Raw genomic sequence first — 57,671 nt, 5'->3', positions numbered from 1 at the left:
CACCGTCTCCGGGCATTCCGAGGACATCAAGGGTGACGAGGTGCTCGACCATGACGCCGCCAAGGCCAAGGAGCTGTGGGCTCAGGCCGACGCCATCTCCAAGTACGACGGCAAGTTCGAGCTCGCCTACAACGCCGACCAGGGCCACAAGGAGTGGGTGGACGCCGTGTGCAACCAGCTCAAGAACACGCTCGGCATCGACGCCGCCGGCAAGCCGTTCCCCACCACCTCCGAGTACTTCGACACGCTCGACTCCGCCACGCCGACCTTCGCGTTCTACACGAACTGGATCGCCGATTGGCCGTCCGCCGGCGACTTCCTCGTCACGTTGTACGCGTCCAGCTCGATGAACGGCGTCGGCTCGAACACCGGCAACTACTCCAACGCCGAGTTCGACACGCTGCTCGACAAGGCCGCCGCCTCCACCAGCGAGGACGATGCGAACGCGTACTACCACAGCGCCGAGGAGATCCTGTTCAAGGACCTGCCCACCATCCCGCTGTGGAACGTGAACACCGTCGGCGCCACCGGCAAGGACGTCCACGACGTCGAATTCATGTTCAACAAGACGCCGCTGTACTGGAAGATCACCAAGGGCTGACCGGCGGTCGCCATACATCGGCATCGGGCCGGTCCCGCCCGTCATGGGCCGGGGCCGGCCCGTTCCGTATCATGCGTGGCGCCGCGCCCGCCCACCCGAGATGTGGACGGATGCGCCGCCACGCAACATGCGTCGGCTACGTTGAATCGACATGAGGAAGAAGAACGACATGAAGGGCATGCTGTGCCTGCTGACCGCTGCGCTGATCTGGGGGTTCTCGTTCGTCTCGCAGGTGCAGGGCATGGACAGCATGACCCCGTTGTTCTTCAACGCGGTGCGTTTCACGCTGGGCGCGCTTTCGCTCATCCCCGTCCTGCTGGTCTCGCATGCGCGGCACGCCTCCGGCGGTGCGTCCGGCGCGTCCGGCGCGTCCGGCGCGTCCGGCGCGTCCGGCGCGTCCGGCGCGTCCGTCTCCGATTCGTCCGATGCCGCTGACGATCCGACGGAACGGCTCACGCTCACGGCCCTCGTCTCGGGCCGTCTGGCCCATCCGATGCGCGCCGCGCTCGCCTCGCCCGTCATCGTCGGCGCGATCTGCGGCACGGTGCTGTTCGTCGCCAGCACGCTCCAGCAGTACGGCATCCTCTATGGCCGGTCCGCGGGACGCGCGGGGTTCCTCACCGCCCTGTACATCGTCATCGTGCCGCTGTTGGGCCGCGTGTTCCTGCACCGGCACGTCAACGTCATGGTGGCGGTCAGCGTGCTGGTGGCGGTCGCCGGCTTCTACTGCCTGTGCATCACCGATGGGTTCGGGTCGATGACGCTGGCCGACGTCCTGCTGCTGTTCACCGCGCTCATGTTCGCCGGGCACATCCTCGTCATCGACACGCTCGGCGGCATGGTCGACGCGCTGAAGCTCTCGTTCGTCCAGTTCGTCACCGCGGCCCTGCTCAGCTGGGCGGGCTCGCTCATCGAGGGGTCCATTGACCCGGCCGGCGCGGCGCGTGGCTGGGTGGCCGTCGTCTACGCCGGCGTCGGCTCGGTGGGCGTCGCCTACACCATGCAGGCGCTGGGGCAGCGGTGGGTGCCGCCGACGCGCGCCTCGCTCATCATGAGCCTCGAATCGTTCTTCTCCGCCGTGGGCGGCGCGCTCCTGCTCGGCGAGGTCATGACCCCGCGCGGCTATCTGGGCTGCGCCCTCATCTTCATGGGCACGCTGCTCGCCCAGATGCCGGCGAGACTGCCGGCATGGCTCATTCGCTCGGCTTCGGGGTCTGGTCGACCTGCGGCGCTCCGTTGATGTCGCGGTGGATGTTCTGCATCTGCACCTCGATGTTCTGCAGGCTGCGCGCGCAATCGAGCAGCGTCTGCGAATGCTCGCTGAGCTTCGCGTCCGGCAGGTCGGTCTTGTAGCGCAGCGCGTGCTCCAGACTTGCCCAGTAGTCCATGGCGATGGTGCGGAACTGCACCTCCACTGGCGTGTAGTGCGCGCCGGAGGAGAGGAACACCGGCACCGCGTAGATGACGTGCAGGGAGCGGTATCCGTTCTGCTTGGGCCGCTTGATGTAGTCCTTGACGCGCAGCACCTGGATGTCGGACTGCGCCGACAGGTAGTTGGACACCGAATACACGTCGTCCCGGTAGTTGCAGATTACGCGGATGCCGGCCACGTCGAACAGGTTGTCCTTGATGGACTCCACGGCGACGGGCAGCCCCTTGCGCTCGAGCTTGCCGATGATGGAGTTCACCGACTTGAGACGGCGCTCCATGTGGTGGATCGGGTCGTGCGCGAACCGCACCTGGAACTCGTTGTCGAGGATCTCGAGCTTCGTGGAGATCTCGTACATCGCCCCCTCGTAGACCTGCATGAGGTCCACGAATTCGGTGATCTGTTCGGCGGTGAAGATGCTGTCCGACAGGTTGAGGCCCTTCAGACGGGCCTTGAGGTCGGCGCTGCTCAATCGGGAATGTCGGTCAAGTATCACGGGCACCTATGATACCCGTCCCGTGCGGCGGACGCCGGACGGACGCTGGGAATCTCCTCATCATCCGCGCCGCCGTGGCGAATACCACGGGCCGGACATGCCGTGACCCCGCCGTCCCATAGAATGGAACGCTGTGAATGAAGACATGATGACCGAGGCGGAGCGCGCCTCGCAGGATCTCGAGACCGCCGAGGCACGTGCCCTCGCGGGCGACCGGGGCAGGGGCGTGTTCCATATCGACACGCTCGGATGCCAGATGAACGTGCATGACTCCGAGCGCATCGCCGGCGTGCTGGAGGCCGCCGGCTACGTGCCCGCCACCCAGGAGCAGGTCGATTCGCGCGACCTCGACCTCATCGTGCTCAACACGTGCGCGGTGCGCGAGAACGCCGCGGAGAAGATGTATGGCACCGTGGGCCGCTACAACCGCGTCAAGCTGCACCGCCCGAACCTGCAGATCGCCGTGGGCGGATGCATGGCGCAGCTCGACCGCCGGAAGATCGCCGACAAGGCCCCCTGGGTGTCCGCCGTATTCGGCACGAAGAACATCGACGCGCTGCCCGAGCTCCTGAGGCGCAACCGCATCACCGGCAAGGCCCAGGTCGAGGTGACCGACAAGCTCGACCAGATGCCCAGCGAGCTGCCCGCCGCACGCGCCTCGCGCGTGAGCTCCTGGGTGGCGATCTCCGTGGGATGCAACAACACGTGCACGTTCTGCATCGTGCCCACCACGCGCGGCAAGGAGAAGGACCGCCGTCCGGGCGACATCCTCGACGAGATCCGCCGCTGCGTGGCGGACGGCGCCAAGGAGGTCACGCTGCTCGGTCAGAACGTGAACTCGTTTGGATACGGCATCGGCGACCGCTACGCGTTCAGCAAGCTGCTGCGCGCCTGTGGCGAGATCGAGGGCCTCGAGCGCGTGCGCTTCACCTCCCCGCACCCCGCGGCGTTCACCGACGATGTGATCGCCGCCATGGCCGAGACCCCGAACGTCATGCACCAGCTGCACTTCCCGCTGCAGTCCGGCTCGGACAGGATCCTCAAGGCCATGCACCGCTCCTACCGTTCCAAGCGTTTCCTGGACATCCTGGGCCGCATCCGCGCCGCCATGCCCGACGCGCAGATCTCCACCGACGTGATCGTCGGGTTCCCGGGCGAGACCGAGGAGGACTTCCAGGCCACACTGGACGTGATGCGCGAGGCGCGGTTCTCCAGCGCGTTCATGTTCATCTACTCGCCGCGTCCCGGTACGCCGGCCGCCGCCATGGAGCAGCTGCCGCACGACGTGGTGCAGGAGCGCTTCGACCGTCTCGTCGCCCTCCAGGAGCGGATCACCGAGGAGAACCTCGCCACGTTCGAGGGCCGCGACGTCGAGGTGATGGTCACCGGCATGCACGGCAAGAAGGATTCCGACACGCACCGCGTGACCGGCCGCGAGAGGACCGGCGTGCTCGTCCACATCGGCGTGCCCGAGGGGGAGCCGACGCCGCAGGTCGGCGACTTCGTCACCGTCACCGTCACGCACGCGGGCCGGCACAACCTCATCGCCGACCCCGATCCGAGGAAGGGGCAGACCTACCATGTCCGTCACTGAACAGGGCCCGGCATCCGTCGGCGCGCCCACGACCGCGCCCACCCACGCACCTCGCGTCGTCTCCATCGTCGGCCCCACCGCCTCCGGCAAGACCTCGCTCGGCATCGCCATCGCCAAGCGTCTCGCCGAACAGGGGGAGCGGGCTGAGATCGTCAATGCGGACGCCTACCAGATGTACCGCGGCATGGACATCGGCACCGCCAAGCCCACCGCCGAGGAGCAGGCGGCCGTGCCCCACCATCTCATCGACATCATCGAGCCGGACGACACGATGACCGTCGCGAGGTTCCAGAAGCTCGCGCGTACGGCCATCGCCGAGCTCCAGGCGCGCGGCGTGCGCCCGATCCTCGTCGGCGGCTCCGGCCTGTACGCCCGCGCCGCCATCGACGACATCAGCTTCCCCGGCACCGATCCGGACGTGCGTGCGCGGCTCGAGGAGCGGGAGAAGCGGGAGGGCGCCCTCGCCCTCTTCGAGGAACTGAAGGCCAGGGATCCGGAGGCGGCCGCGCGCATGGACCCGCGCAACCCGCGGCGCACCGTCCGCGCGCTCGAGGTCATCGAGATCACCGGCCGACCGTACTCGGCGAGCCTGCCCCGGTACCGGTACGTGATTCCGTCCGTCCAGATCGGGCTCGACCTGGACCGACGCGAGCTCGACCGCCGCATCGACATCCGTACCGCGCGGATGCGCGAACAGGGCTTCCTCGAGGAGGTCCGGCGCCTGCGCCCGCATCTCGGCTTCACGGCCGGGCGCGCGCTCGGCTACCAGCAGATGATCGACCTGCTGGACGGCATGTGGGACGAGGACGACGACGCGTGGTTCGACGTGGCGCAGAAGACGAAGCGTCTCGCCCGCAAGCAGATGGGATGGTTCGGCCGCGACCCGCGCATCCACTGGCTGGAGGCGCTGAACCCCCGGCTCGTCGACAACGCGATGGCGATCGTCGCGCACGCCGACGCCGGCGACTACGACGCCATCGACGCGCAGGCGGACGAGTACACGCAGCATCATCTGGGCGACATCGCCTGACGGCACGACCGTCCGTATACGCAAGTGGGCCGGCGCTCCCGTACGGGAACGCCGGCCCACGCATACGCGGTGCCCCGGCGCGTTCAGTGCGCCGGACCGGCCTCGAACCCGGCGAAGAGGAACACGCGCGTCGGGTTCGCCGGACGGACGATGCCCGCGAACATCTGCTCGAAGCCGGACGTGTCGCCACGGTAGGCGGTGTGCTTCGCGGACCGGTATGTCTCGCGCGTCACCGGACCCCAGTCGAGGTCCCAGCCGGCGTCATGGGCGAGACGTGAGCCGAAGATGCGTAGGGTCATCGCGTTGCCGCCCAGGAACGGGTGCAGGTAGCCGAGTTCGTCGTAGATGTGCGAGAAGCGCCGGATGAAATCGTCCCGGTCGAGCACCTGGAGGTTGCGTTGCTCGGCCAGCTCGGTGGCGATGTTGAGCGCGCCGGTCTCGATGAGCGCGGCGGGGAAGAACGCCTCCGGATTGCGCGACATCCCGTCGGAGCCGGCGCCGCGCGCCGTGTCCCGCGTGCGCAGCCGGCCCGCGTCGTCGAACACGCCCTCGAACAGGCCCCGGTGGATGGCGACGAGTTCGTCGAGATTCCCCGTGGGGCTCCATCGCCGTTCGGCGAGCAGCACGGTGCGGGCGAACACGGCCGACGCCCGGCCTCGCGCGTGGTCGTCCAGGGATCCGTCCGCCAGACGCCGTTCCGTCGCCGCGGCGTCCTCCGCGTCGGCCGCGTCGATGAGCGCGCCGACGTCGATGCGGCCCTCCTCGTACCCGGCCGCGGCCCGCATCGTCGCGGGGCCCGGCTCCATCGCCTCCAACGCGCAGTTCTTCAGGGCGAATGCGACTGCGCTCGCACGTTCCGCTGGTGTCATACTCCACCATGGTAGCCCATCGGCGGCGCCCCGCTCATGCCCCGCGCACGCCCCACGCCCCCGCGGCCCATGTCCGTCCATGTCAGTCCGTGTCCGTGGCAAGGTTCGCAACGTATTCACGAAAACCGAGGGCCACGGTACGCGCGGTTCGCTAGATTGGAGACGTTATGGCTAAGACACGAAGCAGCAGAGGCACCGGCGGTTCGTCGGCGAGGGACGGCGGCACCCGCCGTATGGATCCGATCGACGACACGTCCGCGGGGACGTTCGGGGAGCCGTGGTGGCGCAGGGCGCTGCTCGCCGTACCGCGCGCCCTCGGCTCCGCCGTCAGGTCCGCCGGCGGCACGGGGGAGTACGATCCCGCGTACCGCCGGGACGGCCTGTGCTTCGTGCTCATCGTGTTCGCCGTGCTGTTCTGCGCGTCCGAGTGGGTGCGCGTGTCCGGTCCGCTCGGTCGTCTTCTCCACGCCATCGCCTCCGGCGTGCTCGGCGTGATGAGCGTGGTGCTGCCCATCCTGCTCGTCGTGCTGGCCGTGCGTCTCATGCGTCACGCCGGACGGCGCTCGAACAATCCGCGTGTGGTCACCGGGTGGGGGATGCTCCTGTGGGTCGTCTGCTCGATCATCGACGTGGTGGTCGCCTCCGACGTCCCCGGTTTCGACTGGGGCGCGCTCCAGGACGCCGGCGGCCTGCTCGGCTTCCTCATCGGCACGCCCCTCGCCTGGGGCCTGTCCAAGACGTTCGCCGTCATCGTGTTCGTGGTGGTGGGACTGTTCGCGTTGATGCTCGTCGCCGGCGTCCATGTCACCGATCTGCCCGACCTGGCGCGTGGCGCCGTGGCCCGCGTCAGGGGGGAGGAGCCCGACGGCGGGGACGCCGACGTCGCGCCCGGCGAGGTCCGTCTCGACGGCGACGACACGCTCGTGTTCGCCGACGGCGTTCCCACGCACGAGAACGGCGACGACGGTACGTCCGCCGACGCGCCGCGCCGTCGGCCGAGCCTGTTCGAGCGCCTGTTCGGTCGCCGTCGCGCCGATGACGGCGACGGCACGCTCGACCGGTACGACGGCGACGACCCGTTCCGCATGGCGGCGCGGCATCACGGCGAAAGCGCCGAGACCGCCCTCACCTCCTCCTCCGACGCGGCCCTGCCGGCCATCGTGCCGCAGCGCGCCGTCCCCACGACGTCGTCCGGATTCGCCGACGCGGCGTCGCAGGGCATGCGCGCCGTCTCCGACGCGGCCAGTGCCGCGGCGGACATGGGCGCGGCGGCCACGCGCGCGATGACGCCCGATCCGTGGGCGCCCATCGCGGCCGGCGCCGCGACGGGGATCGCGAACGTCGCGGGCGCGGCCGCGAACTCGGCGACGCGCGCCCTGGGCGCGGGGACCGGGGCGTACGGCGCCGACGAGGAGCTCGTCGACCCCACCTCCGGCGAGATCGTCCCGGCGGCCGGAACGACGGACGCCTCCTCCTCCGACGCCGTTCCCGCGGACGTCGAGCCGCCGTACCGTCTGCCCGACCTGAACCTGCTCGTCAAGGGACAGCCGCACGCCGCGCGCACCCCCGCCAACGACCGCGTCATCCGCGCCCTGACCTCCACCTTCCAGCAGTTCAAGGTCGACGCGAAGGTCGTCGGCTTCCTGCGCGGCCCCTCCGTCACCCAGTACGAGGTCGAGCTCGGCACCGGCGTCAAGGTGGAGAAGGTCACCAACCTCCAACGCAACATCGCCTACGCGGTGGCCAGCTCCGACGTGCGCATCCTCTCGCCGATCCCCGGCAAGTCCGCCATCGGCATCGAGATCCCCAACGAGGACCGCGAGATCGTGCACCTGGGCGACGTGCTGCGCTCCCAGGGGGCGCTCGCCGACCCGAACCCCATGCTCACCGGCATCGGCAAGGACGTGGAGGGGCGGTTCGTCACCGCGGACCTCACCAAGATGCCGCACCTGCTGGTCGCCGGCGCCACCGGCTCGGGCAAGTCCAGCTTCATCAACTCGATGCTCACGTCGATCATCATGCGCGCCACGCCCGAGCAGGTGCGTCTCATCATGGTCGACCCCAAGCGCGTCGAGCTGTCCGCGTACGCGGGCATCCCGCACCTGCTCACGCCGATCATCACCGATCCGAAGAAGGCCGCGCAGGCCCTCGAATGGGTGGTCAAGGAGATGGATTCGCGCTACTCCGACCTCGAATACTTCGGATTCCGCCACGTCAAGGACTTCAACGAGGCCGTGCGCGCCGGCAAGGTGCATGCGCCGGCCGGCTCGAACCGCAAGGTCGCGCCCTATCCGTACATCCTCGTCGTCGTCGACGAGATGGCCGACCTCATGATGGTCGCCAAGAACGACGTCGAAAGCTCCATCCAGCGCATCACGCAGCTGGCCCGCGCGGCCGGCGTGCACCTCGTGCTCGCCACGCAGCGTCCGTCCGTGGACGTGGTCACCGGCCTCATCAAGGCGAACATCCCCTCGCGTCTCGCGTTCGCCACCTCCTCCGCTACCGATTCCAGGGTCATCCTCGACACCACCGGCGCCGAGACGCTCATCGGCCAGGGCGACGCCCTGTTCCTGCCCATGGGCGAGGCCAAGCCGCGGCGAGTCCAGGGCTCCTGGGTGTCGGAATCGGAGATCCGCAAGGCCGTCGAGTTCGTGCGCACCCAGCGCAAGCCCAAGTACCGCGAGGACATCGAGCAGATGGCCAAGGAGGCGGAGAAAAAGGACGTCGAGGTCGACGAGGAGATCGGCGACGACATGGACGTGCTGCTCCAGGCGGCCGAGCTCGTCGTCACCACCCAGTTCGGCTCCACGTCCATGCTGCAGCGCAAGCTCAGGGTCGGCTTCGCCAAGGCCGGACGCCTCATGGACCTGCTCGAATCGCGCGGCGTGGTCGGCCCCTCCGAGGGGTCGAAGGCGCGGCAGGTGCTCGTCCAGCCCCAGGACCTCCCGCAGGTGCTCGCCTTCATCAAGGGGGAGACCGGGACGCTCGAGAAGTCGCCCACCGCACAGGCGTGAGAGGCGTCCGCGCGCGGCACGTCTCCCAGAGGACGGGCCGGGAAACGGCAGGGGCCTCCCAGCCCGCGTTCACCGTGCGTTCACCCTGAGGTAGACCAGTAAGGGTACCCTGAGGAACCATGACTGACGAACAGATCGTAGAAACCAAGAAACCGTCGCTGTGGGACGGATGGAACGCCCCGCCGAACCTCGTCACCTACTCGCGCATCGTGCTCGTCGTGGTGTTCCTCGGACTGTACATCGCCGCCGGTCCGTGGGGCGGCGACGAGACGACGCAGCCGCTGCGCTGGGCCGCGGCCATCATCTTCATCATCGCGGCCTCCACCGATAAGCTCGACGGGTGGATGGCCCGCAAGTACAATCAGGTCACCGAGCTCGGCAAGCTCATGGACCCCATCGCGGACAAGCTGCTCACCTGCGGCGCGCTCATTGTGGCCTCCGTGTTCGCCGAATTCCCCTGGTGGGCCACGGCCCTCTTCCTCATCCGCGAGATCGGCATCACCGTCATGCGCTTCTTCGTCATGGAACGCCCCGGCGGCAAGGTGATCGCCGCCGCCTGGCCCGGCAAGCTCAAGACCCTGTTCCAGTGCATGGGCCTCGCCATGCTCCTGCTGCCCATGTGGGTCTTCGACGAGCGTCAGGCCATGCCCGTCTGGTTGACCGCCTACTACTACCTCACCTACGTGCTGCTCTACGTGGCGCTCGTCCTGTGCCTGTACTCCGGTGGCGTGTACCTGTACAACACGTTCATCGGATCCAGGAAGGCCGTCGATGGCGATGCCGCCGACCGCTGACGGGGACGCCTCCCTGCGTGACGCGTTCGCCGCGCTGCTGCTGCGCGCTTGCGAACGCAAGGGGCTGAAGATCGCGTGCGCCGAGTCCCTGACCGGCGGACTGCTCGCCGACGCCTTCGTGCGCATCCCGGGCGCGTCGCACGTCCTGCTCGGCTCCGCCGTCACCTATGACATCCGCGCCAAGGCGTCCATCCTCGGCGTCGACGGCGATCTGCTCGAACGTGAGGGCGCTGTGCACCCCGAGGTCGCCCGCCAGATGGCCATCGGCACCGCGCGGCTCTACGCGCAGCCGGAATACGGCGACACGGTGATCGGGCTCGCCACCACAGGCGTGGCGGGCCCCGGTCCGGACGGGGACAAGCCCGCCGGACTCGTCTACGTCGGCGTCAGCCTGCCCACCGCGGCGATGCCTTCGGACAGGCCGGAGCCATCGGACGGCGTCATGGGGAACGACGTCGTGCGGCTCGACGGATGCACTCCGGACGGACGGCGGACGGTCGCCATCGAGCTGCGGCTCGAAGGCGACCGTGAGCAGGTCCGCGAGGCGACCGTGCTCCATGTCCTGCGGAACGTGAGCCAACTCACAGGACTTTCCCAGGAATAAAACCGCCACGTGCCGGTGTTGAACAAGACAGAAGGCATACGTGTATTCCGCATGAAAGGGATGGGGACCATGGAAACGATGACTCGCACCGGACAGACCACGACGATCGCGGCCGGCGCGCCGACGGCGCGGCCGAGCGGCGCGCGCATGCGCGAACTGACCCCGGCCCAACGTCGCGCCGTCATGTTCGCCCAGCAGCAGGTCCTGCGCGCCCGTGCCGCCAGGAAGGCCAAGGACGAGGCCGACGAGGCCCGCCGGCGCATGTGGGACGAGGCCGATGGCGAGGAGCGTGCGCCCCGCGCCGCGGCCGCCGAACCCGAGCCGAGGGACGTCGGCGAACTGACGCTGCGCGAGGCCATCGGTCGTGTCCTGCGCGACCTGCGCACCCGCGACCACAAGACGCTGCGTGAGGTCAGCGAGAAGGCCGGGGTGTCGCTCGGCTACCTCTCCGAAGTGGAGCGCGGCCAGAAGGAGGCCAGCTCCGAACTGCTCAGCTCCATCGCCGAGGCGCTTGGCGTGAGCACCGCGCAGCTGCTGCGCATGGTGGCCGACCGTCTCGACATGGTGGGCGAGTGACGTTCCGGGCGCACCGGGCCTGAGACGATTTCCAAGGAAAGACGAACGTGAGGGAACGCGAATTCTGGCAGCTGGTCGACGAGGTGTTCGGCCGCGGCTACGGCCGGGCGCTCTGCCGCGACCAGCGGCTGGTCCGGTTGGCCGGGAGGAACGCCGTCGAGGCCCTGGCCGAAGGCGAGCAGCCGCGCGTCGTATGGAACGTGCTGTGCGACCAGATGGACGTGCCCGACGCGCGTCGCTGGGGCGAGGGGCACAATGCGCCGCCGATGCCGGCGGCATGACGCGCCGTCCACAGTGATTTCGAACATTTGTTCGCATCTGTGGCTATAGTTGTCCACAGCGAAGATCGGCAGCGAACAACGGCCGAACGTCGTCGGCATCATGGCCCATCCCTTCTCCCAAGCGGGATTCCGGGTGGTTCGGCGCGCCCGCACGTGGGGGCTCCGACCACAACGGCCGGTTTCCCTTGCCTCCATGGGGGCGGATTCCGTACCGTGGTCCACGACGTACGTACAGCCAACGTGAAGGAGCACACCATGGCACAGAAGACAAACGCCGCGGCCGCCAAGGCCGGCGAAGGAGCCGCCGCGTCCGGCGGCCGCCAGATCGACCCGCGCCGCAAGGCCGCGCTCGACGCCGCGCTGGCGCAGGTCGAGAAGGACTTCGGCAAGGGTTCGGCCATGCGTCTGGGCGACCGGCCCGAGCAGAACGTCGAGGTCATCCCCACCGGGTCGCTCGCATTGGACCTCGCGCTCGGCATCGGAGGCCTGCCGAAGGGCCGCATCGTCGAGATCTATGGTCCGGAGTCGTCCGGCAAGACCACGCTCGCGCTGCACGTGGTGGCCAACGCCCAGCGTGCCGGCGGCGTGGCCGCGTTCATCGACGCCGAGCACGCGCTCGACCCGGTCTACGCGCGCAAGCTCGGCGTGGACACCGATTCGCTCATCGTCTCCCAGCCGGACAACGGCGAGCAGGCGTTGGAGATCGCCGACATGCTCATCCGTTCCGGCGCGCTCGACGTGATCGTCGTCGATTCGGTGGCGGCGCTCGTCCCCAAAGCCGAGATCGAGGGCGACATGGGCGACAGCCACGTGGGCCTCCAGGCCAGGCTCATGAGCCAGGCGCTGCGCAAGATGACCGGCGCGCTCTCCCAGGCCGGCACCACCGCCATCTTCATCAACCAGCTGCGCGAGAAGATCGGTGTGTTCTTCGGCAGCCCCGAGACCACCACGGGCGGCAAGGCGCTCAAGTTCTACTCGTCCGTGCGCCTCGACATCCGCCGCATCCAGACCATCAAGAACGGCGACGAGGCCGTCGGCAACCGCACGCGCGTCAAGGTCGTCAAGAACAAGATGGCGCCGCCGTTCAAGTCCGCCGAATTCGACATGCTCTACGGCGAGGGCATCTCCCGCGAGGGCTCGGCCATCGACATGGCCATCCAGGTGGGCGTCGTCAAGAAGTCCGGCTCCTGGTTCACTTACGAGGGCGACCAGCTCGGCCAAGGGCGCGAGAAGGTCCGCCAGTTCCTCAAGGACAACCCCGCCATCACCGAGGAGATCGAGAACAAGGTCAAGGCGGCGTTCGGACTCATCGACCCCACCGACCAATTCGCCGAGGACGAGGACACCAAGGCCGCCGCCGAGGCCGATGCGAACACCGAGGACGTCTCGGCCACGCAGGCCAACACCGCCAAGCCGTCCAAGGCGGCCGCGAAGGCCGACGCCAAGAGCGGAGCCAAGGCCTGACGTGATCAGCGCCGAAGCGTTCCTGCGCGCCCATCCGGTCGCCGTCGCGGGGGAGGAGCCGTCCGTACGAAAGCGGCGCCGGCCGGATGCCACGCGGTTCCATGAGGACGAGGGGCGGCCCATAGAACCCGCGGGGGAGGCCGATGCCCGCCCCGGCACCGCCGGGCCAGGCATCGCGCGCTTCGGCGCGGCCGGATCGGCGGACGATTCCGGAAACGGCGGCACACCCGCAAGGCGCGGCCGTGCGACGGTGCCGCCGGAGGACGCCGACGACGTCGACGCCTGCCGTGAGGCGGCGCTGCGTCTGCTGGACGCCGCTCCGAGGTCCCGTGGCGCGCTGCGTGACCGGCTCGCCGGCAAAGGGTATGCGGACGGAACGGTGGAGCAGGTCCTCGACCGGCTCGCCGAACTGCGTCTGCTGGACGACAGGGAATACGCCGAATCGGTGGTCCGTGCCTGTATGGGCCGCATGATGGGCCGACGCGGCGTCCTCGCCGAGCTCGCCCGCAAGGGCGTGGATCGTCCGGTGGCCGCCGCCGTCGCCCAGGAGGCCGAGGAGCGGGGGCTGTTCGAGGAGGCGGCGTGGGAGCTCGGCCGCAGGACGGCGCGCAGGACCGCCGGTCTCGACCGGGACGTGCGCCGCCGTCGTTTCTGGTCCGCCGGCGGGCGCAAGGGCCATGACCCGGAGACGCTGCGCCGGGTCGCCGCCGAGCTGCTGGACTGACGTCCGGACTGACGTCCGGACTGACGCGCCGCTTCTCCGGAGCGCATGTATAATAATCCGCTTGAGACCTCTTGATGGCCGCGGCCACGATCTTCATTGGGAGTGGCTGAGGAACTTCCGGGCTCCACAGAGCACGATGGCGGATAACGTCCGCCCAGGGCGACCTGAGAGATAGCGCAACAGAGAACAGACCGCCCGTCCACGACGGGTAAGGGTGAAACGGCGGTGTAAGAGACCACCGGGCCCCTGGCAACAGCGGGCCGCATGGCAAGCCTCATCGGGAGCAAGGCCAAGCAGATGGCGGCAAGGGCTGCTCGCCCGTGCCATCGGGTAGGCTGCTAGAGCCTGGCGGCGACGTCAGGTCGAGATGGATGGCCATCCGCGACACGCGTGCGTGTCGCGACAGAACCCGGGGTATAAGGGGTCTCACCTTTTCTCTTCCCAAACCATCAGCGTACGCACCGGCATGTTTCGGGACATGATCCGGAAAGAAACGGTTTTCTCTGGGCGAGTTACCCGCTGTTCAGCCATTGTTCGTCTACAATGAAACATACCCGGACGGTGAAGAAGCCGACCGGCACGCAAATAGCGGGCAACACCGCTTGAGTTCAAGGGAGGTCCACATGGAAATCGTCGTTACCGGACGCCACACGCAGGTCAAGCAAAGGTTCCGTGATGTCGTTGAGAGCAAGATGAATCGTGTGACCGCCATCGCCCCGGATGCGCAGCGCGCCCAGGTGGTGCTCACGCACGAGGGCAACCCGCGCCAGGCCGATACCGCCAAGCGCGTGGAGATCACCATCATCGCCGGCCGCACCGTGGTGCGTGCCGAGGCGTCGAGCGCCGACGAGTACAGCGCGCTCGATCTGGCGATGGACAAGCTGACCCTGCGTCTGCGCCGCACCCGCGACCGTCGCAAGGACCACCGCCGCGGCTACACCAACCCCGTCCCCGTGGACATGGGCGTGGTCGAGCCCGAGCCCGTCGAGGAGGCGCCCGTCGAGGAGCCGAACAACTCCCCGGCCGCTGCAGTCGCCTCCGATCTCGGCCCCGGCGAGTCCGTCGAGGTGCAGGTCGGTGACACGCCGATCGTCATCCGCCGCAAGCTGCACATCGCCGAGCCGATGAGCATCGACGAGGCCCTGTACGAGATGGAGCTCATCGGACACGACTTCTTCCTGTTCGTCAACAAGGAGACCGGACGTCCGTCCGTCGTCTACCACCGTCACGGCTGGAGCTACGGCGTGTTCGAGATCGACACCCCGGAGAACGTCGCCTCCAAGTGACGTGACCGGCCGCGTCCGGGACATGCGGACGTGATGGCCGGATGGGCATGGATCGGGCCCGCGCCTTCATAGGCGCGGGCCCGATCGCGTTCCGTGAGGGGTGGCGAGAGGCGGCGAGGGGAGGGGAGCCGTGCCCCGTCGGGGCGAAAACGATCGGAGCGGAAGAGAAATTCTGAGAAATACGGGGCAGCGTCGCCGATGTCGCGTAAGATAATCGGCAGTGTGTTTCGACGGATCCGCCGCACCGCATGCGGAGAATCCGGCCGGAACATTTACGTACGACACAGGAGCGAACAGTGGTAGATATCGTTGACAAGGCCCTGCGCATGGGCGAAGGCCGTCAGATCAAGAAACTCGAGAACGTCGCGAAGGCCGTGAACGCGCTCGAGGACGAGATCTCGGCGCTCTCCGACGAGGAGCTCAAGGCGCAGACCCCGAAGTTCAAGCAGCAGCTGGACAACGGCAAGAGCCTTGATGACATCATGCCCGAGGCGTTCGCCACCGTGCGCGAGGTCTCCAAGCGCACCCTCGGCCAGCGCCACTTCGACGTGCAGCTCATGGGCGGCGCCGCCCTGCACTGGGGCAACATCGCCGAGATGAAGACCGGCGAAGGCAAGACCCTCGTCGCCACCCTCCCGAGCTACCTCAACGCGCTCGAGGGCAAGGGCGTGCACGTCGTCACCGTCAACGACTACCTGGCGAGCTACCAGAGCGAGCTCATGGGCCGCATCTACCGCTTCCTCGGCATGAACGTCGGCTGCATCATCACCGAGCAGAAGCCGCCGGAGCGCCGCAAGCAGTATAACGCCGACATCACCTACGGCACCAACAACGAGTTCGGCTTCGACTACCTGCGCGACAACATGGCGTGGGAGAAGAGCGAGCTGGTGCAGCGCGGCCATCACTACGCCATCGTCGACGAGGTCGACTCCATCCTCATCGATGAGGCCCGCACCCCGTTGATCATCTCCGGTCCCGCCGAAGGCGACGTGACCCGCTGGTACCGCACCTTCGCCAAGCTCGTCCTCAAGCTCACCCGCGACGAGGACTACGAGGTCGACGAGAAGAAGAAGGTCATCGGCATCAAGGACCCGGGCATCACCAAGGTCGAGGACTACCTGGGCATCGACAACCTGTACGAGCCGAGCAACACCGCGCTCATCGGCTACCTCAACAACGCCATCAAGGCCAAGGAGCTGTTCCTGCGCGACCGCGACTACGTCGTCACCCACGGCGAGGTGCTCATCGTCGACGAGCACACCGGCCGCATCCTGCCCGGACGCCGCTACAACGAGGGCCTGCACCAGGCCATCGAGGCCAAGGAGGGCGTGGAGGTCAAGGCCGAGAACCAGACCTTCGCCACCATCACCTTGCAGAACTACTTCCGCATGTACGACAAGCTCGCCGGCATGACCGGTACCGCCGAGACCGAGGCCGCCGAGTTCATGAGCACCTACAAGCTCGGCGTGCTCCCCATCCCGACGAACAAGCCGATGATCCGCAAGGACCAGGACGACTTCATCTTCCGCACCAAGAAGGAGAAGCTCGCCGCCATCGTCAAGGACGTGGCCGCCCGTCACGCCAAGGGCCAGCCGGTGCTGCTCGGTACCGCCTCCGTGGAAAGCTCCGAGGTCGTCTCCACCCTGCTCGACGTGGCCAAGATCCCGCACCAGGTGCTCAACGCCAAGCAGCACGAGAAGGAGGCCGCGGTCGTCGCGGTCGCCGGCCGCAAGGGCGCCGTCACCGTCGCCACCAACATGGCCGGTCGAGGCACCGACATCATGCTCGGCGGCAACGTCGAGTTCCTCGCCGACGCCAAGCTCAAGTCCGAGGGCTACTCGCCGGAGGATACGCCGGAGGAGTACGAGAAGCGCTGGCCGGGCACCCTCAACGAGGTCAAGGCCCAGGTCAAGGACGAGCATGAGGAGGTCACCAAGCTCGGCGGCCTGTACGTGCTCGGCACCGAGCGCCACGAGTCCCGCCGCATCGACAACCAGCTGCGCGGCCGTTCCGGCCGTCAGGGCGATCCGGGCGAATCCCGCTTCTACCTGTCCCTCGAGGACGACCTCATGCGTCTGTTCAACACGCAGCTCGTCGCCCGCGTCATGGCGAAGGGCCTGCCGGAGGGCGAGCCGATCCACTCCAAGAGCGTCTCCAAGGGCGTGCGCACCGCGCAGAAGGCGCGTGAATCGCAGAACTTCGAGATCCGCAAGAACGTGCTCAAGTACGATGACGTGATGAACAAGCAGCGCACCGTCATCTACTCGGAGCGTCAGGCGGTGCTCAAGGGCGAGGACATCCACGAGGACATCGAGCGTTTCATCGCCGACACCGTGGAAAGCTACGTCAAGGGCGCCAACAACGGTTCCGACAAGCCGAAGGACTGGGATTGGGACGGGCTGTTCAAGGCGCTCAACACCGTCATCCCCACGGACGTGACCGTCGAGGAGGCCAAGGAGGCCGCCGAAGGCAAGAAGGGCGAGAAGGCCGTCGAGGCCGTGCGCGACGTGATCGTCGCCGACGCCAAGGCCAAGTACGCCGAATTCGAGGACACGCTCGGTTCCGAGGGGCTGCGTCAGCTCGAACGCCGCGTCGTGCTCGCCGTGCTCGACCGCAAGTGGCGCGAGCATCTGTACGAGATGGACTACCTCAAGGACGGCATCGGCCTGCGCGGCATGGGCCAGCGTGATCCTCTGGTCGAATACCAGCGCGAAGGCTACCAGATGTACAACTCCATGATCGAGGCGATCAAGGAGGAGACCGTCCAGCTGCTGTTCCACATCGACATCAAGCAGGTCGCCCAGAGCGAGGACGTCTCCACCGAGTCCGACGAGGACGCCGCCGTGGAGTCCACCGAGACCGAGCTCGGCATCACCGCCGCCTCCGCCGACGAGACGGACAAGGCCGATGAGGACGCCGAGGCCGCCGGTCCCGACGAGGACGGCGAGAGCGAGGACGAGGCCGCGGAAGGCGAGGTCGAAGAGGAGAAGGCCGAGGAGGAGCTGGAGGACGCCGAACAGGCGGCCGCCATCGCCGAATCCGCCAAGACCTCCGAGGCCGGCGAGACCACGTCCGCCATCACCGGCCCGGCCCCGATCAGCCATGCCGAAGGCAAGGTGCCCGCCAACAAGCGTCCGAAGAGCGAGGAGCTCAAGACGCCGTGGGCCGACGGCCGCACCTTCCCCGGCACCGGCCGCAACGCGCCGTGCCCGTGCGGTTCCGGCCGCAAGTACAAGATGTGCCACGGTCAGAACGAAAAGTGAGCCGTGATGCGTCGATGACGCCGTGAGCGGCGTCACATATGGGCGCCCCGCCGATGGAGACATCGGCGGGGCGCCCTCGTATATCACGTACGTCGCCGGACGTCGTCACCGCACGGTGAAGCCCTGGGAGGTGGCGTAGAGCTTCAGGCGACGCTCCCATTCGGGCAGGAGGGAGGCGCTGTCGCCACCGGGGCGCAGCGCCGGCGTGATGAGACGCACGAATTCGGCATCGAGCTGGCTGTAGAACGGCAGGTTGTCCCAGTCGCGGTTCACGTGGGCGGCGGACTTCGCGTACACGTCGTAGATCGGCTGGTCGAAGTACGGGTCGGTCGTGCCGCGGCGCGTCAGGTCCTCCACATAGCCGGCCGCCGCGGACACGCCGCCGGGCGCGCGCAGTTCCACCGACGCCGGATCGAGCTGGAACCAGCGGATGAACGTCAGCGCGGCGCGCCGGCGGATCTCGGGCAGTCCGGCGCTGATCGCCATCGTGGAGCCGCCGATCTCCGAGGTCTGCACCGTCGCCGGATCCACGAACGCCGGCGGCAGCGCCACCTTCCACAGGCCCTTGTCCTGCGGATAGGAGGCGGCGAGGATCTTGCCCACCCAGTTGGCGTGGGTGACGGTCAGGTACGAGCCCGAACGGGGCTGCATGTAGCGGTTGTCCCACATCGGTTCGGCGTTGAGCGCGCCGTCGTCGATGCACTGCTGGAGGAACCGCGCCACCGAGACCACCATCTCGTCGGTCATGTGGAACGCAATCGTCGAATCGTCCTCCACCGTCCATGGCCGTACGCCGGCCGCGCGGAAGAACGACAGGTAGTGCTGCACGTTGCCGAGGTCGAGCAGGCCCATGGTCCGCCGTGGGTTGCGGCTGCGCAGCGCCACGCCCTCCTCGTAGAACTCGTCCCAGGTGCGCGGCACTTCGAGCCGGTAGCGTTCCAGCAGGTCGGCGCGATAGAACATCACGGTTTGCGACTGGTCGCCCGGGATACCGTACAGTTTGCCCGCGTAGTGCGCCGATTGCCAGGAGGCGCGGTCCACGAGCGGCGCCAGCTCGCGTTCGAGCCGTTCGTCGGTGAGGTCCTGCAGGGCGCCGGATGCGGCCAGCTGGGGGAGTGCGGTGCGTTCGACGTTGATGACGTCGGGTACGGAGCGGTGGTTGATGACCCTCTCCCAGTACAGGGCCAGCGTGTTCTCCTGCGTGCGTCCTTCGATGGGGTCGATGACGATGCGTGGATGGGTGCGCATGAACTCGTTGATGCGCGGCATCGTCTCGTTGAACGCGTTGGACAGCACGGTGACGACGATGGTGTCGCTCGAGCGTTTGATCTCCGCGTACGGTCCCAGCTTCATCGTCGAGCGCTTGTGCGGGTTCACTGAGTCTCGTGGCACGAACGTCGCCTCCAACGCGATCGGTTCGGGCCTCACGCCCGTGGGGTTGCGCACCGCGTCCATCAGCGCGTCGGCCGCGGCGACGGCCATGTCCTCGCCATGCATGTCGATGGTGGCGAGCGTGGGGGAGAGCATCGACGACATCTCGGCGTTGTCGAAGCCGATTACCGAGACGTCCTCCGGGACGCGCAGGCCGTTGCGGCGCACGGCGGCGATGAACCCGGCCGCGAGGTTGTCGTTGAAGGCGAACACCGCGTCGGTGGGGCGGATGAGGTATTGGTCGACGGCCTTGGCGCCGCCGGCGATGCTCGGATCGCATTCGCGTACGACGCGGTAGGTCATGTCGTAGCGGAAGGCCGCGGCGCGGATGAAGCGGCGCCGGTATTCGTTCGACCATGAGCTCGCGGGGCCGGCCAGGTAGGTGATGGAGGAGTGCCCCGTCTCTTTGAGCCGGCGCACCGCGTCGTCGATGGCGTGGGCCGCGTCGATGGTGACGCTGGCGAGGCCCGGCACGGACCGGTTGAGCAGGATGACCGGCTTGACCAGCATGATGCGGCGGATGTCCGGCTCGCTCAGTCTTGAGGAGAGCAGAGCCACGCCGTCCACGTTGCGCATCACGTACGACATGGCCCGGCGTTCGATCGCCGGCCTCTCATCCGTGTCCAGGGTGATGAGGCCGTATCCCTTCGATTCCAGACGACGCTGCATCGCGTTGACCGTGGTCGCGTACAAGGAGTTGCTGAGCGTCGGCACGATGGCGGCGATCATGCCGGTGGCGGGCATCCCCTCGCCCGAGCTGTCCGCGTCGGGCGTCAGATAGCCGAGCCGCTCGGCGATGCGCCGGATGCGGAACTCGGTTTTGGCGGAGATGCGTCCCGGCTGGGACAGAGCCCTAGAGACCGTCGAGGGGCTCACGCCCGCCTCGCGGGCGATGTCGTAGATGGTGGTCTTCCGTCCCATGCCGAAGCCTCCCGAATCGAGACGAAACAATGTCCGGCAATATTATGGCAACCTTGTGCAACAAGCGCAATGCGACCATCGAAACGAGCGAACATGAACCATGTCAACGGTTCCGGAGCGTGGTAGCCCGGGCCGTAACGCAAGCCAGCAGACCAGTTTCACCTGGAGGAACCATGTCCATAACCATCACATCCTCGACGAGGATCACGGGGGAGACGCCGTCGAAGGCCGTCTCCTTCGCGGTGGAGGACCTCGAACGCGATCTCGCGAAGACGCTGTCGCCGTCCGACGCCGCGGGGGCCGACATCGTGCTCGTCGAAGGCCCGCACAACCCGGAGACCTACGAGGTGCGCGTCGCCGGAGGCGACCTCGAGATCCACGCCGGCGACGACTTCGGCTTCATCTACGGCCTGTACGCGGTGAGCCGCGAGGTGCTCGGCGTCAACGACTTCTGGTTCTGGAACGACCAGCGGTTCGAGGCGGTCCCCTCCATCGAGGTCGCCGACGACTTCGCGCTCACGTCCAAGCCGACCGCCGTCAAATACAAGGGCTTCTTCGTCAACGACGAGGTGCTGCTCGAGGACTGGCAGGTCGACAACGACAAGGAGAAGCCGTGGCGCCTCGCCTTCGAGACCGTGTACCGTCTCGGCGGCAACATGGTGATCCCCGGCTCCGGACAGCGCGGCGAACCGCACCTGAAGCTCGCCCAGGACATGGGCTTCTACATCAACCAGCATCACGCCTGCCCGCTCGGCGCGCGCATGTTCGCCGCGGCCTACCCGGGCGTGAGCCCCAAGTGGCCGGAGGAGGAGCCGCGCTTCGAGGCCCTGTGGCGTGAGGCCATCGAGGCGCAGAAGGGCAAGCGCACCGTGTGGACCCTCGGCTTCCGCGGCCAGGGCGACCAGCCGTTCTGGAACTTCGACCCGCGCTACGCCACCGACGAGGCCCGCGGCAAGCTGCTCTCCGAAATCATCCAGCGCCAGTACGACATGGTGCAGGAGGCGGACCCGGGCGCCCAGTGCGTCATCTACCTGTACGGCGAGGCCATGGAGCTCTACCGCGCCGGTGTCCTCACCTACCCCAAGCAGGTCGCCAAGATCTGGGCCGACAACGGCTTCGGACGCATGGTCTCCCGCCGTCAGGAGAACAACAACCCGCGCGTGCCCGCCATGCCGACGAACGACGGCGACAACGGCATCTACTACCACGCGAGCTTCTACGACCTGCAGGCCGCCAACCACATCACCGACATCTGCAACGACCCGCGTCTCGTGGCCAAGGAGCTCGAGGACGTGATCGCGAACGGCGGCGATGACGTGTGGATCGTCAACGCCTCCAACATCAAGCCGCACGTCTACTTCCTCAACTTCATCGCCGCGATCTGGCGCGAAGGCCGGATCGACTACGAGAAGGTCGCCAGGGAGTACATCGCCGAATACTACGGCGGCGACAACGTCGACGCGGTCTTCAACCTGTACGAGGAGTACTGGAAGGCCGCGGTGCAGTACGGTCCCAATTGGGACGACCACGCCGGCGAGCAGTACTTCAACCACGTGCCCCGCATGCTCATCACCCAGTGGCTGCGCGACCGCCAGGCACCGGCGCAGGACCTGCGTTGGATGCACGACGCCGCCACGCTCAAGGAGCAGATCGAGTTCTACCGCGGGCTGGTCGCCCCGGCCGTCGAACGCTACCGCAACCTGTCCGACCACGTCGAACTCGCCGCCATCTCCGCCGAACTGCGCGGCCAGGACGACGCCGCCGAACTCATCCGCGACTCCATCGGCGTGGAGGCCGGCATCTACGAGCATTCGGTGGCCGCCGCCGTCCATGTGTGCGACGCGCTGCTCGCCGGATACGACGAGGACTGGAAGCATGCGTTCTACGAGGCGGGCCTCGCCTCCGAGGAGTTCACCGCCGGCGACCGCGCGATGCGCGATCGCGAGCACGGCGTGTGGAAGGACTTCTGGCGCAACGACTGCCTGACCGACGTCAAGCAGTCCGCCTGGGTCGCCAAGCAGCTCATGGGCTACCTGCGCTGCGTGGGCGACGGACCGCACTACTACCAGTGGCTGCGCGACTTCACCTACCCGGAATGGGAGAAGGACGTGTTCGTCATCATGAACATGGAGAACCATCCCACCGACGACGAGATCTTCGCCGCCATGAAGGCCAAGTGGCAACACTGACCGTCAACGCCTGATCGGATTCGGCCGTGCCGCCGGCCCGCAAGGAGACGGATGACTCGGGAGCACTTTCCGGAGCCATCGACAGACAAGAAAAACCGTTCCACGGGGTGCCACCCATGGAACGGGAAGGACCCGTGCGCGGGGTGCCACCCACGCGCGGGAATGGAAAGGATGCTGCAATGACACAGCAGGCAACCACCCCCAAGGCTAACGCGCCTCAGGGACGCAAGATCACGCTGCTGAACGCCATCGGATACGCGTTCGGCGACTTCTACGGCGGCGGCTTCGGCCAGATCGCCACCTACCTCACCCTGTTCTGGACCACGTTCGCCGGCCTCAAGGTCGCGCAGGCGGGCTCCATCGTCGGCATCGCCACGATGCTCGCCGCTTTCTCCGCGCTCGTGTTCGGAACCCTGTCCGACAACCTGTACAAGTACAAGATCGGCCGCAGGTTCGGCCGCCGCCGCTTCCTGATCCTCCTCGGCGTGCCCACGCTGCTGGTCACCATCCTCATGTTCGTCCCCGGCATGCCGGTGTGGGCCTACTTCGTGGTGTACGCGCTGTGGATCATCGCCAACCAGCTCATCATGACCCCGTACTCGGTGCTGCCCAACGAGATGACCACCGACTTCAACGGCCGCACCATGCTCTCCACCACGCGCATGCTGTTCTCCGGCATCTCCACCGCCGTGATCCCGCTGGGCATGGCCGCGTTCCTCAAGGCCCTCGGCGACAAGCAGAGCTCCTCCTACACCATCTCGATGGGCTTCTTCATCGCGCTGTTCGCCGTGTTCGTGTTCATCGCCTACAAGTCCACCTGGGAGCTCACCCCGGAGGAGGCCGGATTCGACGAGGCCGCCATCGAGGCCGAGAAGAAGGACAAGTTCGACTTCGGCAAGTGGCTCAAGGGTGTGGGCGACATCTTCGCCGGCTACTTCTCCACCCTGCGCAACAAGACCTTCCGCAAGCATATTCTCATCTACCTGCTCGGCCAGTCCTTCCTGGACATCTTCGGCCAGGTGTGGCTGTTCTTCGTGCTCTACAACCTCAACAAGCCCGTCGCCTTCGGTTCCGCCCTGCTGGGCATGGCGCTGATCGGCGAGCCGCTCAAGCCGGTGTTCGGCTGGCTGTTCGCCAAGCTCGGCCCGCGCAGGATGTTCTCCCTGAACTTCGCCGGCGCCATCATCGGCCTGCTCGGCCTGTGGGCCCTCTGGCAGACCGCCGCCCAGAACAACACCGACACCTGGAACATCGCGCTCTACGTCGTCATGGTCTGGTGGCTCGTCTTCCGCGCCATGACTTGGTTCATCCCGTGGAACGTGTTCCCGTTCATCCCGGACGTCGACATGATCATGGCCGGCGAGAACCGTGGCGGCCTGTACATCGGCTTCCAGCAGTTCGCCCGTAAGATCACCGCCGGCCTGTCCGCCATGGCCTGGGGCTGGTACCTCGGCGCCAACGGCTTCGTTGAGACCGCCTTCAAGGCCGGCAAGCCGCAGCCCGAACAGGCCGTCAACGCCATCGGCACCGTGCTGGTGTGGTGGATTATCGCCGGTCTCGCCGTCGCATGGATCATCTCCCTGACGATGAAGCTCGACAAGAAGACCGACGCGGTCCTGCTCAAGGAGATCGACCGTCTCAAGAACGGCGGCCTGAAGAAGGACGTCGATCCGGAGACCAAGAAGACCGTCGAGCAGCTCACCGGCATCAAGTACGAGGAATGCTGGCCGCAGACCACCGAGTGATTCCTCCCCTCTTCGGATGACGGGTCCCTGACCGTCACGCATGGTTGCAGACATGCGTGACGGTCAGGGGCCCGTCATGTCGTTTTCGGCCGTTTCCGCCCATTCCCGCGTGTCCGGGGGAATCTGGCAACCTCGGGCAACAATCGATGGGCCGTGGCGCACGTGCATAGCGTGGAGGCAGCCTCCACGAAATCGGGGGAGGATTTCCGCAATTCAATGAAACCAATGAAGGAGAGAACCATGGTATTGGGCGTAGGTGCAGGCGGACGCGCGGTCGCCGTGACGGCCGTGGCCGCAATGCTGATGGGACTGGCGGCGCCGTTGGCGCAGGCCGCCGGCCCGACGGGTACGGACGCGGCTCAGCAGACGCAGCAGACGCAGCAGACCGCGGGGACGACCTATTACGTCTCGACGAGCGGTAATGCGACGAACTCGGGTACGTCGGAGGATCAGCCGTGGTCGCTCGACAAGGTCAATGAGACCACCTTCCAGCCGGGCGACCGCATCCTGCTCAAGGCCGGCGACACCTGGCAGCCGACCGGCGAGGCGAAGCTCGACTACGACAACCCGACCGCGCTGCTGCATCCGTTGGGCTCCGGCAGCGCCTCCGCGAAGATCGTCCTCGGCTCCTACGGCTCCGCGAACGGCTCCCGCCCGGTGCTCGAAGGCGATGCGAAGGTCAACGACGTGGTCCAGCTCAAGGACCAGCAGTACTGGGACATCTCCGGACTGGACGTGAGCAACGAGGCCGCCGGCTTCACCGGCAACAACGGCGGCGCCATCGACGAGAAGAACGGCGCCCTGGTGGGCGACCTTCGCGGCATCCACATCTACGGCCAATCCGCGTCCACGCTCAGCGGCTTCGACCTGCACGACCTCTACGTGCATGACGTGACCGGCGAGGTCGCGTGGATCACGCAATCGCAGATCGCCAAGGACTTCGACCAGGCGCGCGCGGACATGGCCAAGTCCACGAACGGCGTGCTCATGGCCGGCGGCTGGGACTTCTCCAAGCGCACCGGCGGCATCCTCATGGAGACCTTCAAGCCCACGGGCGAGGCCACCGTGTTCAGCGACGTGACCGTCGAACACAACGAATTCGCACGCAACTCGTTCGCCGCGTTCACCATCAAGCAGTGGTACGGCGGCTCCCACAAGTACGCGGCGTGGGACGGCCGCGCCACCAATGGCTACAAGTCCAACGCGCGCATGCACACCAACGTCGTGGTGCGCGGCAACGACATCGACCAGGCCGGCGTGTACAACGGCGACGGCGTCTACCTGACCAGCGTCAGGGGCGGCCGCGTCGAGGACAACGTCATCGCCCACCCGGGCGTGTGCGGCATCGAACTGTACTTCGACGACGACGTGATGGTCCAGCGCAACGAGGTCTTCGACTCCCAGAAGAAGGCCGGCGGCTCGGACTCCAACGCCATCGACCCCGACCGCAACGTGACGAACGTCGTCATCCAGCGCAACTACATCCACAACAACGGCGAGGGCTTCCTGCTGTGCGGATACGACTACAACACGGTGATCATCCGCTACAACGTCATCGCCGACAGCGGCTGGGCGGCGTTCCACGGCTACGTGTGGGGCGGCCACTTCGAGATCTACAACAACGTGGTCTACCAGTCCGACCCGAACTGGAACGGCCCGTGGATCAACACCGACAGCTCCAAGGACGACACCTGGAACTTCACCAACAACATCTTCTACTACAACCGCGGCGACGGAACCAACGCGCCCGTCGGCTACCAGACCAACAAGAAGGTCACCTACGGCCACAACGTCTACGTCAACGCCGGCAAAAACGACGCCGACGCCTCCGCCGTCAACCTCGACGCCTCCCCGTTCGCCGGAGTCCTCAAGACCGGCGACCAGAAGGTTGGCCTCGACGCGGTCGACGCGCTCAGGCCGGTGGACGCCGCCATCGACGGCACCGGCGTCAAGTACACGCTCGACGCGAACACCTTCACGTTCGGCTACCTGACCGCGGACGAACTCAAGGCGAAGGACTTCTCCGGCGCCGACGTCTCCGACACCCCGGATCCGGGCGTCTTCGAGATTGTGTTCGCCAAGGTGAGCGGTACCGTCACCGACTCGGGCAAGAACCCGGTCGCCGGCGCCACCGTCGCCTTCACCGGCACGCAGGCCGGGGGCAAGGCCTACACCGCCGTCACCGGAACCGACGGCCGCTACGCTATCGACGGCGTCCCCGCCGGCGACTACACGGTCACCGTCACCTCTGCGGACGGCAAGACGCTGCTGACCACGAGCGCCAAGGTCGGAGCCGACGCCGTCACGGTGGACCTCGCCGAACCGACGTCCGACACCAACCCCACGAATCCGCAGCCCGGCACCCCGGGCCAGGAGCAGGGTCAGGGCCAGCAGCCGGGTGGCACCACCGGCAAGGGGAACGGCACGACGGCGGACGCCGCGTCCAAGAAGAACCCCGCCAAGGGCCACGCCGGAAGCCTGTCCCGCACCGGCGCGTCCGTGGCGCCCATCGCCGTGGCGGCCGTGCTGCTGACGGTGGTCTGCGGCGTCGCGCTCGCTCTGCGTCGCAGGGTCTGACGCGCGGCGAAACCGCGTGATCCGCCGCCGTACCCGGAACGATCGGGTGCGGTGGAGACGGCGCGGCGCCCATCCGATGAGGGTGGGCGCCGCGCCGTCACCATATCCGGCCTTCTGCAATATGGAAGCCGTGGGAGCGGGAAACACGGGACGGCTACAATGAGCCGCGTCACGTGGTATGAAGGCGCCATCTGCGCCAAGGAGGAACAATGGCAGAGATCACATGGAAGTCGATTCTCACCAAGCTGGTCGGGGGAGACCACCTGAGTGCCGGGGAATCCGAATGGTTCGTCGATGACCTGATGAAGGGCAACGCCAACCCGGCCGCCGTGGGAGCGGCCCTCTCCATGCAGCAGCAGCTGGGACTGACGGCCGAGGAGGTGTCCGGCGCCGCCAAGGCGATGGTGTCGCACGCGGTGCCGCTCAAGGTCTCCGGCGAGACCACCGACATCGTCGGCACCGGCGGCGACGGCTTCGCCACCGTGAACCTGTCGACGATGGGCTCCGTCGTGGCCGCGGCCGCCGGCGTCAAGATCGTCAAGCACGGCAACCGTGCCGCCTCCTCGAAGTGCGGCGCCGCCGACGTGCTCGAGGCGCTCGGCCTGCCGCTCGACCTCAGCCCCGAAGCGGTCGGCGAGGTCGGCGACGAGGTGGGCATCACCTTCGCGTTCGCCCGCACCTTCCACCCGGCCATGCGTTTCGTCGGTCCGATTCGCGCCGCGCTCGGCATCCCCTGCGTGTTCAACGTGCTGGGCCCGCTGACCAACCCGGCCAAGCCCGCGCACGTGGCCATCGGCTGCGCCAAGCGCGAGGTCAGCCCGATCATGGCCGCCGTGTACGCCGCCAACGGACAGTCCGGCATGGTGTACACCTCCCATGAGGGCCTCGACGAGCTGGCCCCCACCGGTCCGGTCTCCGTGTGGGAGATCCGCGACGGCAAGGTCACCGAGACCGAGTTCGACCCGACCGTCGAACTGGGGCTCGCGAAGATCGACGTCGCCCAGTTGAAGGGCGGCGAGCCCGAGGTCAACGCCGCCGCGTTCCGTGACTTCCTCGCCGGCAAGGACGTCCCCGCGCGCAGCACCGCGCTGCTCAACGCCGCGTCCGCCATCGTCACCGACGGGCATCTGGTCGGCGACGGCACGCTGGCCGAACGCTTCCGCGAGGCGTACACGCTGGCCGAACGCACCGTCGACTCCGGTGCCGCCGCGGCCCTGCTCGACAAGTGGATCGCCACCGCCCAGGCCAAGACCCAGGCGTGACGCCGACGGGGACGCTCCCGCCTCCCGTCCGTCCGATTCCATGACGAAGCCCCTCCTCAGGGAGGGGCTTCGTCATACCTGTGCACGGGCGCACGACCTCCCGCGACACGGCGCAGGGCAATTTTGGCAACAAGTGGCAACGGCGCCGCCGGGCGGATAATGTTGAAGCCATCACGCCGATGAGGGTGGTATGGCATGGGAGGAACATCGTGAGTTCGTTCGCGGAATTCGGCGCGCTCGTCAAGGAACGACGCACACCACAGGACAAGCCGAAGGACACCAAGGCGGCATTGGGGTTCCTCGCCCCGTGGCTCATCGGAGCGGTGTTCCTGAGCCTCATCCCCATGCTGTACTCGCTGGCGATCTCGTTCACGAAATACAACATGATCAAGCCGCCGCAGTTCGTCGGCCTCATGAACTACCGGCACATGCTCGCCGATCCGCGGTTCCTGAACTCGCTGACGGTCACCCTGACCTACGTGGTCGTCTCCGTGCCGCTGCAGCTCGTGGCGGCGCTCGCGCTCGCCGTCGTCCTCGACCACGGCATGCGTGGGCTCGCGTTCTACCGCTCCGCCTTCTACCTGCCGTCCATGCTCGGCGGATCGGTGGCGGTGGCGGTGCTCTGGCGCATGGTGTTCGGTACGGACGGCCTGTTCAACGCGTTCCTCGGCGTGTTCGGGTATCACACCACGATGAGCTGGATCGCCAATCCGGACACCGCCAACTGGACGCTCATCGCGCTGCATGTCTGGCAGTTCGGTTCGCCGATGGTCATCTTCCTCGCCGGCCTGAGGCAGATACCACGCGAACTGTACGAGGCGGCCAGCGTCGACGGCGCCGGCAGATGGCGGCAGTTCCGGTCCATCACGCTGCCGCAGCTGAGCCCCATCATCTTCTTCAACCTGGTGATGAGCGTCATCAACTCGTTCCAGACGTTCACGCAGGCGTACGTCGTCTCCGGCGGCACCGGCGGCCCGTCCGATTCGACGCTCTTCTACACGCTGTACCTCTATCAGCAGGGATTCGCCTCCCTGCGGATGGGATACGCCTCCGCGCTGGCTTGGATCATGGTGCTGATCGTGGCCGCGCTCACCGGAATCAACTTCGCTCTCTCGAAACTCTGGGTGCATTACGATGACTGACACGACAATGACGACTCGCGCATCCCGCGCATCCCGCGCGACGGGCGACATCGACAGGACGTCCGCATACGCCGACCTCGGCTCCGGCGAAGGCATGCGGCCGGACAGAGGCAGGGCCGTCGCACGCGCGGTCGCCGCCGTCGCGAAGCAGGTGGTCGTGCTGCTCGTGGCCATCCTCATGCTGTACCCGATCCTGTGGATGATCGCAAGCTCGCTGCGCCCGCAGGACGAGATCTTCACCGACATGGGCCTCGCCGTCACCAACCCGGTGTGGAGCAACTACGCCGCCGGATGGAACGCGCTGAGCCACCCGTTCGGCCGGTACATCCTCAACTCGCTGATCATCGTCGTGTTCGCGATCGTCGGCAACATCCTCACCTGCTCGATGGCCGCCTACGCCTTCGCGCGCCTCGAGTTCCGGTTCCGCAGGCTCCTGTTCGGCTTCATGCTGCTCATGCTCATGATTCCGATCCACGTGGTCGTCATCCCGCAGTACATCATGTGGAACTCGCTGCACATGATCAACACGTTCGTGCCGCTCATTCTGCCGAAGTTCCTCGCCATGGACGGGTTCTTCACGTTCCTGTTCTACCAGTTCCTGCGGGGGCTCCCGCGCGACCTCGACGAGGCCGCGAAGATCGACGGCGCCGGCCACATCCGCATCTTCTTCCAGATCCTGCTGCCCCTGATGAAGCCCGCCATCGGCACCTGCGCCGTGTTCACGTTCATCTGGACGTGGAACGACTTCTTCAGCCAGCTGCTGTACCTGACCAAGCCGGACATGATCACCGTGCCGATCGCCCTCAGGACGTTCATCGACTCGCAATCGCAGTCCAGCTACGGCCCGATGTTCGCGATGAGTGTGGTATCGCTGATCCCGTTGTTCCTCGTCTTCATGTTCGGGCAACGGTATCTGGTCCAGGGCATCGCCACCACGGGAGGCAAGTGACATGGATGGAGCGTCATCCGCGTTGCCCCTCGGTCGACGTACCTTCGTACGCCTTCCCTCGGTGCGCCTTGATGACACACGCATCCATGCCATTGCCCATGCAAGGAGAAGATAACGATGAAGCGTTTGAGGAAGTATCTGGCTGCGGCGATGACCGCCGCCGTCCTGTGCGCGTCCGCCGCGTGCGGCAGCTCCGTCGGCGCGTCCGACGTGCCGGTCGTCCCCGCGGACGGCGACGTGACCATCCGCCTCGACTGGTGGGGCGGCGACGCGCGCATCAAGGCCACTGAGCAGGCCGTCGCGGCGTTCGAGAAGCGGCACTCCAACATCCACGTCGACACGGAATACGCCGACTGGACCGGATACTGGGACAAGCTCGCCGTCCAATCCGCCGGCGGCAACGCGCCGGACGTCATGCAGATGGACGAGCTCTACCTCGCCTTCTACGGTTCGATGGGATCCCTGCTCGACCTGGACAAGGCCTCGAAGTACCTCGACCTCGACGGCATGGACGCCTCGCTGAAGCGGATGGGCCAGGTGGAGGGCCGGCAGGTCGCCGTGCCGATGACCACCACCCAGTATGGCGTCATCGTCAACAACGACGTGCTCGACGGACTCGGACTCACCCTGCCGGACACGAGCCGCTGGACGTGGGACGAGTTCGCCGACTTCGCGAAGCAGGTCACCGAACGCTCCGGAGGCAAGGACATCGGCGCCATCGCCCCCAACAACGGCTACGGCCTGCAATTGTGGGCGCGCCAGCACGGGGAGAGCCTCTTCGAGGGGAACCGCGTCGCGATCGCCCCGGAAACGTTGGCGTCCTTCCTCGAACTGCCCGCCGAATGGGCGCACGACGGCGTCGAAGGCAGTGCGGAACGCTGGAGCGAGAACACGACCGCCGCGATGAACGACAGCGACTTCGGCAAGGGGCGGCAGGCGATGATGCTCACCCAGACCACGCAGATCACCCCGTACGCACAGGCCGCGGGCACGACGAACATGACGCTCGTCCCGCTGCCGCAGGTCGATTCGCACGTGAAGTCCATGTATCTCAAACCGGGCATGTACTGGGCGATCTCATCGCAGTCCCAGCACCCCGCGGAGGCGGCGATGCTCGTCGACTACCTCGTCAACAGCAAGGAGGCCGGCCGCATACTCGGCACCGAACGCGGCATCCCCGCCAACAACGCCATCCGCAAGGACCTCGCCGCGCAGGCGACCGGCACCGACCGCACGGCGTTCGACTTCGTCGACGGCGTCCGGTCCACGCTGGGCGAGCCTCCGGCGATCACGCCGAACGGCGCCTCCGAACTCGACAAGACCATCGTGCGCTACCAGCAGGATGTCGTCTTCGGCAAGCGTAAGCCGCTCGACGCGGCCAAGGCGATGATCGCCGAACTGCAGGAATCCATCGACTTCAACTCGTGACGAAACCGGACGCGACGCGACGTCACGCCGCGCGTCGTCGCGTCGCGCACCGCACGCCGCGACGCGTCAGACGCGCGCGCCGTCGTCGAAGTATCCGCCGCGGTCGCCCGTTTGCCGCTTGCGGCCCAGCAGCTTGCTGATGAGCCCGCCGAGGCCGACGACCGTGCAGATGCCGAACAGGAAGTCGAGCAGCCACCCGAGGAACGGCACCGAGGCGAGCCCCGGGATGAACATCGTGGCGGCCGATCCCACCAGCCCCACGACGAACAGGATCCAGCACACCAGCGTCGAACGCCGCACCGGACCAATCGTGGGGTTCGGGGGAGTGAACCCGCCGTCATCGTAGGCGTCCATCACCTGGTCCGTGTCGAGCCAGCTGGAACCGGTGAAGTCGCGCGGCCCGTGGCTCGCCCCGGTGCGGGAGAACGCATCCGGCGTGAGGTCGCCGATGTCGAGGAGATGCTCCTTCTCCCGGCGCTCCGCATGCTTTTCGAATCGTTTCGCGTTGCGCGAGGACGCCACCGCGTCGAGGTCGTCCCGATGCTCCGCCTCGAACGCCGCCCACGCCGCGTCGAGGTTGCCGAGGTCCGGCTTGTCCGCCGAACCGTCATCCGAAGAGGGGTTTGTGCGCTCGTCGCCGGCGTTGGTATTGTTGAGGTCAGTCATACACACCACTCTAATCTGCCGCGGGTGTTCGCGCGGGGAGGGAAACGCAGTGCTCTACTGGTTCTTCGTCAAGGTCTTCGGTCCCATCGCACGTCGCCGTCTCGGCCCCACCGCCAAGGGATTGGAGAACATCCCGCGCAAGGGCGGCGCCATCATCGCCGCCAACCATCTCGCCGTCATCGACGACGCGCTCATCCCGATCACCTGCCCGCGCATGGTGCATTTCATGGGCAAGGCCGAATACTTCGAAGGCAAGGGGCTCAAGGGCAAGTTCAAGAAGTGGTGGTTCACGTCCGTGGGCGTGTTCCCCGTGGACCGTTCCGGCGGCAACAAGTCGCTCGGCGCGCTCGAGCATGCGCGCGAGATCATCGAGGACGGCCACCTGTTCGGCATCCACATCGAAGGCACCCGCAGCCCGGACGGCCGCCTGTACAAGGGTCATACCGGCGTGGCGCGTCTCGCCCTGGAGACCGGCTGCCCGATCGTGCCGACGGCGCTCATCGGCTCCGACAAGCTCCAGCCCATCGGCACGTCCATCCCGAGGAAGGGCCGCACCCAGGTGATCTACGGCAAGCCGATCCACGTGGAGAGGAAGGCCGCGGACGAGATCACGCACGACGACCTGCGCGGGCTCACCGACCGTCTCACCGCCGAGATCCAGAAGCTCAGCGGCCAGGAGTACGTGCCCGAATACGCGCAGAAGGTCAAGGCCGAGCTCAAGGCGAAGCAGGAGGCCGAGGAGGCCAAGGCCGCGCAGGAGTAAGCCGGGACGACATGCGAGGGGCGGTCCCTTCCTCTTCGGGAAGGGACCGCCCCTCGTCATAGCCGCTCCTAGCCGCGGCATGTCGTCACGTCCGAGTCGTGCACCCGAGTCGCGCACCCGAGTCGCACCTGAGTTGCGCCGTGGGTGTGCTGTGCGGCGTGCGCTGCGGGTGTGCCGCGCACTGTGGGTACGCTGTGCGGCGTCATACCACGGTGAGCGTGACCACCGTCTTCGTGCCGTTCGCGTCGCGGATGCGCACCTGCTGGCCGGGCGCGGGGTCCTGCAGACGCACGGTGTGCGTCACGTCGCCCAGCGGCGCCGACTTCTTCACATCCAGGCCGAGCGCCTGCAGCGCCTTGGCGGCGTCGTCGTAGGACTGTCCGCGCACGTCCGGGATGGTCACCATCTCCGGGCCCTTGGAGACGACCACGTCGACGGTGTCGCCCCAATGCAGCTGCGCGCCCTTCTTCTGGGAGGCGGAGATGACCTTACCCTCGTCCACGGTGTCGCTGTACTCCTCGCTGTAGTTCGCGGAGAGCTTCAGGTCGGCGAGCAGCCCGTTGGCGTCGTCCTTCGTGCGTCCCACGATGTCCGGCATGGTCACCGGCATCGGCCCCTTGGACAGGGTCACGGTCACCTCGTCGTTGTGCTTGAGCGTGGTGCCCGGGTCGGGGGATATGCTCAGCGCCGCCCCTTCGGGCAGCGTCATCGAGTATTCGTCCTTGGATTCGTCGTGCTTGACGTTCGTGAATCCGGCGGCCTTCAACGCGTCCAACGGCGCCTTGCCGTTCCCGGACGAGGCGTCGAGGATGTCCTCCGGGATCGTGGCCGTCTTCACGCCTTTGGACACCGTCACCTGGAGCGTGGAGGGATGCCGTTTGCTGATATGCATGTCCACGGTGGCGTCCGCGCCGCCCACGCGCGCGGCGATGATGGCGCCCTCCGCCACGGTGTCGCTGTAGTCGGTGACGGCCTTGTAGGGGATGCCCGTCACCTTGAGCGTGCTTTCGTAGCGTTTCCAGACGGCGTCGTCGAGCGTGCACGCCTTGCCTTGCGTGCAGGTGACGTCGTCCGGCTTGGGCAGCGCCCAGTAGCTGCCGGGTCCCAGGTAGTACCACCATGCGCCGGTTCCGCCTGCGGTCAGGGCCACGACGAGCGTGACGATGACGGCGATGACGGCGGCCTTGTTCACCTTGCGACGCGGTTTGGCGGCGGGACCGCCGGTGACGCCGTCCGTGGCATTCCGTCCGTCCGACGCGGGGGCGGCGTGATGCGCGGGGATGGGGCCCGCGTCCGCGCCTCCGGTCCGGGGGGAGCCGTCCGCGGCGAAGTCGGCGAGGAAGTCGTCGCCGTCCGCGCTCGCGACGCCGGGGGCGCCGGTACGCGGCAGAACCTGCGTGCCGGCGGTGTCGCGCATGGGGTCGAGCACCTGGGTGGCGCCCTGGTCCATCGCCGTGGTGGGCGGGATGTCCGATGTGGCCGCGCCGGAGCCGGCCTTCCGGGGTGCGGGAGGCATCGGCGGCGCGGGAGGCGCCGTCACGGGAGGCTCGGTCGCGCCGTTCGGCGTGGTCTGCGGCGCGACACCATTCACGCCCGTCGCGTCGGCCGTCGGCAGACGGTATCCCCACGCGTCCAACGGCAGCGTGGCGCTCATGCGGCGCAGCTCGTCGAGGGCCTCCGTCGCGTCCGCCGGGCGCGCGTCGATGGCGCGTGCGGTGAGGTGCGCGATGAACCGCGCCACGTGCGGGTGGATGCCGGAGCAGACGGTCTCGAGTGACGGCACGTCCTCGTGCACGTGCTTGAACAGGAGCGTCACCGGATTGTCGGAGATGAACGGCACCGTGCCGGCGAGCATCTCCCAAGCCATGATGCCGACGGCGTACAGGTCGCCCTGGGGGAGTGCCTCGTTGCGTTCGATGGTCTCCGGCGGCAGGTAGGCGGCGGTGCCCAGCAGCATGCCGGTGGAGGAGAGCGTGGCCTGCGAGGTGGCCTTCGCGAGGCCGAAGTCGGTGATCTGCACGTGGCCGCGGTCGTTGAGCATGATGTTCTCGGGTTTGATGTCCCGGTGCACCACATCCACCCGATGCGCGGCGGCGAGGCCGTCCAGGGTCTCCGCCACGACGCGCAGCGTCTCGCGCACGGTGAACGTGCCCTGCCGCTGCATCTCCTGGCGGAGGTTCACGCCGTGCACGTATTCCATGACCAGATAGGCGAGCCCTTCGAACTCGCCCGCGTCGTACACCTGCACGATGTGCGGGTTCGCGATCTGCGCGGCGGACCGCGCCTCCCTCTTGAAGCGTTCGATGAACTGGTCGCGGTGCGGCCCCTGCGCCAGCTGCGTGTGCATGACCTTGACGGCCACCGTCCGCTCGAGGCGCTCGTCATGGGCCTCGTACACGGTGGCCATGCCGCCCTGCGCTATCTGGCGCACGATGCGGTAGCGTCCTTCGATCATCCGGCCTTCGGGCGCTTGTGCGGCTTCACTCATAGTGGTTATCGTAGATCCCTCAAATGCATGGACATGTCACGAACCACTCTAGCGTCCGGCCACGTCCGGCACGAACCTCGCGCACATGGCGGTCAGCGAGGCGCGTTGGGCCGTGTTGAGCGTGGTCTTCGCGATGGCGAGCCGCGTCTCGTCCCACAGCTCGGCGATCCTGGCGCGCGACCTTGCCACGGCGCCGGTGGACGTGAACAGGTCGATGGCGCGGCGCACGTCGTGCGCGTCGCGCCGTTCCGCCTCGAACATGGCGATGAGTTCGTCCCGTTCGCCGCCGTCGGCGCCGGCGATCGCGTCGGCGAGCAGCACCGTGCGCTTGCCCTCGCGGATGTCGCCGCCGACGGGCTTGCCGCTCGTGCGGCTCGACCCGGTCACGTCGATGAGGTCGTCCTCGAGCTGGAACGCCAGTCCCAGCGGGCGTCCGACGGCGAGGGCCAGCTCCCTCGCCCGTGCGGCCGGCGCGCCCACGGCGAGCAGCGCCAGTTCGAGCGGCGCGATGGTGGTGTAGCTGGCTGTCTTCCAGCGGAACACGCCGAGCGAGGCTTCGACGAGCGAGTCCGGCTCGTCCAGCGGCGCCTGCTCGACGGCGAGGTCGAGCACCTGGCCGATCTCCACTTCGCGCTGCATGTTCAGGAACGCGTCCACCAGCGCGGGGGAGTTCGGAAGCCGGCCGGCGGCGTCGTTGGCGATGGACACGCAGGCCGTGGCCAGCAGGTCGCCGAGCATAAGCCCCAGCCCGCGGCCGACGGCCACGTTCCCGGCGAAGTCCTCCAACGCCTTGTGCGCGCTGGGACGTCCGCGCCGCAGATCCGATTCGTCGATGATGTCGTCATGCACGAGCGCCGCGGTCTGGAACACCTCGATGGCGCACGCCAGATCCACCATCGCGCCCCTGCGGGCCGAGACGCCGCCGAACGCGTCGTAGGCGGACAGGGCGAGCAGCGCGCGCAGGCGCTTGCCGCCCTCGCTCGAGGCGACCCCCTGCGCGACGACCCCGTCCATCATGTCCCGGCAGACCCGGGGGACGGCGTCGTCCCCGGGGACATCCTCGGGGACGCCCGTATGCTGGGCCACCAGGGCGGTGATGCGGGGTTCGATGAGGGCACGGTCGGCGTCGGTTGTATGCATGCCCTCTAAGTTATCCACATTGTCCGGCGAACACAAGAACCGAGGTTTTCCAAGGGTTCGGGAGGCTCCGACCACATGGGTCGGGAAACCGGCCGCGCGCGGCCGCGGTGCGGCATACTGTCCTCCACCGGCCCGGACGGGCCGGGACGACCGGCTTCAAGGAGGACGCCATGACCACGGACCACAGCCATGACCATGACCAGCACCAGGACCACGGACACGACCGTCGCGACCGCATGCGGCGCAACGGGCGCCGGGACGCGCGGACGTGCACGCCCGACCCGTCCGACATCCCCGCGGGGGAGCCGGGCGCGCTCCCCGGGCCCGGGACGGGGACGGACGCGTACGACGACGAGGCCGCCGAGAGGCTTGCGCGGCGGCTGCGCGAATCGAGACGTGAACACGGTCCCGAACGGGCCAATGCGGACTGGATGGACGGGCCGCTCGACGCGTGGCTCGCCCGTCTGGAACGGCGAGGCGCCGGACCGGACCGGGACACGATGGCCGCGCTCGCCGTCGGCATGCGCGAGGTGCTGTCCATCCGCGACGCGCTCATCCTGTCCATGCTCTTCGACGACGACGAGTGCGGCAGGGACGTGCTCATGGACATCCTGTCCCGCCCGCGCACGAAGGAGGTGTCGTCCACCGTGCGCGATCTGCTGTCCGCGGCGTTCGAGGACGAACGCGGACCGAACGTCGAACGGTGCCGCGCCGGGGTGGGCATGCTTGCGGCGATGGCGGGACTGATGCCGCGGGCGTTCTGCGCGCAGCCGTATGCGGCGATCGCCTACGTCCTGTGGTGGTTGGGCGACGCCGGGGCGTCCGCGTACGCGTTGCGGAGCCTCGCGCTGGACGACGGGTGCTCGCTCGCCGCGATCGTCCTCGGCGCCGCGAGCCGGGGCGCATGCCCCGCCTGCGCCAGACGGTGACGCCCCGTACGAAGGCCTTCCGGGAATAATCGTCCGCATGGGGTGGTTAACTCACATAGTTGACGATTTGCCCTTGCCATAAGTGTGCCTTTGTGGTATACGGCCGGGGCGAGGACCGCGAGGAGGATCAGTTTGGCTACGAAGAGCACGACGGCCGGCGACAAGACCGAGGAAACGAAGGACGAGACCACGGCCGTCCCCGCGAAGAAAGCCAGCACCGCGCGCAAGACCGCCGCGAAGAGGAAGACCGCGAAGACCGGCTCCGCCAAGACCACGGGCAGGGGCCGCAAGGCCAAGGCCGCCGCGCCGGCGGAGGCGGACGTCGACGAGCGTCTGGACGACGCCAAGGACGACCTCGACGTCGACGACCTCGACGAGGATCTGGACGAGGACCTCGACGACGTCGACGGCGAGGACTCGGACGACGAGGATGCGGACTCCGACGAGGACGACCTCGACGATGACGACGTCGACGACGATGACGACGACGAGGACGACAAGCCCGAGGAACCCGAGGAGCCCAAGCAGAAGGGCGCCTTCGTGGTGCGCGACGACGATGACGACGACTACGAGCCGCGTCCGCGCCGCCGCGGCGGCAAGGTCGGCAACCCCAAGCGCCGCGTGATCACCGCCGGCGCCACCGCCGACCCGGTCAAGGACTACCTCAAGCAGATCGGCCGCGTGAACCTGCTGAACGCCGAGCAGGAGGTGGACCTGTCCGAACGCATCGAGGCCGGCCTGTACGCCCAGCATCTGCTGGACACCGAGGGCGACACCATGGACTTCAAGCGCAAGCGCGAGCTCAAGTGGGCCGCCAACGACGGCAAGAAGGCCAAGGACCACCTGCTCGAGGCCAACCTGCGACTCGTCGTCTCGCTCGCCAAGCGCTACACCGGCCGCGGCATGCTCTTCCTCGACCTCATCCAGGAAGGCAACCTGGGCCTCATCCGCGCCGTCGAGAAGTTCGACTGGAAGAAGGGCTTCAAGTTCTCCACCTACGCCACGTGGTGGATCCGCCAGGCCATCACCCGCGCCATGGCCGACCAGGCGCGCACCATCCGCGTGCCCGTCCACATGGTCGAGGTCATCAACAAGCTGAGCCGCGTGCAGCGCCAGATGCTGCAGGACCTCGGCCGCGAGCCCACGCCGGACGAGCTGGCCCGCGAGCTCGACATGCCCGTCGAGAAGGTGCAGGAGGTGCAGAAGTACGGCCGCGAGCCGATCTCGCTGCACACCCCGCTCGGCGAGGACGGCGACTCCGAGTTCGGCGACCTCATCGAGGACACCGACGCCATCGCCCCGTCCGACGCCGTCGCGTTCTCCCTGCTCCAGGAGCAGTTCAAGAGCGTGCTCGAGACGCTGTCCCCGCGTGAGTCCGGCGTCATCAAGATGCGCTACGGCCTCGAGGACGGCCAGCCGAAGACCCTCGACGACATCGGCCGCGTGTACGGCGTGACCCGTGAGCGCATCCGTCAGATCGAATCGAAGACCATGTCGAAGCTGCGCCACCCGTCGCGCTCGCAGACCCTGCGCGACTTCCTCGATCAGTGAGCCGCGCCGCCCGGCGGCGCACTTCACTCGAGGCGGGGACGGCTCCTCGGACCGTCCCCGCCGGAACCGTTCCGAGAATCCGACTCAAACCCGCTCAACCGCTAGGAGCTTATGGCGAAGGAAGCATACGGCGCCAAGGACCTCGCCGTCCTTGAAGGCCTGGACGCGGTGCGCAAGCGCCCCGGCATGTACATCGGCACCACGGACAGCCAGGGCCTCATGCACTGCCTGTGGGAGATCATCGACAATTCGGTCGACGAGGCGCTGGCCGGCTTCTGCACGGACATCGTCGTGACCCTGCACACCGACGGCTCCGTCGAGGTTGCGGACAACGGCCGCGGCATCCCCGTCGACAAGGAGCCGAAGACCGGCCTGTCCGGCGTGGAGGTCGTGCTCACCAAGCTGCATGCCGGCGCCAAGTTCGGCAACGCGTCCTACAACGCGGTCGGCGGCCTGCACGGCGTCGGCTCCTCCGTGGTCAACGCGCTGAGCTCGCGCCTCGACGTCGAGGTGGACCGTGACGGCCTGACGCACCACATGTCGTTCCATCAGGGGCATCCCGGCGTATACACGGACGCCGATCCGGCGCATCCCTCGCCGGACTCGCCGTTCAAGCGCACCCGCAAGAACCGTCCCACCGAACTCGAGATCACCGGGAAGGTGCCCGCCAAGCGTACCGGCACGCGCATCCGCTACTGGGCGGATCCGGAGATCTTCAACAGCACCGCGGAGTTCTCGTACGAGCAGCTCATCGACCGCGTGCGTCAGACCAGCTTCCTCGTGCCGGGCCTGAAGATCACCGTCGTCGACGAGAACGTGCCGGAGACCGGCGATGCCGCCGTCGACGAGATGCTCGAGGTCGACGCGGATGCCGGCGCGCCCACGGCCGTCGAACCCGCGGAACCCACGGCATCCACGGAACCTACGGAACCCGCCGCCGAAGCGGAGGTGGAGGGCGCCTCCGGAACAGGTGAGGCCCCGGCCGGCGCGGACGCCGTCGCCGTCGCCGTCGCCAAGGCGGACGCGGCGAACCACACGCACGCCCGCGTCGAGGAGTTCCGCCACACCGGCGGCGTCAAGGACTTCGTCGACTTCCTCTCGCACGGCGAGGCCGTCTCTGACATCTGGCGCATCCAGGGCGAGGACACCTACGAGGAGGAGACGCAGGCCGTCGGCGAGAACGGCGAGCTGCACGCCGCGAAGGTGACGCGCACCTGCGGCGTCGACATCGCCCTCAGATGGGTCAACGGCTACGACACCACGATCCGCAGCTTCGTGAACATCATCGAGACGCCCGGCGGCGGCATGCACGTGGACGGCCTCATGAACGCGGTCACCAGGCAGGTGCGCAAGGCCGTCGAGGCGAGCGCCCGCAAGCTCAAGGTGAACCTCAAGGACTCGAACATGCGCATCGAGCGCGACGACATCACCGCGGGCCTCGTGGCCGTCGTCACCGTGCGCATCGCCGAACCCCAGTTCCAGGGGCAGACCAAGGACGTGCTCGGCACCGCGCAGGTCAAGCCGATCGTCTCGCGCATGACGGACCGCCAGTTCGGCGAGATGATCACCGGCACCAAACGCGGCTACAAGGAGCAGTCCGGCCGCGTGCTCGAGAAGATCGTCGGCGAGATGCACGCGCGCGTGCAGTCCCGCAAGGCCAAGGAGGTCACGCGCCGCAAGAACGCGCTCGAATCCGCGTCCATGCCGCCGAAGCTGTCCGACTGCCAGCCGGGCAACGACGACGTGGCCGAACTGTTCATCGTGGAGGGCGATTCCGCGCTCGGCACCGCCAAGGCGGCCCGCAACTCCGGGTTCCAGGCGCTGCTGCCCATCCGAGGCAAGATCCTCAACGTGCAGAAGGCGTCGATCACGCAGATGCTGTCCAACAAGGAGTGCGCGGCCATCATCCAGGTGGTGGGCGCCGGCTCCGGGCAGAGCTTCGACATCACGCAGTCGCGCTACCACAAGGTCATCATGATGACCGATGCCGATGTGGACGGCGCGCACATCCGCATCCTGCTGCTCACCCTGTTCTACCGGTACATGCGGCCGCTCATCGAGCACGGCTACGTGTACGCGGCCGTGCCGCCCCTGCACCGCATCGCGTTGGCCGGCTCACACAAGGGCGAGTTCATCTACACGTACTCCGACGACGAGCTCGCCGGCAAGCTCGCCGACCTGGACCGCCGCCACATCTCCTACAATCCGGACATCCAACGCTACAAGGGTCTGGGCGAGATGGACGCCGACCAGCTGGCCGACACCACCATGGACCCGCGCACGCGCATGCTGCGCCGTATCCGCATGGAGGACGCCGCCCAGGCCAGCGAGATCTTCAACCTGCTCATGGGCGACGACGTGCCGCCGCGCAAGGCGTTCATCGTCGAGAACGCCGACGACTTCGACCGGTCCAAGATCGACACCTGACCGGGTTGGCCCGTGGTCGGACTAGACTATCGGGACGTGAATATCGTGATGAGCGAGGAGAAACCCGTCGAAGCGCGTTCGCAGATGCCGCTGACCATCCGCGAACGGCTCATGGGCATGAGCCAATCCGAAGGATCCGTGGCCGTGGTCGGTTCGATGAACGCGGACTACACCGTCACCACGCGCAGACTCCCCGAACCGGGAGAGACCGTCAAGGGTGGTGCGCTGAAGATCCTGCCCGGCGGCAAGGGCGCGAACCAGGCCGCGGCCGCCGCCAGGCTCGGCGCCGACGTACACTTCTACGGGGCCGTCGGCGACGACGAGAACGCCGCCTTCCTGCTGAGCAAGCTCGACGACGCGGGCGTCGACACCAGCGAGATCCTCCACACCGAAGGCGCCAGCGGCACCACCGTCATCACCGTGGACGCCGAGGGGGAGAACACCATCGTCTACTCCACCGGCGCGAACGGCAAGGTGAGCGCCGGATACGTGCAATGCCACCGCGAGGCGCTCGGCGAGGCCAAGGTGCTCGGCCTGTGCCTGGAAAGCCCCGTGCCCACCGTGATCGCCGCCGCCCAGGCCGCGCACGAGCAGGGCGTGACCGTGCTGCTCAACGAGTCCCCGTTCATGGCGGAGCTGCCGCACGAGCTCATCGAAGCCACCGACATCCTCCTCGTCAACGAGCACGAGGCCGCCGACCTGCTCGAACTGCCGGACCTCGTCGAAGGCACCTGGTCCACGCACGATTGGGCCGACGTGGTCGACCGGTTCACCGACTACGGCTTCACCCGGGGCATCGTCACCCTCGGCGAGGAGGGGTCCATCGTCATCGAGGACGGGCAATGGTTCCGCGTGGGCCAGGCCATCGTCGAGGCGGTCGACACCACCGGCTGCGGCGACTCGTTCATGGGCACCGTGCTCGCCGGTCTCGCCGCCGGGTATTCGCTGCTCCAGTCCGCGCAGATCGGCTCCTATGTGGCCGCGTACGCCGCCACCAAGCTCGGTGCGCAATCCTCGTTCGGCACCGCCGAGGAGATCGCCGACTACTTCACGCCCGCCGAGTAGACGCCTTCGGTTCCGGCCGGCCCTGGCCGTCCGATCCGTCCGATTGTCCGTCCGGCCGATGCATGCGTGTCCGGGCCCGTCGTCTTCCCGATGCCGGTATCATGAACGGCTGCACCGCACCGTGCCGTACGTTCCCGCGGTCCGGCGATTCCCATGATTCCGAGGAGGCCCGATGACGAGTCTGCTGCTCGCCGTGATCTACCTGTCGTTCATCAGTCTGGGGCTGCCGGACGCGCTGCTCGGCGCCGCATGGCCCACCATGAGCCAGGATCTCGGTGCACCCCTGTCGTGGGCGGGCGGCATCTCGATGACGATCTCCGCGGCGACCATCTGCTCGGCGCTCATGAGCGACCGCATGACCCTGCGGTTCGGCGCCGGTCGCGTCACCGCGGCGTCCGTGGGGCTCACCGCCGCCGCTCTGCTCGGCTTCTCGTTCGCCCCGAACTACTGGACGCTGCTCGCGCTCGCCGTGCCGTACGGGCTCGGCGCCGGCGGCGTGGACGCCGCGCTCAACAACTACGTGGCCATCCACTATGAGAGCCGGCATATGAGCTGGCTGCACTGCATGTGGGGCGTGGGCGCCCTGACCGGCCCGTATGTGATGGGCTACGCGCTCTCCGGCGGACAGGGGTGGCCGTGGGGCTACCGGTACATCGCGTTCCTGCAGATCGCGCTCACCGTGGTCATCACGTTCAGCCTGCCGTTGTGGAAGTCCCGCACGGCGTCCGGTGCGTCCGTGTCCGGTGTGCCCGATACACCGGATTCATCCGACGCGTCGTCCGCCGCGCCCTCCGCGCCGAAGCGTGAACCGTTGGGGCTCAAGGGCGTACTCGCCATCCGCGGCGCCCGCGAGATCCTGCTCATGTTCCTGTGCTATTGCGCCGTCGAATCCACGTGCATGCTGTGGGGCGCGAGCTATATGGTCCTGGGTCACGGTATCGGCAAGGCGGAGGCCGCCAGCTGGATCAGCCTGTTCTTCATCGGCATCACCGTGGGCCGCGGCCTGAGCGGCTTCCTCACGATGCGGCTCGCCGACCACGAGATGATCCGCCTCGGCCAGGCGCTCATCCTCGCCGGCATCGTCGTCATGCTGCTGCCGTTGCCGCATCATCTCGGCGTGTTCGCGGGTCTCACCGTGGTGGGTCTCGGCTGCGCGCCCATCTACCCGTGCATCATCCACTCCACGCCAGCCTATTTCGGCGAGGAGCGCTCGCAGGCCATCGTGGGCGTGCAGATGGCCGCCGCCTACGTCGGGTCGATGCTCATGCCGCCGTTGTTTGGTCTCATCGCCCAGTATCTGACCATCGCCCTGTTCCCGTTCTTCCTGCTCGCGTTCCTCGCCGTCATGGTCGTCATGCACGAGGCGCTGCGCCGCAAGCGCGGCTGAGACGCGGCGGCCGGCTCACGGGACGATCGTCGGCCCCATGCCGAACCCGTGCGCCGCGTCGAACGTGCCGATGACGTACGCCGGGTCGCTCCAGCCGAACGCCACGTACCAGACGAGGAACGCCACGAGGCAGGCGGCCGTCAACGGCAGACGGGGGAGGACCATCTTAACCAAGGCGAGCAGCAGCATCACTGCCAGCAGTCCGATGAACGCGCCCGCCGCATACCGCATCCACGTCAGCCCGTACGCGGCGATGTACAGCAGCAGCCGTCTGGCGGCGGAGGCGAGCATCACGCCGGTGGCGCCGACCAGCCCGACGAGCATGACGACGAGCGTGCGCGTCCGGCGCGCGTACGTGTGCGCCAGCCCGAACATCGTCAGGTTGATGGCGGCCACGGCGAGCAGCTGGAAGAATCCGGAGCGTGCGTATTCGGCGTAGGTGAGTCCGTCCGGCAGACCGGCGCCGGCGAACAGGAACGTGAACTGCACGCCGCAGAACACGGCGTACGCGGCGAGCGCCATGCCGAGCACGATAACCGTCACCGTGCCATCGAACCGCAGTCCGGCACGCATCGCGTACGAGGCCTTCGCCTTGTCCGACGTGTCGTCCGCATGCGCCAGCAGGGAGAACAGGAACGGCAGCGGCAGCAGCGTCCATGCGGCGTGCGTGCACAGGGAGCGCAGGTCGAAATCGCCGAAGAGACGCGTCAGTCCGTAGCGGAACACCATGTCCGCGCCGGAGAGCAGGGCGAGCAGGACGGCGAGCAGCGGCAGCCCGATGAGCATGGCGAGGCCCGCCTTGCGTGCGGCGCCTCCGATTCGCCGCGTGCCGTCCGGGCCGCAGGCGCGCAGATTCCGCCCCAAGCCGTCCAGTAGCCGGAAGAGCCCGCCGATCCGCGTGAACGGCTTGACCACCCATCCCGCGAACCAGTTGACGACGACGCCGAGGGGACGGCGCACGTCGTACAGGCCGTTCGCGAGCTGCGCGTGGAGCATGAGCAGCGCGGGCATGACGAGGACGACGGTGATGAGCTCGAATTCGAGGTTGCCTTGGAAACGCGTTTCGGCGAGCATGCACCATGCGGCCAGAGCCACGACGGCGAGGGTCACCGTCCAGATGAGCGGGCGAGTGAGCGCCGTGCGCGGGTGGAGGGCCGTCATGACGGCGAGGCAGACGAGCCAGAACACGGCCAGCGGCGTGAGATAGCCCCACTGGTACACCCATGAGGGCATGTCGGTCCACGTGGCGACGACGAGCCGGTCGAACAGGAGCGTGACGGCGAACGCCGCGACGAGCAGGCGCAGGCCGCGCCCGTCCTGCGCCGGTCGCGTCGGTCCGTCGGCGGGCCGTCGCGTCATGCCGTCCGATGGCGGAACGTCCGATGGCGGTGCCGTGTGTGCATCCGACGGCGTGCGTGCGATGGTGGTCGGTTCGGTCATGTCGTGCTCCTTGGGTCCGATGCGTGGGAACGTGCGTCGCATGTGGGCGACGGTTCCGTATGGCTGCCGCCATCGTAACTATCGAAAAACGATATGAATCTATCGACATGCAATTCTTCACGGTGTTGACATATTGAAAAACGATAGGTTATTATCGTCTTGCAATACATTCGGGGTGGCGCCCGAGGGGGAGCCGCTCCAACCGGAAGGAGCACATCATGGCCGACACGTCGAACGAACGCTGGCCCGAATACCATCCCGCCGCCATCACGGCGCTCAAGGCGCTCATCGTCCTCTTCGAACTGGTCTGCCTGTGGGGACAGTACGCCGTGGTCGTCCTCTCCGGCGACATCGTCGCCACGTACCCGGAACTCGCCCCCGCCCGATGGCCGTACGCGATCGCCGGCATACTCGGCATCCTGTGCTTCGAAGCCGCGCTGATCCCCCTGTGGCGGCTGCTCACGCTCGCCAGACGGCGCGACGTGTTCTCCGGCAGGGCCGTCACCTGGACCGACGCCATCATCGTCTGCGCCGCGGCCGAAGGCGTGCTCGTCCTCTTCGTGCTGCTCTACGGCTCGCTCGCGCACGCCGAATACTACGATCCGGCGCAGGGCGTCGCCGTGGACGTTGCGATGGGCGCCGCGGCCATGAGCGCGGCATGCGTCGTGGCGCTGCTGCTCATCGCCGCCTTCATCCTGCTCCTGCTCGTCATGCGGTCCCTGCTCAAGGCCGCCATCGCGCAGCGCGACGAACTCGCGGAGGTGATCTGACATGGCCATCCGCGTCAACCTCGACGTCATGCTCGCCAAACGCAAGATGGGCGTCAACGAACTCGCCGACCGCGTCGGCATCACCCCCGCCAACGTGTCCGTCCTCAAGAACGGGCGCGCCAAGGCCGTACGCTTCACCACCCTCGACAACATCTGCCGCGTCCTTGACTGCCAGCCCGGCGACATCCTCGAATACGTCGACGACTGACCCGTACGGCCGATCCGTGCGCCCGCGCTCGTCGCAGCGCGGCACTAGCATCGAACATATGTGCGAATGTCTGGAAGCGTTCTCGAAACCCACCCGGGAATGGTTCCGGCATGCGTTCGGCGCGCCCACCGAAGCGCAGCGCGAGGCATGGCCCGTCATCCGCTCCGGCGCGGACACGCTCGTCATCGCCCCCACCGGCTCCGGCAAGACCCTGTGCGCCTTCCTCTCCGCCATCGACCGTCTCATGACGGACGCGCCCACCACCCGCTCCCGCAAGACCAAGGGCGTGCGCGTCCTCTACATCTCGCCGCTCAAGGCGCTCGCCGTCGACGTCGCCAAGAACCTCGAAGCGCCGTTGGACGGCATCGCCGCCGCCTGCGCGGCCACAGGCGCGCCCGCGCCCGCCATCCGCATCGCCACGCGCAGCGGCGACACCACGCCCAAGGAGCGCCGCGCCATCGCCGCGCATCCGCCGGACATCCTCGTCACCACACCCGAATCCCTCTACCTCATCCTCACCTCCAAGGCGAGGACCATCCTCAGGACCGTGGACACCGTCATCGTCGACGAAGTGCATGCGCTCGCCGGCGGCAAACGCGGTGCCCACCTCGCATTGAGCCTCGAACGGCTCGACGACCTCATCACCGGAAGCGCCGCGAATCGGCGTCACCACGGCGATGCGGCGACGGATGCGTCCGCCGGCCGGCCCGCCCAACGCATCGGCCTGTCCGCCACCGTGAACCCGCCCGCCGAGGCCGCGCGCTTCCTCGGCGGCGTACGTCCCGTCACCATCGTCGACCCGGGGGCCCAGCCCGACATGGACTTGAAGGTCGTGGAACCGTTGGCCGACATGCGCGACCTGCAATCGGCGAACGTCGCGCACCGCGCCGGCGGCGTCGACGCGGAACGCGCGGCGGCGCCGCACATCTCCGGCGTCACGCCCGCCATGCGGCGTCTCGCCGAACGCAAGGGGATTGTCGACGGTGGTTCCGGTGGTTCCGGCGGAACCGACGGAACGGACCGGTGGAACGCCGATTCGTCCGCGGTCACCGGCGCCGCCGGCGACCGCACGTCCGGCTCGATATGGCCGGTCGTCGAGGCAAGCGTCCTCGACGAGATCCTAGCCCACCGCACCACGCTCGTGTTCGTCAACTCACGTGGGTTGGCGGAAAAACTCACCGCGCGATTGAACGACCTGTACGCCGAACGCCGGGGGAGCGGCGTGACCGATTCGTCCGGCCCGTCCGGTGCGTCGGCCGCGTCCGGCGCGTCCGGCGCATCCGATGGACTCGCGGGATTCGGCATCCCCGGCTTGTCCGGCATGTCCGCCGACAAAGGCTCGCCGGAGGGACGCGAGGGCTTCGCCCGGCACTACGATTCGGTCGTCGGCTCGACCACGATGCTCGTCGGCTCGCACGGCGTGGACGACGTCATCGCGATGGCCCACCACGGCTCGGTCTCCAAGGACCGGCGCAAGCAGATCGAGGAACGGTTGAAGCGCGGCGAACTCCGTTGCGTGGTCGCGACCAGCAGCCTCGAACTCGGCATCGACATGGGCTCGGTCGACCTCGTCATCCAGATCGCGCCGCCCCTGTCCGTCGCCTCCGGCCTGCAGCGCGTGGGCCGCGCCGACCATCGCGTCGGCGGCGTCTCGCACGCCCTGTTCTATCCGCTGACGCGCGAGCAGATCGTCGGCGTCGCCGCCTCCATCGAAAGCATGCGCGCGGGCGACATCGAACCGTTGGCCGTGCCGCGCAACCCGCTCGACATCCTCGCCCAGCAGACCGTCGCAGCCGCCGCGATGGACGACCTCAAACCCGACGACTGGTATGCGACCGTACGTCGCGCCGCACCGTTCGCCGACCTCGACCGGAGCATGTTCGACGCGGTCATGGGCATGATGACCGGCGCGTACGACACCGAGGAGTTCTCCGCGTTCCGCCCGCCCCTCATGTGGAACCATGAGGCCGACCTCATCGCCGCGCGTCCCGGCGCGCAACGCCTCGCCGTCACCTCCGGCGGCACGATCCCGGACCGCGGTCTCTACACGGTGGTCCTGCCCGAAGCGGATACGGGACGCGGCGGGCAGCGCCGCGTCGGCGAACTCGATGAGGAGATGGTCTACGAGTCGCGCGTCGGCGACGTCATCACCCTCGGCACGTCCACCTGGCAGATTCAGGAGATCACGCGCGACCGCGTCGTCGTCACCCCCGCCCCCGGACGCACCGCACGCCTGCCGTTCTGGCACGGCGAGGAGACGGGCCGCGACGCCGGCTTCGGCCGCGCCAAAGGACGGTTCCTGCGCGAGACGGCCGCCGGTCTCGTCCACGCGTCGTCGCAGCGGCCGGAAGCCGAACCGACCTTCACGCCGCCCATCCTGCATCGTCTCAAAGCCGACGGCCTCGACCGCAACGCCGTCGACAACCTCGCCCGGCTCCTCGCCGAACAGCAGGCCGCCACCGGCGTCGTCCCCTCCGACGAGACCATCGTCGTCGAACGCTGCCCCGACGAGGAGGGCGACTGGCGCGTCATCATCCACTCGCCGTACGGCCGCCGCGTCCACGAACCGTGGGCGATGGCCGTCACCGCACGGCTCACGCAACGCTACGGCTTCGACGGGCAGGCGTACGCGGCCGACGACGGCATCGTCATCCGCATCCCCGACGGCGTCGGCGAAATCCCCATCCGAGATCTGCTCCTGTTCGATCCGGACGACCTCACGCGCATCATCGAAACCCAAGTGGGGGAGAGCGTGCTGTACGCCGCCCGGTTCCGCGAATGCGCCGCACGCTCCCTGTTCCTGCCGCGCACCGAACCAGGCAGACGCGTGCCCCTCTGGCAGCAGCGCCTGCGCGCCGCCCAACTGCTCAACGCCGCCCGCATGCGCCGCAACTTCCCGCTCCTGCTCGAAACCGCGCGCGAATGTCTCCAGGACGTCTACGACCTCGACGCGCTGCGCTCGCTGATGACCAGATTGAACGGCGGCGCCGTCACTCTGAAAGAGACGACGACGGACACGCCGTCGCCGTTCGCCGAGAACCTGTTGTTCGGTTTCGTCGGCTCGGTCATGTACCAGTACGACGTGCCGCAGGCAGAACGTGGCGTGCGTCTGCTCTCGATGGATCCCGAAGTGCTGGAGAAGCTGCTCGGCACGACCGACATGGCCACCGTGCTCGACCCGGACGTCATCGCCGCGGTTGAAGGGGAGCTCGCCGAGCGCACGTTCTGGAACGAGCTCGCGCCCGACGATGTGACCGGTCGTGTGACCCGGTACGCGAAGACCCATGGGCCGTTCACCGCGGAGCGGATGATCGGGGACCTGCGGCTCGATGCGGCCGACGCCGTGCACGCGCTCGACGAACTCGCGCAACGCGGCGAACTGCTGTCCGGGCATTTCGTCGACATGCACGGCGACGGGCGCGACGGTCAGGACGGCGGTCAGGGCGGTCAGGGCGGTCAGGGCGGCGGTGATGACGGCGAATCGCGTGGCGATGCGGGATTCCGGACGGACGCGACGCAATGGCTCCACAAGGACGTGTTCCGGCGCATCCGCGCACGGTCGCTCGCCAAGGCGCGCGAAGCGGTCAAACCGGTGGAACCGGCCGCCTACCAGTCGTTCCTGCTCGACCGGCAGGGCGTCGGTCCGGTAGGCGGCGAACGGTACGAGGGCGCGGACGGGCTGATGCGCGTCATCGAACAATTGGAGGGCGTCGCCTTGCCTGCGGGCACATGGGAATCGGCGGTGTTCCCCGCACGCGTGGCCGGATACTCGCCCGCGATGCTCGACGAGCTGCTCGCCGGCGGCGAGATCGTCTGGGTCGGTTCCAAAACCGGCGATACCAAGGCGAACGAACCCGGGCTCGTCACGTTCCACCCGGCGGGTTCGATGCTGCTTGAGACCGGTGACGGCGATGATCCGGCGGGACGCGGCCCGTCATCCGGCATGACCATTCCCGAAGCCATCCTGGCCGTGCTCGCCTCGGGCGGCGCCTACCACGCCTCACAGCTCGCCGCGATGACCCGCGAACGGTGGCGGGCCGCGAACGCAGGTCGGTCGGACGGCGTGTCCGGGTCGGACGGAACGGACGCCACGGCCGGAGCGGACGGAGTGGACGGAACGATGACGGACGAAACCGGGGCGGATGAGACCGTCGATCCGGAGACCGGCGAGATCATCACGATGCCGGCCGTATCCAGACGGCCGTCGCCCGTACGGGACATGCCGGACGGATGGACGCAATCGCAGCCATGGTCCGACAGCCAGTTCGAGGAGGCGCTCTGGTCTCTGGTCTGGCAGGGCAAGGTCACCAACAGTTCGTTCGTCCCCATGCGCGCGCTGGGCGCCGGAACCGGGAAACGCACGGTGCGTGCGCCCGCGCGCGCATCACGCCGACGCATCCGCATGACCGCGCCACGCACACCGATGACGATGGGCGGCCTGTGGTCGGCCGTCGGCGGAGACATGACGGATGCCGACGCGTGCGTCGACGCCGGCACTCCGGAACAGCAGGCGCTCGAACGGGTGGAGATCCTGCTCGACCGGTACGGCGTCATCGCCCAGCCGCTCATCGACAAGGAAAGCGTCCCCGGTGGCTTCTCGGGCCTGTATCCGCTGCTCAAACGCATGGAGGAACATGGGCGGCTCGTGCGAGGCATGTTCGTCCGCGGTTTCGGCGCCGCCCAGTTCGCCGAGAAGGACGTCGTCGACGTGCTGCGGCATATGGGACCGGGGCAGGGCGAGGCGTCCGGGACGGGCCGTGGCATGGACGAGACGGGGCATATGCGTTCGGCCGTGGCCCTCAGCGTGCTTGATCCCGCGAATCTCTATGGTTCCGCAATCGCATGGCCCGCCGTCCCGAAAGGCGCCGCCAAACCGGCAAGGCGCGAGGGCGGCGTCGTGGTGCTCGCGGATGGCAGGCCGGTGTCCTATGCGACACCGAAGTCGAAGCATCTGACAGTGTTCGGGCCAAGCCGGGCCGTGGTGGGAAAGGACGTGACGGAAGAGGGCGCGACGGCGTCGTCGGAGTCGGCGTCGTCGTCGGAGTCGGTGGAACCGTCGGAAACGCCGCATCGGTCGGAACGGGTCGAACAGTCGAAACAGGCCGGACGGTCGAAACGGGTCGAACCATCGCAACAGACGGCATCGGACGGAACCACGTCGGACGGGGCTGTATCGGGCGGGGCGACATCGGACGATGACGCCGCACGGCTGCGTCCCGCATTCGCGGAACTGGCCTACGTGCTGCGCAGGGGAGGACCCGGCACGACCACCTTCGCCGACGTCAACGGCGAACCATTGAACGGGCGCAACCCCTACGCGCGCGTGCTCCACCAGGCCGGATTCACCCCGGTGCCGCAGGGCATGCGGCTGTACTGAAGCGGGAATGCACCATCCGGCATTGTCGGATCTGTTTCGCGGGTCACGTGCCGCCGGCGTCGGCGTTCGGGGCGGATGTCGGTGGCGCCCGGTGTGAGCGGTACGTGGCCGGTGCCGGATGTCGGATCGCCGTCGGCTTCGGTGGACGCCGGATGCCGGACGTCGGATGCCGTCGTCGGCGAAACCGTCTGGTTCAGACGATTGAGGGACGCGTGTCGAGCGTGCAGACGACGCCCGTCTCCTGACGCACCCACTCGATGGCCTGCAACGCGGCGATGTTCCACAGCGCGTGCGGGATGCCGCCCAGATCGGGCTGGTCGGCCCAGAACGTGAGGTCGTCGGCGAACACGGTGACGACCGTGTTCTCGTCGGCCGGCGTGATCATGCGGTGCAGTTTCCGGGCGAGCGTGGCGACGAACTCGTTCGCCGCCGCCAACGTGTCGACGATATGCTGGTCGGCGGTCACCGGCGGTACCACGATCTCCCATGATTCGACGTCGGAGGCGTCCCACTGCGCCGACTCGCCGTCGACCTTCCGCTCGACGGTCACGAACAGCCGTGCGAACTCGCTCGACGTCAAACCCGTGACGCGCCGCCGCGTCTCCAACTCGATCGGTGTCATGACCGGACCCTTCCTGTTGCGGATGTTGCGGAGCTCTCCCGTGTGGAACTATCCCGTGCGGATGCATGGGCATCACCTATGAATTCTCGCACATCCTATAGGTTCGGTCGTGGACAGCCTGTTCGTGGCCTGCGGAATGCCACATTCTATAGAATCGGGCGCTGGAAGTCCTGCTTCCGCTCCGGAAACGTCCGATTCTATAGGTTCGGACGCGGATGGCCTGTTCGTGGCCCGTGGAATGGTGCATTCTATAGAAACGGTTGTTGGAGACGGGTTTGTGGCTGCTGGACCGGCACATTCTATAGGATCGGTCGCAGCGTGTTCGGATAGCGACGACGCACGGAGGCCGCGGTATGCAGCAACGCGATCATGCCGAATACAATCAACGTGATCAGCTGCCAGAGGGAGGAAAGCCTCAAACCAAGCACGATGAACACGGTCATCGGAATCGCTGCGACGAACGTCACCATCGAGAACGAACCTGCCGTGGCCGCATGCGTGGCGAGCAGCATCTGCACGGTGGCGAACGCGAGCACCGCGGGGCCGGCGATCGCGCCGATGGTCCCGAACACCACGGAGAGGACGGTGCCGGAACCGGCATGTACCAACCCCGCCCAGAGGAGATACGCGAACAGCGAACCCGTCATGAACTCCGCGAGCAGCATCGGCAGCAGGCTCTTGCCCAGACAGTAACCAAGCATGGATCGACCCGACCCGCGGTAGTTCTCCAACGTGCCGTCCGCGAGCAACGTGGCACCCATGTCCATCGTGGTGGCGTTGGAGAACAACGTGTACGCCGACAGCAACGCGGCGACATAGCCATACCAAGGACCGAGCGACTCCAACACCGGCAACGCCTCGAACGAATCGGCACCACGCGGGTCCGAGCCCGCGAGCACCGCCAGCACGACTGGGATGAACAGACAGGCCACGACGACCGCGGCCACACACAGGCGGCTCCTGCGCCACAACAGCCAATCGCGATACAACAATGCCTTCATGATGATGCTCCTTACCGGTATGAAGTTCAGACGGTGGCGGATTCCGTCCCCCTGACGGTGACGCCGAGGCCGAAATCGACGTGGTCGCGCTCGCGGCCGAGCGTGGCGGCACGTTTGAACGCGTCGACGTCGGGGAAATCGGCGAGCATGACGTCCTTGACCAGATGCCTGTCGTCGAGAATGACGACGCGGTTGACGACCTCCCAGCAGTAGTCGAGGTCGTGTGTGATGGTCAGGATCGTGCGACCGTCCGCCTTGAGCTGACGCATCAGGTCGATGAGCAGTTGGCGGGTGATCGGGTCGACCGCGTTGGTCGGCTCGTCGAACAGGATGAGCTTGGGGTCGAAGAGCATGCCCGCCACGATGCCCGCGCGCTTGCGCAATCCGGATGAGAGGTCCCTGACCTTCTTGTCGAGATGGTCCTGGAGTTCGAACGCCCTGACCATTGGCAGTGCGTCCAAGTGCTTCAGGTCGATCGGATGCGGGTCGTCATGCGTGGCGTACAGCATCGCGCGGAACCTCAGGTTCTCGCGCACGGTCATGTTCGCGGAGAGGTTGCCCGAATCGGTGAGCTGGAACACCTCGCGCATCGAATGGAACACGTCGGCGTTGATCGTGGCCGAACCGTGTTGCGGGCGCAGCAGACCCGTGATGACGCCGAACAGGGTGGTCTTGCCCACGCCGTTGTAGCCGAGGATGCCGAGCGACTGTCCGGCCGGCACGTCGAGGTCGATGTGTTCAAGGACCGGCTTGTTGCGCCGATAGCCGAACGTCATGTCCGTGACGCGGACCGCGGTCGGGATGGGGGAGGCGTGCGTCGCGGAAGCGGGGGAGGACGTCGGAGTGGGAGCGGGACCGAGCGTGGGTGCGGTCATGATCATTGCCTTTCCTTTGATGAGTATCGACCACAGGGCCATCGCCAACGCGGCGAGCGTAGGGATGAACGCCGTCACGATGCCTTGCGGACTTGCGATGAAGCCGTGCAGCATGGGCGCGGACAGGTACGAGATCGCCATCAACGCCAGCGACAGCACGGTGATCGGGACGAGCGCGTAGACGAGCTGCGCGGCGAAGTACTGGCGCAAGGGACGTCCGCACGCCCTGGCCGAGGGGATGACGCCGTTGGCGAGGTCGTCGTGGATCGCGTCCAGCGACACCGTGGGCGCCAGACACATGGCGAACGAGACCACGGCGAATCGGTATACGGTGACCGCCATCGGCGAATCCATGCCCGTGGTCGGTATGAGCATGACGAGCAATATCGACATGACGACGCCGAGGACGGCGACGGCCAGCATCGCGGTGTTGTGCCGGATCTGCATGAGGTCCTTGTAGAGAATCGCTTTCATGATGCGCCTCGAGGAGTGATGAAGGGTGATGAAGTGTGATGAAGAGTGATGGGGACTTGGGCGGTGCGAGGGAATCCCGTTTTCGGGCAGGCTTGCGCCGGGGTGGTGATGTAGACGGTGATGCAGGTGATGCATCGGAGGCGGAGCAACGCGAAGAGAGAACGCGTGGATTCAGGCCGGCTTACCGCCCCGCCACAATCTGCCTGAGCGCGGCTACATGCGAGCGGAACGCCGCTTCGCCCTCGGGGGTGAGCCTGACCCACGTGACCTTGTACGCCTTGCTTGTGCCGCCGTCGGCCTTCTTGTCGAGCGTCACGTAGCCGTGCTCGGCGAGGGTCTTCAGGTGTTTGGAGCAGACGGCGTCGCTCACGCCGATGGTGTCGCGCAGCATGTCGAACCGGACGGTGCCGTACGTGTCGAGCAGGCCGCATATCCGCAACCGGACCGGCGCGTGGATCACCTCATTGAAGACGGGTTCCGGATCATCCGATGTCATGGGTCGCCTCCGTTCCGGGAGTGCCGTGCGTCCCTTGCGGTCCGCCCGGCCTGTCCGGTTTGCCCGGCGTATCCGACGCGTCCAGCGCCAGCGGGGTGGTGATGACCTGTGCGTACGCCTCGGTCTGCCGGCGGCTGATCCACGCCGAGACGAGTCCGCATATCGGCGCGAGTGCGACGACCGGCCACCACGGCGCGTAGAGAACGCCGATGAGGAGCATCGCCACGGGTGCGGCGAACACGAACGTCAGGTAGATGGTGAAGACCCGACGGTATCGTCCGTCCTTCAGTAGGCGCTTGTCGGGCCAGAACAGTCTGCCGTTCCATACGCCGATGCCGCTTCGCTTCTGGCCGTATGCCAGCAGGGCGGTGGATAGCGTGACGAGCAGCACCGCGCCGCCGACGTAGAGCCAGTATTCGGCTCGTGTGAACGCGGCGTGCCCGCCCAGCAGAGTCCAGCCCAGAAGCCAGTAGGCGACGGCGTTGATCGTCATGACGGTTCCCGTGAACGCCGCGCTCCATGTCGCCATCGTCGCGGTGACGGGTCGGTCGTTGACTGTTTTGCGGTCCGTGTCCAGCGCGCGCAGCGATTCGAGCGCGTCCAGTGCGTCCGTCCCGTACTCGTCGCGTCCGGTTCCGGGGCCGGTGTGCGCCAAGTCGGATGATACGGCGTCGCGTATGTCGTCTGTCATGATGATGCCTCTCTGGGAACGAAACCACTTTCCGTTGTGGAAAACAATATCACTTTCCGCAACGGAAACAAGTTTCGTTCCGTTGTGTCCGCATCACGACGACGAACGGGCGATGAACGTATCGTTCATCGGCCGTCGGTCCGCGAGGCGCGTCCCATGTGGCGCACCAACCGGAGCTGGTGACGGACTGCATGGCGGATCTCGTGGGTTTCACCAATCGCGATGATGTACCGGTGCTGATGCAGTGTGCCATCGCTCATGCGCAATTCGAAACCATCCACCCGTTTGCTGACGGCAATGGCCGTTGCGGTCGTGCCTTGGTTATTGAGCAAACCACAGGCCGAACGGTCGGTAAGGCGTCTTGAGGAGGCCGGGGTATTGACGCGTCGTGGGGGGGATGCGCCGCAATGTCATTTGGGAGCATTGTGGGATTCTGAATGTGCTTGACGATTATGCGGCCGGTCTGCGGTGAAGGTAGCCATCGCGGCTCTGATGCGTATCGGAACTACAGCACGCGGTATTGCCCGTCGCGTTTGGTCATGATGAGGCCGGCGTTGCGTAGTTTGCGGTCAAGGGATTCGACGCCGCGGCGCACCAGGCCTTCCTGTGTGAAGTATGAGCCGCCGGCGGCGTGCTGGAGTTCGTCGAGCCCGACGAACCGGCCGCTCGCGCGCACCAGCGTCTCGAGGATGTCGTATTCGAGGCGGGAGAGTGGCATCGCGTTGCGCGTGCTTGCGAAATACGCCTTGCGGTTTTTAAGGTCCAGTGTGAGGTCTCCGCGGATGAGCATCGTGCCCATGCCAGCGCCGGACGATTCGCGCGCGAGCATCTCCACGTAGGAGAGCAGTTCGGTGTCGGAGAACGGCATGCGGAGCGTTGCGTCCGGTGTCGTTGTGGGGTTGGCGGCCGGATCCGCGTTGTCGGCTGTGCCGCCGGACAGGTTCCGGCGCAGCGACGTGGTGGCGAGCAGCAGCGTCCGTATCGACGGTTGTGCGGTCTTCATGGTTGCGATGACGGTCGGCGAATCGACGATGGCGATGTCGAGCGTCGCGGGTTGCGTTGCGTCCGTCGTTCCGGTTGTTCGGTTCGCTGTGCGGGGTGTCGTTCCGGCCGATACGGTGCCGTTCGCGCCGTCCGTGTCGTTCGCGGCTGCGACGGCATCGTCGGCAGGTCCGGCGAGCGTTGCCGTCAGTGCGGAGACGGCCGATTCCGGTGACGCCATGTTCTTCGGTTCGATGGCGTCGACCGTGTATCCGGCTTTGCCGAGCGTGTTTCGGATCGCCTGCGACAACGCCGCGTTGGCTACCGCGACCAGAATTCTCATAGGACTCGCCTCCCGCACACCAGTGTAGTAGCCGCGCGCCCGCCTCCTGTCTCAAGCGGTATGACGTCGGTGCATGTCGATTCGTCGTTGATGGACCTGCGATGTGGTTTGTTGGCTGGTTTCCGGTGTTGTTTTTGGTGTTTTCGACACGCCGGTGGTTTGTTGTGTTTCCGGGGTTTGTGGGGTGTTGTGGTGGGGTGGGGTTGCGTTGGTTGGGGTTTGCGTGTAAGTTGTTCTTTCGCTGCCGCCGAGCGGTTCCGGCCGGGGTTCTTCCGGTTCGGGGTTGGTTTTGGTGTGTGTGGTGGTTT

The 57,671-nt window shown here is 67.3% G+C and carries 42 protein-coding genes, 1 other RNA gene and 2 pseudogenes (1 of these 45 running past the window's edge); 31 read left to right on the top strand and 14 right to left on the bottom strand.

Annotated features, from left to right (window positions below; all coding sequences use genetic code 11):
* Both KIH78_RS04025 and KIH78_RS04020 read left to right on the top strand, forming a co-directional pair.
* Window positions 1–601, top strand: the final stretch of a protein-coding gene (locus KIH78_RS04025; RefSeq protein ID WP_219131373.1) for a peptide ABC transporter substrate-binding protein. Its footprint begins 1,019 nt before the window's first position; only the last 601 of its 1,620 coding nucleotides appear in the window; its start codon lies off the left edge, out of view; it ends in the stop codon at window positions 599–601.
* 178 nt (window positions 602–779) lie between these two features.
* Entirely contained in the window at window positions 780–1,841 is a 1,062-nt protein-coding gene (locus KIH78_RS04020) for a DMT family transporter (protein ID WP_219131461.1), read from the top strand.
* On the opposite strand, the gene KIH78_RS04015 is transcribed toward KIH78_RS04020, so the two are convergent.
* On the bottom strand, window positions 1,795–2,526 hold the full coding sequence (locus KIH78_RS04015) for a GTP pyrophosphokinase (RefSeq protein WP_214315560.1): 732 nt from the start codon (window positions 2,524–2,526) through the stop codon (window positions 1,795–1,797). The two genes, KIH78_RS04020 and KIH78_RS04015, sit on opposite strands and share 47 nt — an antisense overlap.
* 145 nt (window positions 2,527–2,671) lie before the next feature.
* Between KIH78_RS04015 and miaB the strand changes: the two genes are divergently transcribed.
* Both miaB and miaA read left to right on the top strand, forming a co-directional pair.
* Window positions 2,672–4,120 carry a tRNA (N6-isopentenyl adenosine(37)-C2)-methylthiotransferase MiaB gene (gene miaB / locus KIH78_RS04010; RefSeq protein ID WP_219131460.1) on the top strand — a complete coding sequence of 483 codons (1,449 nt, stop codon included), beginning with the start codon at window positions 2,672–2,674 and terminating at the stop codon, window positions 4,118–4,120.
* Entirely contained in the window at window positions 4,107–5,150 is a 1,044-nt protein-coding gene (miaA, locus tag KIH78_RS04005) for a tRNA (adenosine(37)-N6)-dimethylallyltransferase MiaA (RefSeq protein WP_214315549.1), read from the top strand. The genes miaB and miaA overlap by 14 nt, the downstream gene beginning before the upstream one ends.
* Window positions 5,151–5,233: 83 nt before the next feature.
* On the opposite strand, the gene KIH78_RS04000 is transcribed toward miaA, so the two are convergent.
* Window positions 5,234–6,019 (bottom strand): Fic family protein, encoded by a 786-nt coding sequence (locus tag KIH78_RS04000; protein WP_219131372.1) that lies wholly within the window; start codon window positions 6,017–6,019, stop codon window positions 5,234–5,236.
* Window positions 6,020–6,186: 167 nt separating this feature from the next.
* On the opposite strand from KIH78_RS04000, the gene KIH78_RS03995 reads away from it, so the two are divergent.
* The 10 genes from KIH78_RS03995 to secA all read left to right on the top strand — a co-directional run bounded on the left by KIH78_RS03995 (window position 6,187) and on the right by secA (window position 18,025).
* Window positions 6,187–9,033 carry an FtsK/SpoIIIE family DNA translocase gene (locus KIH78_RS03995; RefSeq protein WP_219131371.1) on the top strand — a complete coding sequence of 949 codons (2,847 nt, stop codon included), beginning with the start codon at window positions 6,187–6,189 and terminating at the stop codon, window positions 9,031–9,033.
* 119 nt (window positions 9,034–9,152) lie between these two features.
* Window positions 9,153–9,827, top strand: coding sequence for a CDP-diacylglycerol--glycerol-3-phosphate 3-phosphatidyltransferase (gene pgsA / locus KIH78_RS03990; protein WP_214315545.1), 675 nt, complete (start codon window positions 9,153–9,155; stop codon window positions 9,825–9,827).
* Window positions 9,811–10,431: a CinA family protein gene (locus KIH78_RS03985; protein ID WP_219131459.1), complete on the top strand. Its 621-nt coding sequence runs from the start codon at window positions 9,811–9,813 to the stop codon at window positions 10,429–10,431. Before pgsA ends, KIH78_RS03985 begins: the two co-directional genes overlap by 17 nt.
* 69 nt (window positions 10,432–10,500) lie before the next feature.
* Window positions 10,501–11,007 carry a helix-turn-helix domain-containing protein gene (locus KIH78_RS03980; RefSeq protein WP_214315544.1) on the top strand — a complete coding sequence of 169 codons (507 nt, stop codon included), beginning with the start codon at window positions 10,501–10,503 and terminating at the stop codon, window positions 11,005–11,007.
* 47 nt (window positions 11,008–11,054) lie between these two features.
* Window positions 11,055–11,288: a DUF3046 domain-containing protein gene (locus tag KIH78_RS03975; protein WP_214315543.1), complete on the top strand. Its 234-nt coding sequence runs from the start codon at window positions 11,055–11,057 to the stop codon at window positions 11,286–11,288.
* A gap of 255 nt (window positions 11,289–11,543) precedes the next feature.
* Entirely contained in the window at window positions 11,544–12,752 is a 1,209-nt protein-coding gene (recA, locus tag KIH78_RS03970) for a recombinase RecA (RefSeq protein WP_217625683.1), read from the top strand.
* A 1-nt stretch (window position 12,753) separates the two neighbouring features.
* Window positions 12,754–13,476 carry a regulatory protein RecX gene (locus tag KIH78_RS03965; protein WP_420830109.1) on the top strand — a complete coding sequence of 241 codons (723 nt, stop codon included), beginning with the start codon at window positions 12,754–12,756 and terminating at the stop codon, window positions 13,474–13,476.
* Window positions 13,477–13,538: 62 nt separating this feature from the next.
* An RNA gene (rnpB, locus tag KIH78_RS03960) (RNase P RNA component class A) lies at window positions 13,539–13,909 on the top strand.
* A gap of 190 nt (window positions 13,910–14,099) precedes the next feature.
* The gene (gene hpf / locus KIH78_RS03955; RefSeq protein ID WP_214315541.1) at window positions 14,100–14,762 is read left to right on the top strand and encodes a ribosome hibernation-promoting factor, HPF/YfiA family; all 663 of its coding nucleotides are present in this window, start codon (window positions 14,100–14,102) and stop codon (window positions 14,760–14,762) included.
* A 296-nt stretch (window positions 14,763–15,058) separates the two neighbouring features.
* Entirely contained in the window at window positions 15,059–18,025 is a 2,967-nt protein-coding gene (secA, locus tag KIH78_RS03950; RefSeq protein WP_219131370.1) for a preprotein translocase subunit SecA, read from the top strand.
* A 105-nt stretch (window positions 18,026–18,130) separates the two neighbouring features.
* On the opposite strand, the gene KIH78_RS03945 is transcribed toward secA, so the two are convergent.
* Window positions 18,131–20,377 (bottom strand): extracellular solute-binding protein, encoded by a 2,247-nt coding sequence (locus KIH78_RS03945; protein WP_219131369.1) that lies wholly within the window; start codon window positions 20,375–20,377, stop codon window positions 18,131–18,133.
* 173 nt (window positions 20,378–20,550) lie between these two features.
* Between KIH78_RS03945 and KIH78_RS03940 the strand changes: the two genes are divergently transcribed.
* The 7 genes from KIH78_RS03940 (at window position 20,551) to KIH78_RS03910 (ending at window position 31,669) form a co-directional block, all read left to right on the top strand.
* Window positions 20,551–22,566 (top strand): glycosyl hydrolase 115 family protein, encoded by a 2,016-nt coding sequence (locus KIH78_RS03940; protein ID WP_219131368.1) that lies wholly within the window; start codon window positions 20,551–20,553, stop codon window positions 22,564–22,566.
* Window positions 22,567–22,745: 179 nt separating this feature from the next.
* Window positions 22,746–24,311 (top strand): MFS transporter, encoded by a 1,566-nt coding sequence (locus KIH78_RS03935; RefSeq protein WP_214315533.1) that lies wholly within the window; start codon window positions 22,746–22,748, stop codon window positions 24,309–24,311.
* A 240-nt stretch (window positions 24,312–24,551) separates the two neighbouring features.
* Window positions 24,552–26,888, top strand: coding sequence for a carboxypeptidase regulatory-like domain-containing protein (locus KIH78_RS03930; protein ID WP_219131367.1), 2,337 nt, complete (start codon window positions 24,552–24,554; stop codon window positions 26,886–26,888).
* A gap of 209 nt (window positions 26,889–27,097) precedes the next feature.
* Window positions 27,098–28,150, top strand: coding sequence for an anthranilate phosphoribosyltransferase (trpD, locus tag KIH78_RS03925; protein ID WP_219131366.1), 1,053 nt, complete (start codon window positions 27,098–27,100; stop codon window positions 28,148–28,150).
* A 209-nt stretch (window positions 28,151–28,359) separates the two neighbouring features.
* Window positions 28,360–29,292 carry a carbohydrate ABC transporter permease gene (locus tag KIH78_RS03920; RefSeq protein ID WP_219131365.1) on the top strand — a complete coding sequence of 311 codons (933 nt, stop codon included), beginning with the start codon at window positions 28,360–28,362 and terminating at the stop codon, window positions 29,290–29,292.
* Window positions 29,285–30,241 (top strand): carbohydrate ABC transporter permease, encoded by a 957-nt coding sequence (locus tag KIH78_RS03915; RefSeq protein WP_236034398.1) that lies wholly within the window; start codon window positions 29,285–29,287, stop codon window positions 30,239–30,241. Before KIH78_RS03920 ends, KIH78_RS03915 begins: the two co-directional genes overlap by 8 nt.
* Window positions 30,242–30,358: 117 nt before the next feature.
* Complete coding sequence (locus KIH78_RS03910; protein WP_219131364.1) at window positions 30,359–31,669, top strand: ABC transporter substrate-binding protein; 1,311 nt, start codon at window positions 30,359–30,361, stop codon at window positions 31,667–31,669.
* A 66-nt stretch (window positions 31,670–31,735) separates the two neighbouring features.
* Here the strand turns inward: KIH78_RS03910 and KIH78_RS03905 are convergent, their stop codons facing one another.
* The gene (locus KIH78_RS03905) at window positions 31,736–32,335 is read right to left on the bottom strand and encodes a hypothetical protein (protein ID WP_219131363.1); all 600 of its coding nucleotides are present in this window, start codon (window positions 32,333–32,335) and stop codon (window positions 31,736–31,738) included.
* Between the two features lie 49 nt (window positions 32,336–32,384).
* On the opposite strand from KIH78_RS03905, the gene KIH78_RS03900 reads away from it, so the two are divergent.
* A complete protein-coding gene (locus tag KIH78_RS03900; protein WP_214315521.1) occupies window positions 32,385–33,098 on the top strand; it encodes a lysophospholipid acyltransferase family protein in 714 nt (237 codons plus the stop codon).
* Between the two features lie 202 nt (window positions 33,099–33,300).
* On the opposite strand, the gene KIH78_RS03895 is transcribed toward KIH78_RS03900, so the two are convergent.
* Both KIH78_RS03895 and KIH78_RS03890 read right to left on the bottom strand, forming a co-directional pair.
* Window positions 33,301–35,586 (bottom strand): protein kinase domain-containing protein, encoded by a 2,286-nt coding sequence (locus KIH78_RS03895; protein ID WP_219131362.1) that lies wholly within the window; start codon window positions 35,584–35,586, stop codon window positions 33,301–33,303.
* Window positions 35,587–35,634: 48 nt separating this feature from the next.
* Window positions 35,635–36,726: a polyprenyl synthetase family protein gene (locus tag KIH78_RS03890; RefSeq protein ID WP_219131361.1), complete on the bottom strand. Its 1,092-nt coding sequence runs from the start codon at window positions 36,724–36,726 to the stop codon at window positions 35,635–35,637.
* 170 nt (window positions 36,727–36,896) lie between these two features.
* Here KIH78_RS03890 and KIH78_RS03885 point away from each other — a divergent pair, with 170 nt between their 5' ends.
* The 5 genes from KIH78_RS03885 (at window position 36,897) to KIH78_RS03865 (ending at window position 44,085) form a co-directional block, all read left to right on the top strand.
* Entirely contained in the window at window positions 36,897–37,655 is a 759-nt protein-coding gene (locus tag KIH78_RS03885; RefSeq protein WP_236034397.1) for a DUF4192 domain-containing protein, read from the top strand.
* A gap of 132 nt (window positions 37,656–37,787) precedes the next feature.
* Entirely contained in the window at window positions 37,788–39,206 is a 1,419-nt protein-coding gene (locus KIH78_RS03880) for an RNA polymerase sigma factor (protein ID WP_219131360.1), read from the top strand.
* A 111-nt stretch (window positions 39,207–39,317) separates the two neighbouring features.
* Entirely contained in the window at window positions 39,318–41,633 is a 2,316-nt protein-coding gene (locus KIH78_RS03875; RefSeq protein ID WP_219131358.1) for a DNA gyrase/topoisomerase IV subunit B, read from the top strand.
* Between the two features lie 84 nt (window positions 41,634–41,717).
* On the top strand, window positions 41,718–42,698 hold the full coding sequence (locus KIH78_RS03870; RefSeq protein WP_219131456.1) for a ribokinase: 981 nt from the start codon (window positions 41,718–41,720) through the stop codon (window positions 42,696–42,698).
* A 172-nt stretch (window positions 42,699–42,870) separates the two neighbouring features.
* A complete protein-coding gene (locus KIH78_RS03865; protein WP_219131356.1) occupies window positions 42,871–44,085 on the top strand; it encodes an MFS transporter in 1,215 nt (404 codons plus the stop codon).
* Window positions 44,086–44,100: 15 nt separating this feature from the next.
* On the opposite strand, the gene KIH78_RS03860 is transcribed toward KIH78_RS03865, so the two are convergent.
* A complete protein-coding gene (locus KIH78_RS03860; RefSeq protein ID WP_219131354.1) occupies window positions 44,101–45,525 on the bottom strand; it encodes a DUF4153 domain-containing protein in 1,425 nt (474 codons plus the stop codon).
* Window positions 45,526–45,743: 218 nt separating this feature from the next.
* Between KIH78_RS03860 and KIH78_RS03855 the strand changes: the two genes are divergently transcribed.
* The 3 genes from KIH78_RS03855 to KIH78_RS03845 are packed head-to-tail and all read left to right on the top strand — an operon-like array spanning window position 45,744 to window position 51,880.
* The gene (locus tag KIH78_RS03855; RefSeq protein ID WP_214315511.1) at window positions 45,744–46,295 is read left to right on the top strand and encodes a DUF2975 domain-containing protein; all 552 of its coding nucleotides are present in this window, start codon (window positions 45,744–45,746) and stop codon (window positions 46,293–46,295) included.
* A 1-nt stretch (window position 46,296) separates the two neighbouring features.
* Window positions 46,297–46,503 carry a helix-turn-helix domain-containing protein gene (locus KIH78_RS03850; protein WP_214315509.1) on the top strand — a complete coding sequence of 69 codons (207 nt, stop codon included), beginning with the start codon at window positions 46,297–46,299 and terminating at the stop codon, window positions 46,501–46,503.
* 58 nt (window positions 46,504–46,561) lie between these two features.
* Window positions 46,562–51,880 (top strand): DEAD/DEAH box helicase, encoded by a 5,319-nt coding sequence (locus tag KIH78_RS03845; RefSeq protein ID WP_219131352.1) that lies wholly within the window; start codon window positions 46,562–46,564, stop codon window positions 51,878–51,880.
* Window positions 51,881–52,073: 193 nt separating this feature from the next.
* Here KIH78_RS03845 and KIH78_RS03840 read toward each other — a convergent pair whose 3' ends face one another.
* From KIH78_RS03840 to KIH78_RS03820, 5 genes are all read right to left on the bottom strand, one after another.
* Window positions 52,074–52,502: a hypothetical protein gene (locus tag KIH78_RS03840; RefSeq protein ID WP_219131350.1), complete on the bottom strand. Its 429-nt coding sequence runs from the start codon at window positions 52,500–52,502 to the stop codon at window positions 52,074–52,076.
* 299 nt (window positions 52,503–52,801) lie between these two features.
* Window positions 52,802–53,503 (bottom strand): hypothetical protein, encoded by a 702-nt coding sequence (locus tag KIH78_RS03835; protein WP_219131348.1) that lies wholly within the window; start codon window positions 53,501–53,503, stop codon window positions 52,802–52,804.
* 26 nt (window positions 53,504–53,529) lie between these two features.
* A complete protein-coding gene (locus tag KIH78_RS10575; protein ID WP_236034396.1) occupies window positions 53,530–54,852 on the bottom strand; it encodes an ABC transporter ATP-binding protein in 1,323 nt (440 codons plus the stop codon).
* A gap of 181 nt (window positions 54,853–55,033) precedes the next feature.
* Window positions 55,034–55,348, bottom strand: coding sequence for a transcriptional regulator (locus KIH78_RS03825; protein ID WP_214315500.1), 315 nt, complete (start codon window positions 55,346–55,348; stop codon window positions 55,034–55,036).
* The gene (locus KIH78_RS03820; protein ID WP_219131346.1) at window positions 55,335–56,039 is read right to left on the bottom strand and encodes a hypothetical protein; all 705 of its coding nucleotides are present in this window, start codon (window positions 56,037–56,039) and stop codon (window positions 55,335–55,337) included. The genes KIH78_RS03825 and KIH78_RS03820 overlap by 14 nt, the downstream gene beginning before the upstream one ends.
* Before the next feature lie 131 nt (window positions 56,040–56,170).
* Between KIH78_RS03820 and KIH78_RS03815 the strand changes: the two are divergent.
* Window positions 56,171–56,404, top strand: a pseudogene (locus tag KIH78_RS03815) (Fic family protein); the annotation flags it as partial.
* Between the two features lie 140 nt (window positions 56,405–56,544).
* On the opposite strand, the gene KIH78_RS03810 reads toward KIH78_RS03815, so the two are convergent.
* Both KIH78_RS03810 and KIH78_RS03805 read right to left on the bottom strand, forming a co-directional pair.
* Window positions 56,545–57,363: a response regulator transcription factor gene (locus KIH78_RS03810; protein ID WP_219131342.1), complete on the bottom strand. Its 819-nt coding sequence runs from the start codon at window positions 57,361–57,363 to the stop codon at window positions 56,545–56,547.
* A 51-nt stretch (window positions 57,364–57,414) separates the two neighbouring features.
* Window positions 57,415–57,671 (bottom strand): annotated as a pseudogene (locus tag KIH78_RS03805) (hypothetical protein); the annotation flags it as partial.

The organism is Bifidobacterium saguinibicoloris (assembly GCF_019331725.1).
Taxonomy (GTDB): domain Bacteria; phylum Actinomycetota; class Actinomycetes; order Actinomycetales; family Bifidobacteriaceae; genus Bifidobacterium; species Bifidobacterium saguinibicoloris.
Note: the sequence above shows the minus strand (reverse complement) of the source record. Positions and strands in the feature narration are given on the sequence as shown.

What these genes read in the sequence shown, in the direction of transcription:
- KIH78_RS04020 (WP_219131461.1), top strand. Translation starts at nt 780, where the DNA reads ATGCTGTGCCTGCTGACCGCTGCGCTGATCTGGGGGTTCTCGTTCGTC.
- miaB (WP_219131460.1), top strand. Translation starts at nt 2,672, where the DNA reads ATGATGACCGAGGCGGAGCGCGCCTCGCAGGATCTCGAGACCGCCGAG.
- miaA (WP_214315549.1), top strand. Translation starts at nt 4,107, where the DNA reads ATGTCCGTCACTGAACAGGGCCCGGCATCCGTCGGCGCGCCCACGACC.
- KIH78_RS04000 (WP_219131372.1), bottom strand. Translation starts at nt 6,019, where the DNA reads ATGACACCAGCGGAACGTGCGAGCGCAGTCGCATTCGCCCTGAAGAAC.
- KIH78_RS03995 (WP_219131371.1), top strand. Translation starts at nt 6,187, where the DNA reads ATGGCTAAGACACGAAGCAGCAGAGGCACCGGCGGTTCGTCGGCGAGG.
- pgsA (WP_214315545.1), top strand. Translation starts at nt 9,153, where the DNA reads ATGACTGACGAACAGATCGTAGAAACCAAGAAACCGTCGCTGTGGGAC.
- KIH78_RS03985 (WP_219131459.1), top strand. Translation starts at nt 9,811, where the DNA reads ATGCCGCCGACCGCTGACGGGGACGCCTCCCTGCGTGACGCGTTCGCC.
- KIH78_RS03980 (WP_214315544.1), top strand. Translation starts at nt 10,501, where the DNA reads ATGGAAACGATGACTCGCACCGGACAGACCACGACGATCGCGGCCGGC.
- recA (WP_217625683.1), top strand. Translation starts at nt 11,544, where the DNA reads ATGGCACAGAAGACAAACGCCGCGGCCGCCAAGGCCGGCGAAGGAGCC.
- hpf (WP_214315541.1), top strand. Translation starts at nt 14,100, where the DNA reads ATGGAAATCGTCGTTACCGGACGCCACACGCAGGTCAAGCAAAGGTTC.
- KIH78_RS03945 (WP_219131369.1), bottom strand. Translation starts at nt 20,377, where the DNA reads ATGGGACGGAAGACCACCATCTACGACATCGCCCGCGAGGCGGGCGTG.
- KIH78_RS03940 (WP_219131368.1), top strand. Translation starts at nt 20,551, where the DNA reads ATGTCCATAACCATCACATCCTCGACGAGGATCACGGGGGAGACGCCG.
- KIH78_RS03935 (WP_214315533.1), top strand. Translation starts at nt 22,746, where the DNA reads ATGACACAGCAGGCAACCACCCCCAAGGCTAACGCGCCTCAGGGACGC.
- KIH78_RS03930 (WP_219131367.1), top strand. Translation starts at nt 24,552, where the DNA reads ATGGTATTGGGCGTAGGTGCAGGCGGACGCGCGGTCGCCGTGACGGCC.
- trpD (WP_219131366.1), top strand. Translation starts at nt 27,098, where the DNA reads ATGGCAGAGATCACATGGAAGTCGATTCTCACCAAGCTGGTCGGGGGA.
- KIH78_RS03915 (WP_236034398.1), top strand. Translation starts at nt 29,285, where the DNA reads ATGACTGACACGACAATGACGACTCGCGCATCCCGCGCATCCCGCGCG.
- KIH78_RS03910 (WP_219131364.1), top strand. Translation starts at nt 30,359, where the DNA reads ATGAAGCGTTTGAGGAAGTATCTGGCTGCGGCGATGACCGCCGCCGTC.
- KIH78_RS03905 (WP_219131363.1), bottom strand. Translation starts at nt 32,335, where the DNA reads ATGACTGACCTCAACAATACCAACGCCGGCGACGAGCGCACAAACCCC.
- KIH78_RS03895 (WP_219131362.1), bottom strand. Translation starts at nt 35,586, where the DNA reads ATGAGTGAAGCCGCACAAGCGCCCGAAGGCCGGATGATCGAAGGACGC.
- KIH78_RS03890 (WP_219131361.1), bottom strand. Translation starts at nt 36,726, where the DNA reads ATGCATACAACCGACGCCGACCGTGCCCTCATCGAACCCCGCATCACC.
- KIH78_RS03885 (WP_236034397.1), top strand. Translation starts at nt 36,897, where the DNA reads ATGACCACGGACCACAGCCATGACCATGACCAGCACCAGGACCACGGA.
- KIH78_RS03875 (WP_219131358.1), top strand. Translation starts at nt 39,318, where the DNA reads ATGGCGAAGGAAGCATACGGCGCCAAGGACCTCGCCGTCCTTGAAGGC.
- KIH78_RS03870 (WP_219131456.1), top strand. Translation starts at nt 41,718, where the DNA reads ATGCCGCTGACCATCCGCGAACGGCTCATGGGCATGAGCCAATCCGAA.
- KIH78_RS03865 (WP_219131356.1), top strand. Translation starts at nt 42,871, where the DNA reads ATGACGAGTCTGCTGCTCGCCGTGATCTACCTGTCGTTCATCAGTCTG.
- KIH78_RS03860 (WP_219131354.1), bottom strand. Translation starts at nt 45,525, where the DNA reads ATGACCGAACCGACCACCATCGCACGCACGCCGTCGGATGCACACACG.
- KIH78_RS03855 (WP_214315511.1), top strand. Translation starts at nt 45,744, where the DNA reads ATGGCCGACACGTCGAACGAACGCTGGCCCGAATACCATCCCGCCGCC.
- KIH78_RS03850 (WP_214315509.1), top strand. Translation starts at nt 46,297, where the DNA reads ATGGCCATCCGCGTCAACCTCGACGTCATGCTCGCCAAACGCAAGATG.
- KIH78_RS03845 (WP_219131352.1), top strand. Translation starts at nt 46,562, where the DNA reads ATGTGCGAATGTCTGGAAGCGTTCTCGAAACCCACCCGGGAATGGTTC.
- KIH78_RS03840 (WP_219131350.1), bottom strand. Translation starts at nt 52,502, where the DNA reads ATGACACCGATCGAGTTGGAGACGCGGCGGCGCGTCACGGGTTTGACG.
- KIH78_RS03835 (WP_219131348.1), bottom strand. Translation starts at nt 53,503, where the DNA reads ATGAAGGCATTGTTGTATCGCGATTGGCTGTTGTGGCGCAGGAGCCGC.
- KIH78_RS10575 (WP_236034396.1), bottom strand. Translation starts at nt 54,852, where the DNA reads ATGAAAGCGATTCTCTACAAGGACCTCATGCAGATCCGGCACAACACC.
- KIH78_RS03825 (WP_214315500.1), bottom strand. Translation starts at nt 55,348, where the DNA reads ATGACATCGGATGATCCGGAACCCGTCTTCAATGAGGTGATCCACGCG.
- KIH78_RS03820 (WP_219131346.1), bottom strand. Translation starts at nt 56,039, where the DNA reads ATGACAGACGACATACGCGACGCCGTATCATCCGACTTGGCGCACACC.
- KIH78_RS03810 (WP_219131342.1), bottom strand. Translation starts at nt 57,363, where the DNA reads ATGAGAATTCTGGTCGCGGTAGCCAACGCGGCGTTGTCGCAGGCGATC.